We start from the raw sequence: 57,118 nt of genomic DNA on the forward strand, positions 1-57,118 counted from the left end.
TTCCGAGTGGATGACCTCCAGCTTGCCCTTGGGCTTTCTCAACACGAGCACCAGCGGCACGGCGGCGATGCTGATCCAGCTCATCATGTAGAAATCGTCGATATAGGCGATCATCGCCGCCTGCTTGTTAATCATCGCGTCTGCGAACGCGAAAACGCTGTCGCCGAGGCGACCGAACTGGTCGACCTGGCTGAGGTTGATCGCGGGTAGCTTGTCCTGCGTCACATGCTGCACAAGGTCGGCGTGACTGGTCTGGATATTGCGCGCGAGTAGCACCGTAACCATGGAAATGCCCGCAGATTGCCCGATCGAGCGCATCAAATTAAGCAAACTGGCCCCATCAGTCCGATAACGATTGTCGAGTGTCGCGAAGGCCAGCGCGTTCATCGGCATGAAGACCAGCCCCATGCCGAGCCCTTGCAGGAAGCCGGAGGTAATCACCGGCCAGAAATCCATTTCAAGGTTGAATCCAGCCATCCAGCGAAGCGAAAGCGCGAACAGGACGAAGCCGAACATGATTACCCACCGCGTATCGACGCGCCCCATGAGGCGGCCGGCTAGCCACATGGTGAACAGAACGCCGACGCCGCGCGGCGCCATCATCATCCCGGTGTCGATCACCGGATAGCCGAACAATTGCTGGAGCATCGGCGGCAGCAACGCCATCGGCGCCATCGTGGAAATGCCGATGACGATCATGAAGAACATGCCGGTCACCAGATTGCGGTTGCCGAACAGATGGCGATCGAACAACGGCTTCTTCGCGGTTGCGAGATGGACGATCCCCATCCACGCGAAGGCGGCGGCGATCATCCCCTCCACCACGATTTCCCAACTGGAGAACCAATCCTGATCCTGCCCGCGATCAAGCATCAACTGGAAGGAGGCCACCGCGATCCCGATGAACAGGAAGCCCGTCCAGTCGAATGACCGCTGCGCGCGCGGACGGGAGGGGAGCAGGAACCACAGGATGCCGAAGGTCAGAGCGCCGACCGGCAGGTTGACGTAGAACACCCAGCGCCAGTTATAATTCTCTGTCAGCCAGCCGCCGATCACCGGCCCCATGATCGGCCCGACCATCACGCCCATGCCCCAGATACTCATCGCCTTCGCCGCGTTTCCCGGCGGGTTGATATCGAGCATCGAGGTTTGCGACAGCGGGTTGATGAACGCGGCGAAAATGCCCTGGAAGACGCGGAAGACCACCATCTCCTCCAGGCTGACGGCGGTGCCGCAGGCCATCGACGCCAGGATGAACCCGCCGACCGCGATCAGGAACAGATTACGGCTGCCGAGATGATCGGAAAGCCAGCCCGTGGCTGGAAGCGCGATCGCGGTGGCGACGATATAGCTCGTCAACACCCAGGTCACGGTATCGGCGGTCGCGCCGAGGCTTGTCTGCATGTGCGGCAGTGCGACATTGGCGATGGTGGTGTCGAGGATCTGCATGATCATCGCCCCCATCACCCCGAGCGTGAGGATCCCGCGATGCCGGACCGGCAACAGCGGCTGACCGGCGCCAGCACTTCCTGGCGCGGCACCGGCCGGGGCGGCAGCGGCGGCGGCCATCAATGTTCCTTCGTGTCGATCGTCACATCGGTGGAAAGGCCCGCGATCATCGCGCGCGGCGGCGTGCCGTCGATCGCGATGCGCACCGGCACGCGCTGGGTGACCTTCACCCAGTTGCCGGTGGCATTCTGCGCCGGGAGCACCGAGAATTCACTGCCGGTGCCGGCGCCGATCGACTGGACGTGCCCCTTCACCTTCAGCCCCGGATAGGCATCGAACGACAGCTTCGCCGGCTGGCCGACGCGCATATGATTGAGATCGGTTTCCTTGAAATTCGCTTCCACCCACGCCTGCTGGCTGACGACGAGGCTGAGCGCGGGAACGCCGGATGGCGTGATATTGCCGACCTGAAGCCGCCCCGTCTGGCTGACGATGCCGTCCTTGGGCGCACGCACGACTGTACGCTGGAGGTCATAAGCGGCCTTTTCGCGCTTCGCGAGCGCGACCTGGATCGCCGCCGGTTGCCCGGAGCCACCGCCCGAGCCGAGCTGCTGGCGCGCGCGCGCCGCGGCGGCTTCCGCCGTTGCGAGCTTCGCTTTCGCGGCGGCGACACTTTGCGTTGCGGCATCGAAAGCCGCGCGGGTGGTGAAACCCTGCTTCATCAGCGCGGTCTGCCGGCCATAGGTCGCCTGCGCCAGCGTCAGTTCGGCGCGGGCGTTCTGGATATCGGCGGCGGCGCTACCGGTGTCGGTAGCCATGGTGGAGACCTGCACGCGCGCGGTCGCCAGATCGGCTTCCGTCTGCGCCAATGCGATGCGATAAGGCTCGGGATCAATGCGGAACAGCACATCGCCCGCCTTCACCCGCTGGTTCTCGCGCACGTTGACCGCGACGATACGACCGGACACATCCGGGCTGACCGAGATCATATCCTGCCGGACATAAGCGTTATCGGTGGAGATGTAGCGACCGGAGATGATGTAGAAATAACCCCCGATAGCCGCGATCAGCAGCGGCACGCCAAGCATCAGCACAAGGCGCGATACGCGCCGGCGTTTGGGTGGAGCGGTGATTTTCTCCGCCAGCGAAACTTCGCTGTCGGCGGCAAAAGCGCGTTTTGGATCGGCGTCAGCCATGGGCGGAGTCCTTCTCCGGCTGCGGCAGTTCCGCGAGATTTTCGCGGATGCGATTTAATACGTCGGTCAATTGAATGATCGAATCCTCGGGAATGCCGCGCAATGCCTGAGCGGAAAGCTCAGCGCCGGTATCGTGAAGTTCGGCGAGGATCGGGTGGGCTTTGTCCGTGAGGAACAATTGCCACGCCCGCCGATCGTTCGGATCGCGCCGACGCTCGACCAGCCCGGCCTCCTCGATCCGATCAATCAGGCGGCAGAGCGTGATCGGCTCCACTTCCAGGATATCGGCGAGGCTGCCTTGATTGATCCCCTCGCGCCGGCTGATGCTCAACAGCGCCTTCCATTGCGCGCGCGTGGCACCGAGCGAGCGGGCGCGCTCGTCGAACCGGCGGCGCAGCAACCGCGATGTATCGCTCAGCAGGAACCCGAATGTTTCGGTCATAACCGCGCATATAATAAGCGTGCTTATATAATGGAAGCGCCGTTCCTTGCGAAATTTGCAATCATGCCGCCAGTTCGCGAAACTCCATGACCGAAAGGTGCGCGATGACCGAGATGACGGGCGGATGCCAATGCGGGCGAGTGCGTTATGTGGCGGAGATCGACAGCGACGACGCCTATCTTTGCCACTGCCGCATGTGCCAGCGCGCGACCGGCGGGGTTTCAATCGCATTCAAGAACGTGCGCCGGGCGGCGGTGCGCTGGGAGCGCGAGCCGGATCGTTACGCTTCCTCGCCGATCGCGCGGCGCGGGTTTTGCGCGGTATGCGGCACGCCGCTGACGTTTGAATATGTCGCAGGGTCCGACAGGCTCGATCTAACGGTGGGGAGCTTCGACGATCCTTCCCGTTTCCGCCCCACCGCGCATTTCGGGATCGAGCATCGCCATGACGCGTGGCTCGACACGCGCGACTTGCCGGGCACCCGGTGCGACGAATATCAGGCGCTGATTGAGCGTTGGCGAGCAGCAGGTAGCGATGTCCCCGAATGAACCGCGTTATTTTGACAGCTTCGATGGCACGCGGCTGGCGTGGCACGAGATGGGTGAGGGGCGCGCCGCCGTCCTGATCCACGGCTATTTTTCTGACGCGCGGACCAACTGGATCCGTTACGGCCATGCCGCCGCGCTCGCCGAACAAGGCTTTCGCGTGATAATGCCCGATCTGCGCGCGCATGGAGACAGCGCCCGCCCGCACGATCCCGCCGCCTATCCGCCGGACGCGCTGACCAGCGATGGACATGCGCTGATCGCGCACCTTGGGCTGACCGATTATGATCTGGGCGGCTATTCGCTTGGCGCGCGGACGGCTGCGCGGATGCTCGCGACCGGCGCAACGCCGCGCCGCGTGATCTTCGCCGGGATGGGGCTGGATGGGCTGACTTCGGCGGATCGCCGCGCCGGCCATTTCCGGCACGTCCTCACCAATCTCGGCAAGCATCCGCGTGGCAGCGCGGAATGGATGGCGGAGGCGTTCCTGAAAACCACTGGCGGCGATCCGATCGCGCTGCTCAACGTGATCGACACGTTCGTCAGCACGCCGATCGCCGCGATCGAGGGCTTTTCGTGGCCCGCGCTATGCGTGAACGGGGTGGACGATGCGGATAACGGATCAGCCGCGGCGCTCGCGGATGCGCTGCCCGACGCCCGCTACGTCGAAATACCGGGCAACCATATGAGCGCGGTCACCAGGCCCGAACTGGGCAGGGCCATGGCGGACTTCCTCGTCGGCTGAGCGACCGATCAGCCCTGATCGGGGACGGAGTTTTCATCGGCGATGCCCGCATCGAATGACGCGGAGGCATCGCGGCCATCCGGGCTGTGTGCACCCTTCTTTTTCGGCTCGGCCCTGGGTGTCGAGCCGCGCAGCGAAAGGAGTGCGGCGGTCGCGGCGGCACCGACCACCGCCAGCCCCCCGGCAATCGCCGCCGATCCCCATTTGCCGCCGAGTTTCTCACTCGCCCCGGAAATCTTCCCGGCGGCGGCCGATAATCTCGATCGCGCGGAGGTGGCGGCCGTGGTGGCCGGGACAACCTTGGTATCGCGCTCTTTCTTCGCCGCGGTGCCGCGCGTGCGCGTCTTGGCGGCGGGCTTGGCGGTGTCCGCGCTTGCCGGTCGCTTGGCCTTCGCGCTTTTCGCCGCCTGCGGCTTGGGGGCGCTGGTCTTGCGTGGCGCGTGCCGGCGCGTGGTGGAGCGCGGCGGGGTGGATGGCTTGGGCGTCTCGGGCGTGTCGGCCATGCGATATTCTCCCTGAATTCGATACCGGCGGATCAACGCACATCCCCGCCGGTCGTTGCGTCAGCGGAAAGGTGGCTCGTTGAACGCACGAAGCTTGCGGCTGTGCAACCGCGCGCCCTCGCGCCGCAACTCCTCGCACGTTTCGATGCCGATCCGCATATGCTCGCTGATCGCGCGCTCATAGAAGCGGTTGGCCTGCCCCGGCAGCTTCAATTCGCCATGAAGCGGCTTGTCCGACACGCACAGCAGCGTGCCATAGGGGACGCGGAAACGATAACCCTGGGCGGCGATGGTCGCCGATTCCATATCAATTCCCACCGCGCGGCTCAGCGAGAAGCGGAGCGCGGAGCGGCTGTAACGCAATTCCCAGTTGCGGTCGTCGGTGGTGACGATCGTGCCGGTGCGCAGCCGGCGCTTGAGATCCTCGCCCGATTGGCCGGATACCGTTGCCGCGGCACGGGCGAGCGCCAGTTGCACTTCCGCGATCGCCGGCACCGGGATTTCCGGCGGCAACACGTCGTCCAGCACATGATCGTCGCGCAGATAGGCGTGGGCGAGCACATAATCGCCGATCCGCTGCGACGGGCGCAGGCCGCCGCAATGGCCGATCATCAGCCATGCGTCAGGGCGCAACACCGCGAGGTGATCGGTGATCGTCTTGGCGTTCGACGGGCCGACGCCGATGTTCACCAGCGTGATCCCGCTGCGATCCGGCGCGATCAGATGATAGGCCGGCATCTGGAGCCGCCGCCACGCGCTGTCGTCCAGCATCGCGGGATCGTCGCCGGGGCGGAACATCACCCCGCCGGGGCCGGACAGGGCGGTGAAGCGGGAATCGCCGTTGACCTGGGCCGCCGACCAGCGAACGAACTCGTCGATATAGCGGTGATAGTTGGTGAACAGCACGTAACGCTGCACATGTTCCGGCGGCGTCCCCGTATAATGCCGCAGCCGCGCAAGGCTGAAATCGGTGCGCAGGCCATCGAACAGCGCGAGCGGGCGAACGTCATCGGGCGCGGACCACAGCCCATCGGCGATTTCGTCGCCGATGTGCGACAGTTCCGTCGCCGGGAAGAAGCGCGCCAGTTCAGCCGCGGATACTTCGTCGAGCCCGAGCGCGTGGCCCGGATCGAGGACATAGGGGAAGGGGATTTCCGTCCGCCCGGCAACCGCCTGCACATCAACGTCATAATCTTCGAGCAGCAGCGTGATCTGTTCGGTCAGATAATCGGCGAAGATCGCGGGCTTGGTCACGCTGATGCGATAGTCGCCCGGTGTCACCAGTCGCCCGAACGAACGCAGCGGCGTCGGGCGGGCATCCTGCCCGCGATAGCGCAGGTGGATTTCGGGATAGGCGAATGAGCCGTCGCGGCGAGATTCCGGCGCGGGCGGCGTGCCATCGGTGAGATAACGGGTGAGTGCCTGTTGCAACCGGGCGACGGAGGCGGTGTACAGCCGATCCAGTTCGGCGACGATTTCTGAAGCGATCATCCCAAGGGGGTAAAGCGCGAACGTTACGCTGGCAAGCGGGAGTGATTCGGGCCGGCGCCGCGAAATGCGCTTCAGCGCATTTCCTGACAAACTCTCAAGCCGCCTGCACCCGCCCCGAACGCTCCAGTTTGCCCCAGCCGACCACCCAGCCGCCGATCGCCGAACTGATCGCGCGCAGCACCACCCAATACATGATCTGGCGATAGACCAGCCGCTGCGCGACCAGCAGGAACGCCGGATAACGCACCTTCCGCCCATCCAGGCGATAGGCGATCCAGCCGCACAGCACGTCGATCGCGGTGAAGCACAGCCAGTAAATGCCCATCTTCCCGACATCGCCGCTGGTCTGCGCCCAGCCATGTTGTGAGACGCGCATGATCGTGCCGAGGATCGAGACGATCAGCGCCAGATCAATCAACGGCGAAATCGCGGCGAAAGCGATCTGGAACAGCCACGCCTGGGGAAGGCCGACATGCGCCAGCCCCTTGGGCTTGCCGCTGGCGATCACGCCGCGATGCTTCCACAGGCATTGCAGCGTGCCGAACGCCCAGCGATAACGCTGCTTGGCGAGCGAGCGGAACGTCTCCGGCGCCTCGGTCCACGCCACAGCGCGCGGATCATAGGAGACGCGCCAGCCCGCGCGCTGGATCGCGATGGTGAGATCCTGATCCTCGGCCAGCGTGTTTTCCGGATAGCCGCCGACGGATTCCAGCGCCGCCCGCCGCCACGCACCGACCGCGCCGGGCACCACCGTCATCGCATCGAACCCCGCGAGCGCGCGGCGTTCGAGATTCTGCGCCGTGATATATTCGATCGCCTGCCAGCGCGTGACAAGGTTCACGCGATTGCCGACGCGCGCGTCGCCCGCCACCGCGCCGATCGCCGGATCGGCGAACCAGCGCGTCAGCCGACCGATCGTCTCCGGTTCGAATTGCGTATCGGCATCGAGCGCGATCACCACCTCACTGCTCGCCTGCGCCAGCGCGCGGTTGAGCGCGGCGGCCTTCCCGCCGTTCACCAGCGTCATCAGCGTCACGCGCGGATCATCGGCGAAGGATTCCGCGACCAGCGCGCTGGTGCGATCCTTCGACCCATCGTCGGCGACGATCACCTCGATCCCCGGATAATTGCTGGCGAGCACGCGCCGCACCGATGCGACGATCACCCGTTCCTCGTTATAGGCGGGGATGATGACCGATACGCTGGGATGGAAATCGGGCGGCACGGCGCGGCGGCGGCGCGTCTGAACCCATGCCAGCCCGGCCATCAGCACCGCGCGGGCGATGCCCAGCACGATCGCGACGTAGAACAGCCACGAAAGCGCCGCAGACAACAGCGCCAGCGCGATGAAGATGCCGACATCGGTTCGCACCGCGATCAGATCGCGTCCCGTGACTTCCGGCATGGCGACCGATTGCGGGACGCCGACCAGCCCGGATGCGGTGACGAAGCTGTAGCCGCGCGCGCGCAGCCCGGCGATGATCGAGGGCAACGCCTCCACCGTCTGCTGCCGATTGCCGCCGCCGTCGTGCAGCAGCACGACGTTCGCCGAGCGATCGGGGGTGGCATCATCCGCCTGTTGCAACACCTGCCGGACGATTTCCTGCGTGCCGGGCCGTTGCCAATCGTTCGGATCGACGTGCAGGCCGACGACCGTATAGCCATGCTGCTGTGCGATGAGCGCAGGCCCGATCTCGTCCGCCGTGGTCGGCTCGGCATCCCCGAAATAGGGCGCGCGGAACAATGTCATCGAGCGACCGGTGTATGCCTGCACCAGCCGCTGCGTGGTGTTCAGCTCCAGATCCACCGTCCGCTCGCCGCTTAGCGCGAGATTGGGGTGGGTGTAGGTGTGGTTGCCGATCTCCGACCCACCCGCGACGATGCGGCGCAGGATCTGTGGATGCTGCAACGCATTCTCGCCGATCACGAAGAACGTCGCGGGGACACGTTCGCGTTCGAGGATGTCGAGGATCTTGGGTGTCCAGTCCGCGTCCGGGCCATCGTCGAAGGTCAGCGCGATCTTTTTGGGCACGGCGCCGGCGCGCTGGACGACATAGGGCGTGGGAAGCGAAAGATAATCCTCGCGCCGGATCATCCCGTGCTGGTCATACCATACCTTGCGCTGCCCGTCGGTCGGCGAGGCGGTGATGCGCAGGATTTCGCCTGAGCCTTCGACATCGACATCAAGATTGGCCTGGAGCTTGTTCAGCACAGGCACCTTGTTGGGCAGGGTGGTGCGGAATGCGGCGAGGGCGTTCCAGAAGCCGGGGTCTTCGCTGCCGATCCGCCACATCGCGACATTAGCGATGCCGAGCCGCCGCAGCGCGACGAACTGGTTCCAGCTCGTCGCCGCATCGAGCATCCAGATCTGATGCTGGGTGCCATCCTGATTATAGGCGAATCCGGCATTGCCGCTCGCCCGATCGAAGGTGACGGAGGCGCCGCTGTTGCGCGCGGCAAGCCACGCCTCGCCGACCGACGTGGCGTCGGCGGAACCATTATTCCAGTCATAGCCATAGCTGCCGAGCGCGACGATCAGCTTGTCATGCCCCACCTGGCGCAGCGCATCCTCCACCACCTGGACGAACCATGGCTGGGAAGCGATCGGGCCGGCCTTGCCGCTCTGCCAATGTTCGTCATAGGCCATCAGGATGACGTTATCGACGACGCGGGCGAAGCTTCCGAGATGCCATTCCGGTTCGCCCGCCGGCACGGTGACCGCCAGCGTCGCGCTTTTCGGCAGCGCGTCGTTCAGTTGCCGGAGGAACGAGATATACGCCGGAAGCACCTCGGGCGGCAGGTTTTCATAATCCATCACCAGCCCGGCGGCATGTTGTTCCGCAACGAACGCCACCAGCCGCTGGATCACCGCTGTGCGCCGTGCCGGGCTGCGCAGCATCGTTGCCGCGCCCTTGCCGTCCCATTGCGTATTTACGATGTTCTGCACCATCGGCAGCAGCTTCGGCGGATGCTGCGCGGCGGCCATCACCTGCGCCAGGCGCGGCGCGCGGACCTGGATCACATTGCCCGCCGCATCGGTGGAAAGCAGCGCCGGCACGACCCAGTCGAGCGCGTTGATGTGACGCTGGAGCGAGGCGATGCTCCCGTCGTTACCGGAAACGTAGAAGCCGATCGTCACCGGCTTGCCCGCGGTCCCCTTCGTTGTCTTTGCCGTGCGGACAAGGCGCGGCAGCCAGCGTGACGAGGCCTTGGCGGGGGCGGCGTGCGGGTTGAACCGTTCCGCCTGGCGATGCGCGAATGGCAGGGGCAGATCCGGCCCCGAAGGAACGGCAACGAGCGTGGAGGCGAATGCGATGGCGATCAGCACGATCAGCACGATCAGCACGGCCACCGATCGCCGCGCGCGCGTTCCCCGCCGGCCGCTCGGATCGTAGAAGATCGGTGTGCTCACGTCGTATTTTTCCCGGACCGTGCCGCGCCCCTGCGGCAACGCGCCCCTATAGCACGCTCGTTTGCAGATGCAGTGTTTTGCTTATTACGCTTTTGTCACCTCCCGCTCCACCGCGCCGATCCGCCCGGCGGCGATCGCGAGCCAGCACAAGGTGGGAAGCGCGATCGCCTGCCACAGGATGAAGCCGGCGCCGGGGGACCAGCCGAACCACTCGCTCATGAACGTGCGCAGATGGCCTTTGATGAACGGCACCATCACCACCTCGCGCAACTGGAACGAAGCGGTGGGGCTGCCATAGATGTCGGTCGCCGCGAAGCAGGCGTTGATCGCGATCGACAGGACGATCACTTCCGCCGGCAGATACCGCCCCGCGCCGTGGCCGCGCTTCATCCACACCGGCGCGATGCCCAGCGCGAGAACCCCGACGATGGGGATCGAATGACGCGGCCCGGTCGAATAGCCGCCGTCCCAGTAGAAATAGCCGGCGTTGATGAGGAGCGTAATCACGGTGATGGCCAGCACGATCACGCCGATGTCGCGCGTGTTCCCGTCCCGGATCATCAGCCAGACGCCCCACAAGGCGAGTAGCAGCACCGGCGCGAACCAGAATAGGCCGCGCTGATGGCCGAACGTGATCCGCCACAACACCTCCGGATCGGGCAAGCTGATGCCGAACAGGCCCTGGCTCATCCCGTCGAACCCGATCACGCCTTCATAGCCGAGCTGGAAGGGGCTGCCGAACGCGAACATGTTATAGGCGAATAGCGGCAACAGCCCGATCAATCCCCCCGCGGTCGCCAGCCCGAGCACCGTCACGCGATCCGGCCTGCGCCATGCGCGCCACGCCGTCCACAGCGCGATCGCGCTGCCCGCGATCGCGGCGGGATATTCCACCACCACCGCCCAGCCGAGCGTGATCCCGAGCAGGAAGGCGGGCCATCGACGGGTTTTCTCTCCCGTAGTTGCCCGTATCGCCGCCCATAAGGCGATGACGTAGAGCGCGGCGAGCGGAGCGTGGCCGAGCAACGAGGTGGACCACGCCCATGCCGGCGTGCCGAGCCCGTAGGCGAGGGCCGTCGCCAGCGCCGCCGACGCGCTGCCGGTGAGAGTGAGCGCAAGATCGAACAGCAGCAGCGCGGCGATCGCCGTCAACAGTGCCGGCCCGGTCGCCACCGCAAGCCGCGTGCGCAGCCGGATGAAACGCGCGAAATCGCTGCTTCCCGTCAGAAGCTGGAACTCGTTGCTCTTTTTTGAAGACAGGGCCTGAAGCGCCGCGACCGCCGGAACGGCCATCAGCGTCATCCCCGGCGCCTTGTCGAGATAGACGTGCTGGCCGAACCGCGCCTTGTCGGTCGTCGCCGAATCATATTGGTCTATCGTCGCTTCGCCGCGTTCGACGATCGCCAGCGTGGCATAGAGGCGCACAGCATTGTTGGTGTTCATCTCCCACGATCCGAACCAACTGCAACTGGCCCAGATGAGCAGGAACAGAACGATCCTGATCGGGCGCATCCGCCCGTCGCGCGGCGTGGTCACACGGGCACGAAAGCGTTGGCGCCCCGATCCTTGCGGACATGTGCTGCCGGAAAGATGGTGCCATTCATCGCGATCCACACACCGGGTGGCGCCACCTGCGCGGCGGCAAAGGCCATGCCGAGGTTGAAGCTCGCGTCGCTGTCCGCAAATCGCGCCGGGGCGAGCGCGCCGACCAGCACGATCGTCTTTCCCGCGATCTGCGCCAGCGCCCTGGCGGTCTCGGTCATCGTATCGGTGCCATGGGTGATGACGATCTGTCGCTCGGGTGCTTCCGCCACCGCCGCGGCGATGGCGGCGCGGTCGGCGTCGTCGAGATCGAGGCTGTCCTTGCGCATCAGGCCCTGGACACGAAACGGCTTTCTGACCCGCGCGGTGGCGAGTAGGCGATCCACCACGCTGTCACCGATCTGATATTCGCTCAGCGCATCGAAATAGAGTTTGTCGATCGTGCCCCCGGTGGTGAGCACCAAGATATCCGCCATTACGCAACCTCTTGCTTCCAGCCGCCTCCTAGCGCCCTCCACGGGAGAGCGCGAGCAGGAAGCGGCCAGATGGGTTGCGTGCGACTATTTGCTGAGATCGGTCAGCAGCGAGCGATAGTAAATGACCCCGAGCGGGATGTTGTCGATCGGCGTCCGCTCATTAAGGCCATGCGCGAACTCATCCGATTCCTTGATGAACAACGGGCTGACGCCGTAGCTCGGGATGCCGACCGCGCGAAAGTGCATCGAATCGCTCGCGCCCGCCGACATGGATGGAAACACCGGCACGCCGGGCCGAACGATGCCGATCGCCTTCTTCACCGCGTTTACCAGATCGGGGCGCAGCGGCGACGCGTCCGTAGGGTTGGACCCTTCGGTGACATCGCTGAACTTCACGCCCGGATCGCCGGCGACCTTTTCAAGCTCAGCCATCACGGCGGCGGGCTTCACGCCGGGGAAGATGCGGCAGTTGATGTTCGCCGTGGCGCGCTGCGGCAGCGCGTTGAGCGCATGTCCGCCCGACACCATCGTCGGCACGCAGGTCGTGCCGATCTGGCCGACGAAGGCCGGGTTCGCCGCAAGTGTCTCGATCGCCTGCTCGTCCGCCGGATTGGCCGCGAACGCCTTCATCGCGGCGCCGATCTCGGGCGTCTGGAGCGGGGCAACACCCTCGAAATAGCCCTTGGTGATTGGCGACAGTTGCGGGGTGAAGCGATAGCCGCCGATCTTCACCAGCGCGGCAGACAGCTCCACGATCGCATTCACCTTGCGCGGCGCGGAGGAATGGCCGCCCGGATTGGTCACCTCCAGCCTGAAATCGGCATAGGTTTTTTCCGCCGCGCTGATCGTGAGATATTCGGCCTTGCCGCTTTCGCTGAGCTGGCCGCCGCCGCCATCGACGTTGAGCACCATTTCCGCGATGCCCTTCATCTTGCCGGCGAGGATCGCGGAGGTTTTCATCGTCGTCTCCTCGTCGCCCGAGAAGGCCAGCACGATATCCCGCTTCGGCTTGTAGCCCGCGCGCTTCATGTCGATCACCGTCGCGGTGACGAGCGCCAGATCCATCTTCATGTCGCTCGCGCCGCGCCCGAAGATATAGCCGTTTTCCACGACCGGCTTGAATGGATCGCGCTGCCAGTCGGCGGGCTTGGCCTCCACCACATCCATATGGCCGGAAATGACCAGCGCCTTCGCTTTCGGATCGGTGCCGCGCCAGCGCAGCATCAGATAGGCGGTGTCGTCGACCGGCTCGACGGTGATGTCCGTCGCCGGAAAACCCGCCTCGATAAACAATTGCTTGAGATAGGCGGCGAGTTGCGGGGTCTGGTTGCCGGGGCCTTGCACGCTGCGGAAGGCGATCGCGCGTTTGGTGATTTCCAGCGCGTTTTCAGCCGCGGAACCCGCCGGGGCAGGGGCCGCATGGGCCGCGCCGGAAAGGAGGAGGGAAAGGGTTGCCGCGAGTCCGATTCTGTTCATGCCCCACCTTTTTATGTTGGTTTGGCGGGCAGGCTAACGCGCGACCGGGAACGATGGAAGCCGTAAGCCTCCTAAAATCGTCAAAAATGAGAAGAGGTTGCCGGACACCCCCGAGGGGAGATGCCCGACAACCCCTAAACATGGTCAGCGGCCGGAGAGCTCCAGCCCGGGAGACCATGCGAGCCTCCATGCCGGTGGACCTTGCCGTTGTTTGGAGGAGGATACCCCCCGGCGCGGCCCGATGGCGTTAGAAGCGCGTCCCCCGAACGAACTGAACCGACCCCATTGCTGAACCATGAGACATCGGATCACCTCCTTTCGCTGGTTGAAGACGTATGTGGCTTGGGCCACGGTTGTTATGTCGGCCCTCTGGTTGGGATAAACAAGTCTTGTATTTCAGGCATCTTTCGACGATCTTTGATGGCTGTCGCCTGAACTTCGTAACGACTCGATCAGCCCCGGCAATCTTCGATAACGCGCCCGATTTCGGCATAGGTGGGGACGACCAGCACGGGCGCGCCTTCCTGCTGGATCGCCACGCGCCCACGGCTGAACGCCATCGCATCGAGCAACGGATCATTCACCGCCAGCGCCGCCGCGATATAGGGTTGCGCGCCGCCGGTCGGTTGCGTGGGTAACGAGCGGGTCGCGCTGCTGGTGCGCACCACCATCGGCGTGGTCGCCGCGCCGGCGCGCAACAGGTACATCCGCCGCTCCCCGCGATCGCAGCGCAGCACGACGCTGACATCCCCGCCATCGCCAAACATGGCACGGGTGCCCCGGTTGTCCGCCGCGTAGCGCCAGGTGCCCGGCGTAAGCGGCCAGTCATTCCAGTCGCTCGCCAGCGGAGGCGGGGCGGCGACCGGCGGTGGCGCAGGGGGCGCAGCGATCGGCGCGCGCGTCGGCGGTGGCGCGCTGACGCATGATGCGAGCGCGAGCGTGGCGGCAAGGGCGGCGGCGAAATGAGGCTGAAGACGCATGGCCCGAAATATGACCAAGCCCGCGGGGCTTCTCAACCGGAACCGGCGTGGGGGCGTATCGGTTGAACGCATATGGAACGAATTTCGCGGATGCAGTTATCGGCGGGGGCGGCGTTCATGATCCACAAGCACACCGGACGGGTTGGGAAAAGGCTCTTGCGCCGCGTCGTTCAGCCTGCCGAAATTCGATCCGGCGCATCATCTCCATATCGTCACCATCGACCGGCGGATGCTGGAAAGCGGCCCAGGCTGGGCCAACAACGCGCCGGTCTTCGATCGGCTTTATGCCGATCGGGTCGCCGGTTATCATGGCGCGGCGCACGAGGATTTCACGCTGGGCGAAGGAGTGTGATGAAATGACCGAACAGAAAAAGAAGGAGAATGTCGTCGAGGAAACGCTGCACGAAATTTTCGTCGATCCCGATTCGCCCGCCAACCACAAATCCAAGAAGCCGCCCCAGACGATCCAGGGCGGCCCGCAGGACGACAAGAGCTGACGAGCGCGAGCGCGCGCGATTCTAGCGTCCGCGCCCGCCGAACTTGCGTTGCACCTTGCCGAAGCGGGTCTTGCGCGTGCCCGGCTTGCCCTCGTTCGAGCGGCCCATGAGCGGCGCGCGATGCTGCTCCACCGGCAAGCCGAGTTCCTCCTGCTCAAGCGCGCGGATTTCGTCGCGCAGCCGCCCGGCTTCCTCGAATTCCAGATCGGCGGCGGCTTTACGCATCTTCTTTTCGAGTTCCTCGATATAGCTGCGCAGATTGTGGCCGACCATGTGTGGTCGCTCCTCGTCGATATCGACCGTCACCTGATCCTTCGAGGCGACATGCGCGATGATGTCGCCGATGCTCTTGCGCACCGTGGCCGGGGTGATGCCGTGCGCCGCGTTATATTCCTCCTGCTTCGCGCGGCGGCGCGCGGTTTCGTTCATCGCGCGTTCCATCGACCCGGTGATGCGATCGGCATAGAGGATCACCCGCCCGTCGACGTTGCGCGCGGCGCGCCCGATCGTCTGGATCAGGGAGGTTTCGGAGCGCAGGAACCCCTCCTTGTCGGCATCCATGATGCAGACAAGGCCGCATTCCGGGATATCCAGCCCCTCGCGCAGCAAATTGATGCCGACGAGCACGTCATAGACGCCAAGCCGCAGGTCACGGATCAGTTCGATCCGCTCCAGCGTCTCCACATCGGAATGCATGTAGCGGACCTTCACCCCGGCTTCGTGCATATATTCGGTGAGGTCTTCGGCCATCCGCTTGGTCAGCGTGGTGACGAGCGTGCGATAGCCAAGCTCGGCGGCCTTGCGGCATTCGACGATGCAATCCTGCACCTGCTCCTCGACCGGGCGGATTTCCACCGGCGGGTCGATCAGCCCGGTCGGGCGGATCACCTGCTCGGCGAACACGCCGCCGGTCTGTTCCATCTCCCAGGCGCCCGGCGTGGCGGAGACGCACACCGTTTGCGGGCGCATCGCATTCCATTCGTTGAAACGCAGCGGGCGGTTGTCGATCGCGGAAGGCAGGCGGAAGCCATATTCGGCGAGCGTGATCTTCCGGCGATGGTCCCCGCGCGACATGCCGTTGACCTGCCCGATCGTCTGATGGCTTTCATCGACGAACAGCAGCGCGTTTTCCGGGAGATATTCGAACAGGGTGGGGGGCGGCTCGCCGGGTAGGCGCCCGGTGAGGAAGCGCGAATAATTCTCGATGCCCGCGCAGCTTCCGGTGGCGGTGATCATCTCCAGATCGAAATTGGTGCGCTGCTCCAGCCGCTGCGCTTCGAGCAACTTGCCCTCGCCGATCAGTTCCTTGAGCCGCTCGGCCAGTTCATGCCGGATCGCCTCGGTCGCCTGTTTGAGCGTCGGGCCGGGGGTGACATAGTGCGAATTGGCATAAACGCGGACGTAATCGAGGCTCGCCACCTTCCTGCCGGTCAGCGGATCGAATTCCACGATCTCCTCGATCTCGTTGCCGAAAAACGAGACGCGCCAGGCGCTATCCTCATAATGCGACGGGAAAATCTCCAGATTGTCGCCCTTCACGCGGAAATTGCCGCGCGCGAAGGCGGCGTCGTTGCGCTTGTATTGCAGCGCGACGAGCTTGCGGACGATCTCGCGCTGATCGACCGTCTGGCCCTTCTTCAGGTCGAAGATCATCGCCGAATAGGTTTCGACCGAGCCGATGCCGTATAGGCAGGAAACCGACGCGACGATCAGCACGTCATCGCGCTCCAGCAGCGATCGCGTGGCGGAATGGCGCATCCGGTCGATCGCTTCGTTTACGCTCGATTCCTTCTCGATATAGGTGTCGGAACGCGCGACATAGGCTTCGGGCTGGTAATAATCGTAGTAACTGACGAAATATTCGACCGCGTTTTCCGGGAAGAAATTCTTGAACTCGCCATAGAGCTGGGCGGCGAGGATCTTGTTCGGCGCAAGGATCAGCGCAGGGCGCTGCAATTCCTCGATCACCTTCGCCATGGTGAAGGTCTTGCCTGATCCGGTGACGCCGAGCAGCACCTGATCGCGCTCGCCCGCCCGCGCCGCCGCGACCAGTTCCGCGATCGCGGTCGGTTGGTCGCCCGATGGGGCATAATCGCTCACCAGCCTGAACTGTTTGCCCGGCTCCGCTTTCTCCGGCCGCTGCGGACGATGCGGGATGAAGGCTTCGCCTGTCTCAGGCTCGGCAAGGCTGGTGCGGATCTCGATCGCCATGTTCTCTATATGGACCGGACCGCGGCGTAGCGAAAGAGCGTCCGTCGCGGCTCCGGCGCGCTCAGAACAGGCCGAGCGCGGCGACTTCCTCCACGGTCAGATCAATCCCGAACATCAGGCTCAGGCGCATTCGATAAACGCGCGGATCGGTGATTTCGCCGCTGGTGTCGCCATCGCCTGAATGCCGGCGATAATTGCGATCCGTCAGCGTCGCGAAGCCGCGCGGCAGCACGATCGAGGCGATATTGATTTGGGTGAAGCGGCTTTCCGGCGCGGTCGAGGTCCAGCGATTGCCGATCACGATATCGTTTTCGTACACGGAACGCAGATCGAAACTATATTGCTGCTGCCAACCGGCGCCCGCCCCGGTGCTGACCGTGGTTGCGGGCACGCCATCGCGCAGCAGCATCCAGCCGAATTCGTCGTCGCGCTCCAGCCGATGGCGCGTGCCGTCCGGCGCCTCCGTCTCCGCGCCATCGGCAAGCGGCATCACCGGGGCGAAGCTGCCGCCGAAGCCGGCATCGGCGATCCAGTCCTCCCCGTCGATCGTGACAAGCGACAGCGTATGGGTAAGCGGTTGCGGCTCGGCCATGCCCAGCCACACCCGCGCGAGCAGCCCACGCGCGGTGAACCCCAGCGCCTCAAGCGCATCGAGCAGCAGGCGATTCTGCTCGAAACAATAGCCGCCGCGCCGCCGGGTGACGAGCTTGTCGAACACCGATGCCGAATCGGTCGCGATGCCGCGCCCCAGCTTCACGTCGAGATTTTCGAACGGGATCGCGAGGCGGTGGGCGCGTTGGAGCATCGCGAGTCCATCGCGATCGGCGGCAGGCGCTTGGGGGAGATCGAGGCGGGCGAGATAGGCGGGGAGATCGAACATCGCGCGGATATAGCGCAGCTTCGCGGCAATCACACGATGGGCGTGTCTATCCTGCGCAGCGCGCGGCGGAACAGCGCGATCGCATGGGTGTGGAGCTGGTCGCCGATCGGCTTCGGGGTCAGGCCGGCGCAGGCGCGCGCATGGCTCCCCTCAAGGATCGCGCCGAGCTTGAAGCAGGCGAGCACGGCATACCAGCGCGCATCCGCCGCGCTGCGCCCGGTGGCGGAGAGATAGCGTTCGACGATCTCCGCGAGCGATGGAAAGCCGTCCCATGGGGTCACCGCGACGCGCTGATCGCCCTCCGCCGGATCGCGCCACGTAGCGGTCAGCCAGCCGAGATCGAGCAGCGGATCGCCGAGCGTTGCGAGTTCCCAATCGACGATCGCGGCGAGTTCGGGCGCGTCGGGACGAAACATCACGTTGGCGAGGTGAAAGTCGCCATGAATCAACCCGTTGCGCATCGTCGCCGGCCGGTTCGCCGCAAGCCAGTCACAGATCGCATCGACATCGGGGAGGGCGGCATAGCCCGTCCAGCCATCCAATTTCGCATAGCCATCGAGCTGCGCGCGCCAGCGCGGCACCTGTCGCTCGACCCAGCCGTCCGCCTTGCCGAAGCCGCCAAGCCCCACGCGATCGGGATCAATCCGCGAAAGCGCGACCGCCGCATCGACCATCGCCTCGCCCATCCGTCGCCGCATCGCGGGATCGCCTGCATGAAGCGCCGGGAGAGCGACCGTCGGGTTGAAGCCTTCGACCGGGTCCATGAGGTAGAATGCGGTGCCGAGAATGGCGGGATCGCCTTCGCCGGCGATAAAGCCGGGATGTGGGACATCGGAACCGGCGAGCGCGCCGAGCACCTTCATTTCGCGCCGCATCACTTCATCACTTTCGGGGCGCGGGCGCCGCGGTGGACGGCGCAGGACATAGCCGCGCCCCGCGCGATCGAAGCGCAGCAGGATGTTCTGCGTGCCGCCGCCAAGCGTATCCGCGCGCTCGATCGGCGCGCCGTTGCCCAGGCCCGCCCGATCCATCCAGCGGGCCAGCGCATCAAGGTCGATCAGTTCGCGCCATGCCTCGCGATCATGCGCCAGCGCCACGCGGCTCTCCCAGTTGTAAGTCGATTGAATTAGTAATTGCCGGCCCGGCGCGGGTCAATCATGCGGTGCCGCTTGCCGAACCGGGTGTCATCATCAATGGTGCCGCACGATGAACGCCACCCGATCCCTTTCCGCCGGCCGAGGCGGCGCCACACGCAACGAGCTGAAACGCGCGGCGCGGCGTCTGTTCGCCGAACGCGGCATCGCGGCGACAGGAATGCGCGAGATCGTCGAGGCGGCGGGGCAGCGCAACGCGGCGGCGGTTCATTATTATTTCGGCGGCAAGGACGATCTGCTGCGCGAATTGCTGATCGACGGGGCGGATCTGATTGATGTCGCGCGCCAGGCGCTGATCGACGAGGCGGAAGCGAATGGCGTGCCCGATCTGCGCGCGATCGTCCGCGCGATGGTGATATCGAACGTCGATATCGTGGGCGAGGGGGGCGAGAACGAAACCTATTTCCGCTTCATGATTAACGTGCAGAACGAGCGGCGGCAGCTTTTCACCGAAACGATGCCCGAGCATTCGGAAGGATATGCACGCTATATCGCCCATGTCCGGCGCCTGCTCGCCGATGTGCCGGAAGCGCTGATGCGACAGCGCATCCTTTATGCCGGGCTGGCGCTAGGCTCGTTGATGACCGCGCGCGAGGCCGCGCTCGATGCGAGCGACAGTGGATATCATCCCTATTGGAGCGGCCAGCCGGCGATCGAGGGAATGATCGACGCGGTGGAGGCGATCCTCACCGGCCCCGCCACGCGAGCCTGAGCAACGGCGCCAGACGCGCCGGCAGCCCCGGACGCAGCAACAGCCAGTCGCGGATCATCGGCCCCGGCGTCGCGCCGATCACGCTCTTGTAGCCACTGTCGCCCGCGCCCCAATCCACGTGCGTGGTGCCGCGAGCCAGCGCATCGACGAGGTTACGGTAGTAGAGCAATTTCCCCGGCGAATGCTTGGCATAAGCGGGATCATAACTGTTGGCGATCGCATAGCGCAGCCCGCCGACATCCAGATCGAACGAAAAGGCCGCCGGCTTGCCCGCTACCGTCAGCAGCGCACCGCGCATCATCTCCGCGAGCGTCGCGTCCTCCGCGAGTGAGCGCCAGAATGCGCCGTGCCCGATATCGGTGAACTTGGCGTCGCTGCCGTCGGTACGGTCGTTGATCCAGCTTGCCCGCTCGATGCTGGCGAGGGCGTCGAATGCCTCGGGCCAGTCGCCTCCCGAAAGAAAGCGCCAGTCCAGTTCGCCGTGCGCGCCGAGATGTTTTTCGTGAAAGCGGTTCTTGCGCAGCGTTGAATTGCGCGGCCATGTCCCTTCCGCGCGCGCCGCCGCCATATCCAGCAGGAAGCTTTGCGCGATGGTGCGCTCCACGATCGCCCAGCCGCGCGCGCGCGCCGCCTCCACCAGCGGCGCGGCGGCGGGATCGCCCTGATAGACCGGGCCGATCCGTAGCGCGTTGACCTGCCGGGCCAATGCCGCGAGCGCCGCTTCCAGCACCTCCAGGCCGGCATTTTCCGCGATGGGGAAGCTCCTGAACGGCCAATAGCTTCCGGGCACCATCGCCAGCCTCAGCCACGCCGGCCCCGTCGCGATCATCGGCAGCGCGAGCGCGGGCACCTCCTCCGCGCTCACCAGCAGCGTGCGCGCCGCGCCGCCATAAGCCTTCAGCGCGGCGGCATACCATTGGTGGCGCAGGAAACGGTGCGTCGCGGGCGCCGCTTCCGCCACGATATCGAGCGCGGAGGCGAGGCCGTCGACGGTCTCGGTGCGCAGGATACGGGGCAGGCGGACGAACTGGTCGAGCGGCATCGGCTTGGTCATCTCATCCATGGGCTTAGGGTGCCAGGGTTACCAGCCCGTTGCCGCTTGCCTCCATTTGTCGCAGCGGGCATCCTGATCGCGGTGCTGCAATATTCCCCCGCCGTCTCGACGATCGCGCAGACGATCCAGCTTTCGCTCAGCCCGGTGTTCATGCTCGCGGGCATCGGCGCGCTGCTCAACGTGCTGACCGGCAGGCTCGCGCGGGTGATTGATCGCGCGCGCGTGCTCGAAGGGCTGCACCCGCGCTCGCAGGGGCCGGAACATGATCGCCACGTATGGGAATTGCGGCTGCTCGGCCGGCGCATCCAGATCATCAACCGGGCGCTGTTCCTCGCGGTTTCGTCCGCGGTGATGACCTGTGCGGTGGTCGCGTTGCTGTTCATCGCCGAACTCGCCACGCTGCATATCGGACAATTCGTCGCGATCGCCTTCGTCATGTCGATGCTGCTCCTGATCGCGGCGCTGATCTATTTCCTCGTCGAGGTGCGGATGTCGCTGAGCGCGGTGGAGGTGCGCGAGGAATTGCTGCAATAACTGGCATCTGGCCGATTGCCGCCCTATCTGCGTTCGACTTTTTCGAGGAGCTGGCGCTTGCCGATTTTCCTTAAGCTTGCCGGCACGGCGATGCTGTTCCTGTTCGTCACGGCCTGCCTCGCGATCACGATCATGCCGCGCTTCCTCGATCGCGTTTATTATGAAGGGCCGCGCAGCGACCATTTCGATGGCGCGCGTTTCTTCAATCCCGGCGCCGACGATGATACGTTCCGTATGCCGACGCAGGGCAGCCGCACCGGCTTCTTCTGGCGGTATTTCACCGGCAGCGATGGCCGCCCGGCGTGGCCGGCCAGCGTGCCCGTGACGCATGGAAAGCCCGAGCCGCGAGTCGAGGGCGAGCGGATGGTGGCGACATGGATCGGCCATGCGACGATGCTAATCCAGACGCAGGGGCTGAACATCCTGACCGATCCGATCTGGTCCGAACGGACCGGGCCGTTCGGCAGGGGGCCGAAGCGCGTCACCGCGCCGGGGGTGCGGATCGAGGATTTGCCGAAGATCGACCTGATCCTCGTCAGCCACAATCACTATGACCATCTCGACAAGCCGACGCTCAGGCAATTGTGGGAGCGCGATCGGCCGATGATCGTCACCTCGCTCGGCAACGACAAGGTGATCGAATCGGTAGGGGCAAAGGCCCGCGCACTCGATTGGGGGCAGCGGCTGGCGATCCGGCCCGGCATCGAGGTGATCGTCGCGCGAAACCATCATTGGGGGAGCCGCTGGTTCACCGATCGCAACCGTGCCTTGTGGTCCGCCTTTGTCGTCAAGCTTCCGGCGGGGGGGAATATCTTCTTCGCCGGCGATACCGGGCTGGGGGACGGCAAATGGCCGGCCGAGGCGGCGGCGCTCGGCCCGGTGCGGCTCGCGATGATCCCGATCGGGGCGTTTCGCTTCGTCCCCGGCCAGATGGACACCGGGAGCCATATCGGCCCCGCCAACGCGATCCGCGTGTTCGATCGGCTTGGCGCCGCGCACGCCGTTCCGATCCACTGGGGCACGTTTCGCCTGAGCTACGAAGCGCGCGAGACGCCGCCGGCGATGCTCACCGCGCTGATGCGGTGCACCGGCGGCGATGCGAGCAGGTTCGCCCCCGCAACTGTCGGCTCGCCGACCGACATCCCGCCTTATTCAGCCCCCGCGACGCGCCCGGATGAATCGCTGATCGACCCCTGCCTGAAGCGCTCGGAAATCGCCGTGCTCAACTGAGGCGGCGATAGGTGAGACCGCGTTTGTCGGCCCGCCGATCAGTAGCCGATCAGTAAGGGCCGGTGCGCGATCCGGCCACCGGCGGCTGTTTCGCCGTCGGCGGCCAGAACCGGCCCTGCGCCTTCAGAACTCCTTGCGGAGGCCGAAGGTGATGGTCCGCGGGTCGTTAAGCCCGCCAACCTGACCCAGGCCAAGCGGACTGCCGAAGCTGAAGGTCCGATAGACCTCCTTGGTAAGATTGGCCCCGTTTATGAAGAGGCTGACGCGCGCAGGCTCATAGGTGAGTTGCAGGCGCGCGCTCATCAGATTGGAAGGAAGGCTCCAGTTGTCGCCGGGCGCGGAGGCCGGCTGGTGCAGCATCGATTCCGAGTGCACCCATTGGCCGAAGCCGGAGAAGGTAAAGTCGTCCGACAGCGGCACGCTGAAACGCGTCCCCAGGGTGGAGGTGAAGCGCGGCGCACGCTGCATCCGCTCACCGTTTGCCAGCTTGGCCTCCGGGTTCCAGGAGAAGTTGCCATAAGCGGTCAGCGCGGAACTGAGCTTGAACTGGCCCTCCGCTTCGACCCCGGTGCTTTTCGCGTTAAGCGAGCGGACCTGGAATGCGCGCGCAGCCGAATTGTAGAAGCTGTCCTGAAAATCCTTGATGTCCATGTGGTACACGGCCATCGACAGATAGGCGCGCCCATCGAGGAAGCGGCCCTTGAACCCCGCCTCATAGGTCGTCACGCGCTCCACCGGCACAACGAATGTCGTCGGCCACCGATCGGCGAGTGCCGCCTGATTGACGAAGCCCGAACCCTTGTTGCCTTGCCCGACCGATACATAAAGCGTCGAGGCGGCGGTGGGATTGTAGCTGAGCGTGCCGGAGAAATCGAAGGTGGTGTCGCGTACCTTGGCCTGATGGAAAGGCCCGTTGCCGAGCAATGCGACAAGCCCGGTCGGGTGACCGAGATCGTCGATCAGGAACTTCTGGTAATCGGCATCCTTCTTGTCGCTCGTCAGACGACCGCCAAGGTTCAGTTGCAGGTTGCTGGCCATATGCCATGTGGCCTGCCCGAACCCGGCGAAGGTGTTCTCATATTGATTGAAACGCTGTGACACGGTGCCGAACAGCCCGCCGAGGACCGGGAAATTATTGTAATAGCTCAGATAATTATAGTGCGTTATTGAATGCAGATAGAATCCGCCCAGGATGAACTCCACCGCTTTTCCGGTTGGCGAAGTCAGGCGGATTTCTTGCGTAACCTGCCGGAAATTCTCGTTGAAACGCGAAAAGAGGAGCGGCGCGGGGGTTGAATCCGAATCGAACCCGTTCGTGAAATCGTATCTGGAATAACCCGATGTCGCGGTGAGCGAATAATCGTTGCCCAGATCGAGCTTCACCTCGAGCGAATGATCCTGACTTTTCTGATAGTCGTTCGGATCACCCGCGGCACCGGCGCTCTCGTATTTCATGTAATTATGAAGGCCGCCGTCGGCCACGCCAAGCGCCTGAAGTGCCGCGACGTTCTGGTTGGCGATGAACTCGAAATTGTTGCCGATCATGTTGAGCCGGCTGAACTGGCTCTTGGCCCGCACAGATACGCCGGCAACGGGATTCCATTCCGCGATGCCCCGGATCACATAGCGATCGCCCGAAGGCTCGTCGCGGTTCTTGGTGACGTTATGGACGAAGCCTTCCTGATTGTCGTACATCCCCGCGATACGCACCTTGAAGGTGTCGCTGGGAACAACGTCGAGCGCCCCTTCGAGGCCATAACTGCCGTAATTCGCCTCGACCTGGCCCTGAACATAGCCGCCGGTCCGATCGCCGGGGCCGCGCGAAATAATGCTGACCGCGCCGACGCTCGTGTTCTTGCCGAACAGCACGCCCTGGCTACCCTTGACAACCTCGACGCGCGCGACATCGAAAAGCGCGTCGCGATACTGGCGCGCGCGGGGATGGTACACGCCATCGACGAACAGGCCGACCGACTGCTCGAACACCTGGCTGCCTGCCGAGGTGCCGATGCCACGGACGGTGACGCCGCTGAAGCCGCCGGGGGATTCGTCCATGCTGAGCCCTGGCACGCTAGCGGCGAGATTCTTGATTTCGATCGCGCCCATCGAGGCGATCTGATCGCCGCTGACCACGTTGATGGTCATCGGCGTCTTCTCAAGCTTGGTTTCGCGCTTCTGGGCGGTGACGACGATTTCGCCGAGCGCGTTGGAATCTTTGGTATCCGAGCCGGCTTGTGCCAGCGCTGGCGTCGCGCTGATCGCAACACCCGAGCACAGAATCGCGAATAGCTTCCTCAAGGCTTCCCTCCCCTAAATTGTTCCGCCAGATGCCGGCATTCCGCTGATCGGAATTTGCCGCCCCTGGGGGTTCCGCACGCCATTTTGTTTTAGCCGCAACGGGCGCGGTAAGGTGCCATTAGCCGTTCGACGGGGTAAGAGAAGCCAGACGGCCTTGCCGTCTTGAGAAGGTAGGTTTCTTTACAATCGGCGGCGCGATCCCGCTACTGCAAGCAACGTGCTTTTGCGATGATTTCAGCGCGCTCGAATGCGCTTGTGAACAGGATGGGTGCCGATAGTCGCACCCATCCCGTTCGGCCGTTACGCGAGCAGGTCGTTTTCGGTCAGCCAGGTCCGGATCGTCTGGGCAGCCTGCTGCGCCAGTTCGGGTTGGTCCTGATAATAATGGGTCGCGCCCTTGATATGGACGAGCTTCTTTCGATCGTGCGCAACCGCGTCGAACAGACGCTGAGAATGGCTGGGTGTGCAGGCGTCATCGGCGGTGTTGTTCATGACGAGGACGGGCTTCGAAACCGTGGCGAGGCTGCGCAGGCCATCGGCATTGGCGTCGCTATGGCTCCATTGCGACAGCCAGCTACGCAGGGTGGAAAAGCGGGCGAGGCCGACCGGGCTCATGTTCACGATGCGGGGATCGCCCATGTAGCACCAGTTCGCCTTGCGGTCGTTCGGGTCGATGGCGGGATCGAGCCAGCGCGGATCGGCCATCGTGCCGTGCGTGGCGAAGGCGAATTCCTCATTCTCCCGACCGGTCGCCCGCAGATGGGCGAGCTTTTCTTTCACCCAGGCGGTGATCCGGTGATTCCGCGCGAGTTGCGCCGCGCGGTAACGCTCGATGAACTCGGGCGTGTAGGGCGGTTTCACGAGATCGCCGTACAGATCGAGTTCGGGATCGCGGATATCCGGGTTCGCCTCGTCGAGGATCGACGCGTCGATCCACTCGGTAAGTGTGCCGTGCCGCGAAACGTGCGCCGCGATCTCGATCACGCCGTCTCCGGGGATCAGCCCCGCCTTGGTCAGATCGGGGCCGCCGCCGCCCGGACTGTCTGTAACCGTGGGGTTTTCGGCCTGGGCCTGATAGAAGGCCGAGAGCGATCCACCACCGCTCCAGCCAAGCATGATGACCTTTTTGTAGCCGAGCTTTTCGCGCGCGTAACGAACCGCCGCGCCCAGATCGAGCGCGACCTTTTCCATGATGAGCGCATAATCGACACCGCGATACCGGCTATCCATCGCCAGCACATGCAGGCCGGCTTCGGCGAGCCGCGGCATGACCGGAACGCCCTGCGTTCCACCGATCGGATGCATCGTCAGCAGCACCGTGTCGGACGGATTGCCGTCGGTGAAATGCATACCGCCGATCGCGACAACGCCAACGTCGCCGCCGTACGTGTCCTTGAAGATCGCTTCTTCCCGCCAGATGATCCGTACGGGCGTGCGTGTGATGCGGGCCATAATCAGATGTCCTTAGTTCAGATGCGCCGCCCGGAATGACGGTGCGGCGGAAAGTTGTCGATTTCGGAATGAACGGTATCGCGGTGCGGGGCGCTTGCGGCGAAGGCGCATGGGTCGATCGGCCTCCTGGCATGAAGCGCGGTCATCCTCTCGCATCAGGCGACTATCGAAATCGGGTGAGGGCATGTCCATTCTTGCCTCGACAATGCTGCGTTGCCGTTCCTGGCTCCCTGCGGAGGAAGTCCACCCACTTAGCCACCGTCACCGATTAATGTAAAGTAACTTGACTAAATTGGCGAGGCGAGGCTAGCCACCCGAAAGGCGCCGGCCTGTTGCGATCGCACCGTCCATGACGGCGCGAGGCGCGGGATGGGGGCGTATGTCAGGAGAGCGCTCATGCAGATCGAACCGCGATTCAATCTGATCGACCCATCTACATTCAGCCGCGGCCATCCCCATGAGGCCTATGACTGGTTACGCGAGCATTCGCCGGTCTGGCGCCATCCCGGCTCCGCGCGTCAGCCCGAGTTCTGGGCGCTCACCCGCTTTGAGGATATTCGCGCGGTCTCGCTCGACGGGGCGAATTTCACCTCAACGCGCGGGTTCCGCATCCCCACCGACATATTCGCCGGGCTGAACCCTGAAATCGGGCGCATCATCTCTCGGTTCATGCTCGCGATGGACAACCCCGAGCATCAGGAGTTTCGCGCCATCGTAAGTTCCGCCTTCATGCCGGCGGCGATCGCGCGGGCGGAGCCACGGATCAAGGCATCGGTGGACGCTCTTATCAGCGGCCTGCGCGGGCAAGACCTTGTCGATGTCGTCCCCGATGTCGCCGCGCTCGTCCCGATCAAGACGATCTGTGCGATCATGGGGGTGCCGGAGGAGGATGAATGGCGCGTCTTCCAGTTCACCAACGCGGTATTTGGTGCCGACGACCCCGATTTCACGCCGAACACCGACCTCGCCAACGAACGCTACCTGGAGATATTCGATTACGCCTGGCATCTGTTCGAGGCGCGCCGGCGGGAGCCGCGCGACGATTTGCTGACCCGTATTGCGCACGCGACCGTCGCCGGTCGATCGCTGACCCCGGACGAGCAGAAAAGTTTCTTCTCGAACCTGATCGCGGCCGGCAATGAGACGACGCGCAGTTCGCTTGCCGGCGCGATCTGGGCGCTCGCGCTTCACCCCGATCAGCGCCGCGTGTTGCTCGATCAGCCGGAGCTTCTACAATCGTCCTTGCCGGAATTGCTGCGCTGGTTCGGCCCGGTGATACAGATGTCGCGCACCGCCATACGCGATGTCGAGGTGGGGGGCGTGCGGATCGAGACCGGCGAGCGGGTGGCGATGCTCTATGCCGCGGGAAATCGCGATCCGGCGGTCTTTGCCGATCCCCACCGGCTCGATCTGCGCCGGGAAGGAGCCGCCGGCCACCTGACGTTCGGCTATGGCGTTCATCATTGCCTCGGCTCGCGGCTCGCGCTGCTGCAGCTGCGCTTGATTTTGTCGGCGTTCCTCGCGGAGTTTCCGGGCTATGAACTGGCAGGCGAGCCAACCTATTTGCGCTCGAACCTCGTCCGCGCCATGAAAACCCTGCCGATCCGCCTCGCGGCCTGAACGGGCGGCAGGCTGGGGTCAGCGCTTTCCAATCCGGATAGCCGCGCCGGTGCGCTCGACGGTCGGGATTTCGCCCCAGTCCGACGCGAGCGAGCGCTTCAGGCTGTCGAGCAGCCGTTGGCCGAGGCGTTTGCCAAGATCCTGTTCAACCAGATCGAGGATCCTGAGCGCGTCGCTGCGGATCGCCTCGGAATCAGCGCTGAACTCCACGATCTGCGCGCGCCGATCGTTCGGATCGGGGCGAAATTCGATCAGCCCCTTCACCTTCATCTCCTTCAGGAACTGGCTCATCGCCGCGCGTGACACGCCCATGTTCCGGGCGATGTCGGAGGCCTTGTGGACGCCGTTGGCGACATGGACGAGGATAAGGCATTGCGAGCGGGAAACGGCGGGCCAGCCCAGCCCCACCAGGTTGCGATTCAGCGCGTCATCCAGCCAGTAATAATGCCGCAGCATATCCATCAGCAGGAAACTCGGCTGAGGCGCCTTTTGGTCGGGCATTCTGATACGCTTCTCCGTGAAGGCCGGGCAGGCCGGATGCGACGCGCCGACCCTAGAGGATAGTCGCCTCTCGAAAAAGTGCCGCCGACTCGCGTTGCGACCGCGCGCCAATTCGACTGCAACAAAATATCTATCATTATGGATTTCAATACAAAAGTTTGCGTTGCGAGTGAGGGTTTGAGCGATTAATATGTTAATATACTTAACAATGGAGAGCATATGTCGGTGGCGAATGTCGCGGTGAAGTGGGCAGACCGCAGGATTCCGCAGGGCGGAGGCTATCTGGGCGATGGGGAATTGGCCGCGCTGACCCCGGCCGCGCTGTGCGAGCGGGTGCGGGCGCTTCAGCCGCTCATCGCCGAACACGCCGCCGAGGCGGAACGGTTGCGGCGTCCGCATGACGCGGTGTGGGCGGCGCTGCGCGAGTGCGGCTTCTTCTACCAGTTCGTGCCGAAGGAGTTCGGCGGGATGGAGAGCGATTTCGACACGTTCATTGATGTCGGCATGGCGATCGCGGAGGTTGACGCCTCAACCGCCTGGACGGCGACCTTCTGTGCCGAGCACAACTGGATTTTCACGCACTTCCCCGTCGAGACGCAGCGCGAACTATGGGCGGGCGAATTTCCCTATATCATCGCCCCGGTGGTTTCGGTGCCCCCCGGCAAGGCTGTGGAGGTGGAGGGCGGATACCGCGTTTCCGCCCACTGGAAATGGGGAACCGGGGTGATGCACGCCGATTGGGTGATGGGCAATGCGCTGCTGATGCGCGAGGGGCACCCACCTGAAATGATGATCGTTGCCATTCCGGCCGATCAGGTCGAAGTGCTCGATACGTGGAACGCCTGCGGCATGGCGGGAACCGGCAGCAACGATATCGTGGTGAAGGATGTGTTCGTGCCGCGCCGTTTCGCCGCGCTGGGCGTCGCGCGTGGCGGCTCGGCGCCCGCGCAACGACATCACGCAAATCCGATTTACGGCGTTCCGATGCTGCCGTTTCTCGCCATGTCGGCGGCGATCCCGGCGGCTGGCGCGGCGCGCGGCATGGTGAACCTCTTTCGCGAACGGATGGCCGCGTTCGCGCGTCCGGGCGCAGAGAGCGCGATGGCGGAGAAGGCGCCGCCGCAAATCCGGCTGGCGCGCGCGGATATGCTGGCACGCAGCGCGGAAATCCTCATCCGCGAGGCCGGGCGCCGGTTGCTGGATGTGCCCGCGCTGGCGGAGCCGCAGCGCACCAACGAGCGGCTCGCGTTGCGTGCCCAGATCGCGCAGGCGGTTATTCTTTGTCGCGACGCCGCGATGACGTTGGTGGAGGGCGCCGGCACCAGCATCCTGCTTCTTGATCAGCCCTTCCAGCGGGCGATGCGCGATATCCTCGTCGTATCCTCTCACATCGTGTTCGATATCGACATCGCGATGGAGCAGCATGGACGCGGGCTGCTCGGCCTGGCGCCCAACACGCCGCTTAACTGACGGCTGGAGGCTCCTTGGCGATTTTCGGGTGGCGGGCATCCGAAACGGGGAACCCTGCGTTCCCCAATCGGCAAGGAGGCATCTCTTTTCCTGCCGGTCCAGGCGGCTATCAGCCTGAACCCACAATCACGGGGGCAGGATGATGGCCGCGCCTGAACCGGCGTGAGGCGTGACCCGCCGCTCGCCTGAAGGAGAGGATGATGAATTTTGATCTCCCGCTGGAAATCGAAACCTATCTCGGCGAACTCGATGATTTCATCGAGCGGGAGATAAAGCCGCTTGAGCAAGCGGACGACAACATCCGCTTCTTCGATCATCGCCGTGAATGGGCGCGCACAGATTTCGAAAACGGCGGCCTTCCACGGCATGAATGGGAAGATTTGCTGCGCGAGGCGCAGCGCCGGGCGGACGCGGCCGGCCACTGGCGCTTTTCCGCGCCCGCTCGCTACGGCGGGAAGGACGGCTCCAATCTGGCGATGGCGGTCATCCGCGAGCATTTCGCGGCCAGGGGGCTGGGGCTGCACAACGATCTGCAGAATGAGCATTCGATCGTCGGCAACTTCCCGTTCGTCAACATGTTCGAGCATTTCGGGACCGCGGATCAGCAGCGCGAATTCATCCTGGGCGGATTCGAGCGCACCCGCTGCATCGCCTTTGGCCTCACCGAACCGGATCACGGCTCCGACGCGACCCATATGTCGACCCGCGCCGTGCCCGAAGTGCGTGATGGCGTTGCCGGCTGGCGCATCGACGGCGAGAAGATGTGGACCACCGGGATGCACGAGGCGACGCACTGCGCCACCTTCGCGCGAACCGGCGGCGATGATGGCGAGGCCGCCGGGATCACCTGTTTCCTGGTGCCGAACCCCGCCGACGGCATGGTGATCGAGGAATATCTGTGGACCTTCAACATGCCCACGGATCACCCGCGCGTGTCGTTCACGAATGTCTGGGTTCCCGACGCGGCGGTGCTGGGGAAGATCGGCGGCGGCCTGTCGATCGCACAAAGCTTCGTGCACCAGAACCGCATCCGCCAGGCGGCGTCATCGCTCGGCGCGGCGGCTTTCTGCATCGAGGAGTCTGTGCGTTATGCGCGCGCGCGGAAGCCCTTCGGTCAGGATCTGGCGCGTAATCAGGCGATCCAGTTTCCCGTGGTCGAACTGGCGACGCAATGCGCGATGCTGCGCCAGCTGATCCGCAAGACCGCGTGGGAAATGGACCGGATGGAGCACAAGGAGATCGAACTCAGGCTCTCTCACGAAATCTCGATGTGCAATTATTGGGCGAACCGGCTTGTCTGCGAGGCGGCGGATCGCGCGATGCAGATACATGGCGGCATCGGCTATTCGCGGCACAAGCCGTTCGAGCATATCTATCGCCACCACCGCCGCTATCGCATCACCGAGGGCGCGGAGGAAATCCAGATGCGCAAGGTGGCGGGCTATCTGTTCGGCTATATGGGGCCACGAAAGAGCGAGTTCGCGCGCGGATGACCATTCGACAAGGCGCAAGCCCCATGGTGACGGGCGAGAATAACGGCGCGCTCACGGGCCTCAAGGTCATCGAGATGGGGCAGTTGATCGCGGGGCCGTTCTGCGGCCAGTTGCTGGGCGATATGGGCGCCGACGTGGTCAAGATCGAGCCGCCGGGCGCGGGCGATCCGATGCGCAACTGGGGGAATGGCGAGCACAAGGTCTGGTGGGAGGTGATCGGGCGCAACAAGCGTTCCGTTACCGCCAATCTGCGGGTGCCCGAAGGCCAGGAACTCGCGCGTCGCCTGCTCGCGGACGCCGATATCATGATCGAAAATTTCAAGCCGGGCACGATGGAGAAATGGGGGCTGGCGCCGGATCGGCTCCATGCGCTCAACCCGCGTCTCATCATCGTGCGGATGTCCGGTTACGGCCAGACGGGGCCTTATTCCTCGCGTGCGGGCTTCGGCGGGATCGGCGAGGCGATGGGGGGCTGGCGTGCGATCGTCGGCGATCCGGATCGCCCGCCGAGCCGGATGGGCGTATCCATCGGCGATACGCTGGCTGCGACCTATGGCGCGATGGGCGCGCTCGCCGCGCTGCGCGCGCGCGATGCGACCGGGCGGGGGCAGGTGGTCGATTCCGCGCTTTACGAGGCGGTGCTTCAGGTGATGGAGAGCCTGATCCCCGAATATGACGTGATGGGAATCACGCGGCAGCGGTCCGGCTCGATCCTGCCCGGCATCGCGCCGTCGAACGTATATCGCTGCCGCGATGGCGAATATCTGATCGGTGGCAACGGAGACGCGATCTTCGCCCGGCTGTCACAGGCGATGGGGCGGCCCGAGCTTGCACAAGACGAGCGTTATGCAACGCATGTCGCACGCGGCAACCATCAGGCCGAGCTTGACGCGCTCATCAATGAATGGACGCAGACACTGACCATCGCTCAACTCGAAGCGCTGATGATCGAATATTCGGTTCCGGCCGGGCGGATCTATCGCGGCGCGGAAATGCTCGCCGATCCGCATTTCGCCGCGCGCGAAGCGATCGTGGCGGTCGATCATCCTATCCATGGAAAAGTGCGTATGCAGGCGCCGATGCCGAAACTCTCCGATACGCCGTCAGCAGTAAGGCGTCCCGCGCCGCGCGTGCCGGGAGAGCATAACATCGAGGTCTATCATGAACGCCTCGGACTGGATGAGGCCGCGCTGACGGACCTTGCGGCGAGGGGCGTGATCTGAACGGCATGTTTGGAATGGAGTGCAATCTATGCAGTTGACCCAGGGCATTCATCGTTCGGCCCGCATCAACCCGCTCGGCATCGCCACGATCGACGGCGAGCGGCAGCGGACCTGGCGCGAGGTGGCGAACGATGTCGCGCGCTTCGCCGCCCTGTTGCGCTCGCTCGGCGTGGAGCGGGATGACCGGGTGGCGGTGCTCGCGGCGAACGGCGATCATTATTTCGACGCCTATTTCGCGATATTCTGGGCCGGCGCGGTGATCGTTCCGCTCAATACCCGGTTGTCGGTCGCCGAGCTTTCATTCCAGCTTGAGGATGTTGGCGCGAAGGTGCTGCTGGTCGGGGACGGGTTCGAAGCGCAGGCCGAGGCGATCGGCGCGGCATTCCCGAACCTGGCGATCGAGCGTTTCGACGAGGCGGGCGGCGAATTGCGTCGCCGCATCGCGGATCTCGCGCCGATCGACGACGCCGAACGGGCGGACACCGATCTTGCCGGCGTGTTCTACACCGGCGGCACCACGGGGCTGCCCAAGGGCGTGATGCTGACCCACCGCAATCTGGTGTCGGTGGCATCCAATCTCGTCATGATTATCCATTTCGCACCGGATTGCATCAATCTGCATTGCGCGCCCATGTTTCATCTGGCGGACATCGGCACCTTCACGGTGACGATGGTGGGGGGCACCCACGTCTTCTCGCAGCGGCTTGATCCACCGACGATCATGGCGCTGACCGAGCGTCATCGCGTCACCCACATCTTCACGGTCCCTTCGGTGATCGACGCGCTGAGCCGCGCCGATCTTTCCGCGCACGATCTCTCGTCGCTGCGGATGCTCGGCTATGGCGGTTCGCCGATGCCCGCCGCGACAATCGCGCGCGCGCAGGATCGGATGCCGGGGATCGAATTCATTCAGGGCTTCGGGATGACCGAAATGCCATCCGTCACTTTTCTATCGCCGGCAAACCACCGCGCCGAATCCGGGCTGGGCAAGCTGCGCACGGCGGGCGTGCCGGCCTACGGGTTTGAGGTGATGGTTGTCGATCCGAGCGGACGAGAGCTGCCGCGCGGTGAGGTCGGCGAGATCGTCGGGCGGGGGCCGTGCGTGATGGCGGGATACTGGAACCGCCCGGATGAAACGCGAGCCGCGCTACGCGGCGGGTGGATGCACTCGCAGGATGCGGGCTTCATGGATGCGGACGGCTTCATCACGATCACCGATCGGATGAAGGACATGATCGTTTCCGGCGCGGAGAATATCTATTCGATCGAGGTGGAAAACGCGCTCGGCCTCCATCCGCACGTGCTCGAATGCGCCGTAATCGGTGTGCCCGATGCGCGCTGGGGGGAGCGGGTTCATGCGATCGTCGTTCCAGTGGCGGGGGCCGATCCTGTCGCGGAGGCGCTGCTTGCTCACCTGCATGAGCGCCTGGCCAGATACAAATGCCCCAAGAGCTGGGAAATGCGATCGCAGCCTTTGCCGCGCAGCCCGGCGGGGAAGGTGCTCAAGGCGGAATTGCGTAAACCCCATTGGGAGGGGCGACAGGCCGCCGTCTGAGGGCGCGAGGCCTATCCCGCCGCCCGCTCAGTGCCCGGCGTCAGACCGAAAAAATCGGCGGCCAGACGGTCAACAGCGTCGATTTCCTCGGGCAGGAAGGGATCAATCCCCGCGACATCCCTGACCTCTCGTGAGAATACGAACGTCGTCGTCACCAGCCCGATGAACCCGTAGTGCAGCCGTGCCGGATCGCCCGATCGCGCCGAACCCGCCTGTTGCGCGGCGCGGATGAGCCGGATCGAGGATTCGAACTGCGGCTTCACATAGGTTTCGATCAGCCAGCGTGAGCGCGGGCTATCGGATTGCGCTTCGAGAGACCAGATTCGGTGAAATTGCGGACAATGCGCGGTGAACTGAACAAACGAGCGAACCCCCAGGCGAAGCGCCGCGCCGGGCGGAAGGTGCTTCAAATCGCCGCTGCGCGTCCGATAATCCCGCAACTGGGCGAGCAGGAATTCCATGACCGCGCGCCACAGCCCATCCTTGGTCTTGAAATGATAGACCACAAGCTGATGCATGACGTTCGCGTTGCTGGCGATCTCGCGCAGGCTGACCCCTTCGAAGCCTTTCGTCGAAAACGCCTCCTGCGCCGCCATAAGGACGCGCGTGCGGTTGTCGTCGGTATTGCGTGAGTTCATCGGCGTGTCCTGCCACAACCACCGCGGAGGGGCCATAATCGCATTTGACTTACCGGGCGGAAAGCGCCTAACTTTCCGAATGGAAAGTGTGCCATGATTGCCGAGCGCATCGACGTTCACCACGCCGAAGCCAGGCCGCCTATTCCGAAGGAACCTCAGATGACCCAACCTGCCGGACTGCACCACGTCGCGATCTCCACCAGCAACATGAAGGCGCAGATCGAGTTTTTTTCCGATGTTCTGGGGATGGAACTGGTCGCCCTCTACTGGATGCACGGCGCAAAGGGATGCTGGCACGGCTTCATGCGAATGATCGACGACAGTTGCGTCGCTTTCGTGTTCGCGCCGGGCAACGAGAATCTTGCGCCGCAGATCGGGGTCACCCACGCCGGCCATGGTGCCGGGGCCTCCGCGCCGGGCACCATGCAGCATCTCGCGCTGAACGTGGCGACCATGGCGGACCTGCTCAACATGCGTGACCGGATTCGTTCGCGTGGGGTGAATGTGATCGGCCCGCTCGATCACGGGATTTGCCAATCCATGTATTTCGCCGGCCCGGAAAATCTGACGCTGGAGATCGCCACGTCGGACGGCGCATCGGCGCCGCTCGATCTCGACCGGACGTGGATCGACCCAGAGGTCGTCGCGCTTGCCGGCATCAGCGCGGAGGAACTCGCGCGCTATACCAGGCCGGAAAAATATGCCGGGGAAAACGGATCGCTTCCGCAGCCGCCTTACGATCCGGCCAAGCCGCATACGAGCGGCCCGGTGGATCGTTACAAGGCGACGCTTGCGATCCCCGACGATGTATTCAAGGCGCGCTTCAGCGAGACGACGCCGCCGCATCCCCACGCCTGATCGGGCCGGCCGGAGCCGAATTCGGCCACGCCGGATTCGGCTCTATTCCGTCAGGTGCTTGATAAGCAGGCGCGCCGCCGCTGATATCTGGCCCTTTGACCGGAAGCACAATTGCAGCGGTCGTTTCGCCCAACTGTCGGTCAGCGGGCGAACCACAAGGTTTTGCTGTTCGGCGAAGGGCAGCACCGCGGTCGCCGGCAATATCGACACGCCCAGGCCCGCCGCGACACAGGCACGGACGCTTTCGAAGCTCGTGGCGTGGACGCGCTCCAGCATCATGCGATTCAGCGCGATCGCATGAGAGCGATAGAGCGTCAGCAAGGCGCTGTCGTGCTGCATCCCGACAAATGGCTCATCCAGCATCTCCGCCAGCGATAGCTCTGCGCGCGCGGCAAGGGGCGAGCCCGGCGGCAGGATCGCGACCAGTTCGTCCCCGGCAAGGGGCAAGGATTCCAGGCTGCGCACATCCATGGTGCCCGAAATCAGGCCGACATCGCACAGGCCAGCCTGGATATCGTGGATGATCTCGATGCTCTTGCCTTCTTCGAGGATGATGTCGATCGAAGGGTTGGCGCGCAGAAAATCGGCCAGCTTCGCGGGAAGCCCCGCCATCATCGAAGATATGTGCGCCTGAATCCGGATCACGCCGGCCACGCCATCGCGCCGGTCGATCAGTTCACCGGCAACCTGTTCCAACTGGCCGATGATCCCCATCAGCCGATCGAGAAATTGCGTTCCGTCAGGGGTTGCGGAAACACCGCGATCGTGCCGGTTGAAAACCGCAAATCCGTAACGCTGCTCAAAGTCCGCGATCCTGCGGCTGACCGCGGAAATGGCGATGTTCTCACGCTCGGCGACGCGCGCCAGATTTCCTTCTTCGCGCGCTGCCAGCAGGATGCGCAAGGTCAGGAGATCAATCCCGTTCAGGAGATTGGTGGGCCTGCGCAAACCTGCATTCCGTGGCGAACTCATAAGGCGTCTTACCGATCCTGAAGGAACCGGGAACGAGATCCCTACCCCGCGACGCGGATAACCAGACTTTCCACTTGGCACAATGCGGTCTAGAGGCACGGAAAGGCGGGCCGGCAAACCTGAATTCGCGGAAAGCGAATGGATGTGCCGGGCGGCGGCTCCTACCCTTGGTCACCCATGGAGCGGGGAGGGCGGGTCATCCCCGCACGCGCCCTGTCGACGGGATGCCGTCCATCCGCCGCCCGATCCTCACCCCTGTTCCCAATGAGAGGGATTGCGCGATGGCCGAAGTGTTGACGATCGAAAGCCGTGGGCCGGTCGACTGGATCACGCTCAACCGGCCCGATCGGCTGAATGCGCTGGACGATCAACTCACCACCGAACTGCGCGAATATTTCGAACGCCAATATCGCAATTCCGATTGCAGGGTGATCGTTCTGCGCGGTGAAGGGCGCGGCTTCTGTGCCGGGCTCGACCTCGACAGCGAACAGTGCCGCAGCTTTGCCGAGGACGGCATTCCGGCGGCTCTCGATGTGCAGCGCAACATTCGGGATATCATGATCGCCATGCGGCGCTGCCCGCAGCCGATCGTGGCGATGATGCACGGCGCTTCGGTGGGGGGCGGCTTCGTCCTCGCTTTGGCGTCCGACATCCGCATCGCGGCGATCGGCACCCGCATGAACGCGGCGTTCATCAAGATCGGGCTGGGGGGCTGCGACGTTGGCGCGAGCTATCTTCTGCCGCGCCTGATCGGCGCGTCGGCGGCGGCCGAAATCCTGTTCACCGGGCTCGATCTGCCTGCCGATCGCGCCTTCGCGCTGGGGCTGATCTCGCGCCTCGTTCCGCCCGAACAGCTTGAGGAAAGCGCGCAGGAACTGGTCGAGGCGATGCTGGCCACCGCGCCGATGGGGCTGCGGCTGACCAAGCAATGCTTCAACGCAAACCTCGATGCGCCGAGCCTGGAGGCCGCGGTGGCGCTTGAGGATCGGAACCAGGTGCTGCTCGGCCAGACCCGCGATTTCCGGGAGGGCGTCGCCGCGTTCAAGGAGCGGCGCGCCTCGTCATTCGTCGGGCGATGATCGACCCGACACGCGGAGCGAAGGCTCGGTTCCACTTTCAACAATGGACAGCTCAGCGGCGCCCGAGGGAGACGCAGCGGCTCACAAGCGCATCAACGCAATGCACGGGTAACAGCATGAACGGTAATGAAAAAGAACTGGCGGGGCGCGTCATATTGATAACCGGCGCGTCGTCCGGCGTCGGCAAGCATCTTGCGCTGATGCTGGCGCAGCGCGGTGCGGCGGTGGCGTGCTGCGCCCGCCGGGTCGACAAGCTCCATGATCTTGTCACGCAGATCATGGCTCAAGGCGGGAGCGCGTGCGCGGTGCCGTGCGACGTTACCGATCATCAATCCATCGTCGGCGCCTTTGCGGTCGCCGAGGAGCGGCTCGGTCCGATCGACAGCGTGATCTGCAACGCGGGGATCAACCATGCGGGGCCGGCGATCAAGCTTTCGGCGGAGAGCCTCGACGCGATCCTGTCCGTCAACCTGCGGGGAGCTTTTCTGACCGCGCAGGAAGGCGCGCGCCGAATCATCGCAAACGATATCGCCGCAACCAGGCGACGCGTAATATTCGTCGCGTCGATCCTCGGCACCAAGCCGCTGGCCGGTGCGGCTGTTTATGGCGCGACGAAGGCGGGCGTCATCCTCATGGCCAAAACCCTGGCGCTGGAATGGGCCAGGCGCGGCATCACCGTGAACACGATCTGCCCAGGCTTCATGCCCACCGAGATCATCGACGATTGGTTCGAAACGCCCGGCGGCAAGGCCGATATGGCGCGCTGGCCGAACAAGGATTTCATGCCGGTCGAGAAGCTCGACCCGGCAATTCTGTTCCTGCTTTCCGAGGCGAGCGCGTCGATCACCGGAAATGCGATCATCGTGGATGAAGGCCAGTCGCTGGCTTGAACGACGCAATCCAACTGGGGAGGGGAAATGACCAAGGTTCTGGTGCTATATTATTCGAGTTACGGCCACATCCAACAGATGGCGCAGGCGGTGGCGAAGGGCGCGCGCGAGGCGGGGGCCGAAGTGGATATCAAACGCGCGCCCGAAACCGTTGCGGAGGAAGTGGCGCGGGCGAGCTTCTACAAGCTCGATCAGGCGGCCGAAATCGCGCGGATTGATGATCTGGTTGCCTATGACGCCATCATCATTGGGACGGGAACGCGATTTGGCCGGATATCCTCACAGATGGCCGCCTTCCTCGATCAAGCCGGACGGCTCTGGGCAACGGGCGCGTTGATCGGCAAGGTCGGCGCGGCATTCACGTCCGCCGGGAGTCAGCACGGCGGGCAGGAAACCACTTTGTTCTCGCTCATCACCAACATGCTGCACTTCGGCATGACGATCGTCGGGCTGGATTACGGTTTCGCCGGGCAGATGGGCGACGATACGATCCGGGGCGGCGCGCCTTATGGGGCGACGACGCTGGCCGGATCGACCGGCGCGCGCCAGCCCGACGAGAACGATCTCGCCGGGGCGGCTTATCTCGGCGCGCGGGTGGCGCGGACGGCGGCAAAGCTCCGCGCCTGAGCCGATCATGATGGGGGAGAAACTGTCGCAAGCGATCGGCCGGCAATAGTTTCTCCGATATTCAGGGCGCGCCCTTCGTCAGACGAGCGGATGATTGGGCTGGAGGCCAAGCCGGTGCCGCCCGACCAGTTCGCGCGTCGCGTCCCAATCCCAGAAGGCGTGGGAGCAGACCGTGTTCAGATCGCGCCAGAAGCGTTGCAGCGGCTGATCGAGGTGGAAGGATGAGGCGCCAGCACTCGCCATCACCGCGTTCACCGTATCGCGGCAATGGCGCGACAGGAAAGCCAGTTTCGCCTTGAGCGCCAGCCGGTCGTCAAGCGTGAATGGCCGGGTGCCGATGATCTTTGTGGTGGTGTCGATCACCTGGGCGGCAAGGCTGTGCGCGATGTCAGCGGCGATGCGAAATTCACCGAGCATGACGTGCGCATGTTGCTGATCCTTCACTACGGCCCCGGTATAGTTGCGCACGCGGCGTGCGACGATCGCTTCATATGCATCGACCGCGCCGAGCAGGCCGCCAGACAGCACGCCGACGACGGTGCAATAGGCCAGCGGCAGGACCGGCACTGAGTAAAGCGGGTTCTCATGCTGCGCGGAGCCCTCGGTGCGCCCGCCGCCGAACGCGATCCCGTTGATCGCGCGATATTCGGGGACGAACACCTTATCCACGACAATGTCGTTGCTGCCTGTCCCCGCCATGCCGGCGAAATGCCATACGTCGCCCACCGAAACGTCGCTGGCCGGGAGCATGAAGGAATATGGCCCTTCCTCCGTCCGCCCGCTCACGAAGGCCCAGTCGGCATTCATGATCCCCGATCCCCACGAAGCGCGGCCAGAGAGTTCCCAGCCGCCATCGACCCGGTGCGCGCTCATCGTCGGCGCATTGGCGCCTGGCATCAGGCAGAAGCCGCGCGGGCCGTACACTTCCTGCTGCAACCGGATATCCAGCTTTGCTGGATAGACGTTGTGATTGATGTAGAAGGAACTGATCCACCCTGTTGAAATGCAGGCGGAACTGATCTGTTCGACGACCGCGAACATGGTGGGAAGATCGGATTCCAGCCCGCCCCATCGGCGCGGCGCGAGCATCGCCATGATCTCCGCCTCGATCAGATCCTCGATCGTTTCATCGAGCGGGCGGCGGGCGGATTCGGTCGCCGGCGCGCGTTCCGCGATGATCGGTTTCAGCGCCCTGGCGCGTTCGATGAGTTGTTCGTTGGTCGCCGCCACCATTCTCTCCTGCGTTTATGGTGAGCGGGCTAAGCATTTAATAGTCACATGTCTAATTAATTTTTGCCTGTTCGGTCGCGGATGGTAAGGGGGGATATGCAGGAACCAGCACGCGCCACGAAAAGAAGCCGGGGACGGCCATCGTTGGATGCGGACAGGGCAGTCGACGAGGCCGAATGCCTGCGCGCTGCGCTGGATGCATTCGCCGAGCATGGCTTCGAGGGCACGTCGGTACGCGAAGTCGCGCGGACGCTGAACGTGAGCCACGGGCTGCTCAACGCGAAGTTCGGATCGAAGCGCGCCTTATGGGAGGCGGCGGTCGATTTCGGCATGGAAACGCTCCACGCGAGCATGTCGCGCCTTCCGTCTCCTGAACACGAAAATCCCGATATCGTGCAGCGCCTGCGTGATGCCTGCTGCAACTTCCTCGAAGGTTTAATGGAGGTGCCCGCGCTCGTTCGCCTCATGAACGTCGAGGGCACGGCCCGAAGCGACCGGCTGGAGCATATCGCGGCGAAATTCTTCCATCGCCGCATCTGGCCTCTGCAAACCCTGCTGCGCGAGGGGCAGGAAGCGGGGATATTCAGGGAGGTTCATGCGGCGGTGCCCTTCACCCTCCTCGCCCATGGCGCCGGCGCGCTGATCGCGCTGGGTCCATTGATGAATGCGGCGGATGTCTCGCTGAATGACACCCCGCGCAGCGCAATCGGCAATGCGAAAGAGGCGGCGGAAATCATCGTTCGCGGCCTGCTCCGATAACGTGGCGTTGCCGATCGCGGTGCGACCACCTGCAATAGGGAACTTCCGTCAACTCGACGATCCGGGGGCAAGTGCTTGCCCATGCCTCGCTGAATGCGTTGGGCGAACAACTCGACCGAAACGCCTCGCGGATGCCGCTTCGCTCGAACAGCAGACGAAATCCCCGGTGGCGCACTATACGCTTAAATACGTCTGTAGGTGAAATACCATACTTCATGCCCCTGCCGGCGCGCCTTGCGCTCGTAGCGCGTCTCCGGCCAGTCGGCGGGGCGGGTGAGGAAATCCTGCGGCGTTCGCGCGGTCCATTCGAAATCGTGGCGCTGCCCCATAATCATCATCGCCCAGCGGCAATATGTCGGATCATCGGTGCCGAGGCGGAATTCGCAGCCGGGCTTGAGCTTCGCCGCGATCAGATCGAGCGGGCCGTGGTTGACCATCCGGCGCTTGGCATGGCGCGCCTTGGGCCACGGATCGGGGTGGAGCAGATAAACCCGCGTCAGGCTCGCGTCGGGCAGCCGTTCCACCACCTCCAGCGCGTCGCCCATGTGGAGGCGCACATTGCTCAGCGACTTATCGCGGATATGGCCGAGCGCGCCGACCACGCCGTTCAGAAACGGCTCGCAGCCGATGAACCCGGTGTCCGGGGCGGCACTTGCCTGCCCGGCGAGATGCTCGCCCGCGCCAAAGCCGATTTCGACCTGCAGCGGGCGATCGTCGCCGAACAGCGTTTCAGCCGTGAGCGCCCCGGTTTCGGGCACCGAAACGTGCGGCAGCAGGTCTTCGACAAGCGCCGCTTGTCCCGCGCGGAGCGCATGGCCCTGGCGCCGGCCATAGAGGCGGCGAATGGTCGTGGGATCGTTCATGATCGGGCGCGACTAATCGCGTGTCGCCAGAAGGGCAATGCCGCGTTCATTTAGGCGCGCATACACCGCACGCTGGCGAAGGATTGAGGAGAAGACGATGCGTTGGGCTTGGGCGTTGGCGCTTCCGCTGGTGGTGGCCCCGGTCGCGGGCGATGCGCAACTGGATTCGGCGAAGTCGATCTCCTTCCTGAAGCGCGACGGCCATTGGGCCAACGTGCCGCTCATCTGCGATGCGACCAACCGTGATCGCGTGCTGGTGCTCGGCGCGCCGGGGCGTGAGCACCTGATGGACCTGTTCAGTTTCGCCAAGCCGGGGTTGAGCGCGCATCGCGTCGCGGTGCGGCTGGGGGCGGGCGATCCGGGGGCGGGGCAGATTCACTATCCGCTGTTCAACCTCGCCGGGCGCGAGGTTGGCAATGTCCACGCGATCAACCCCGGCATGGTGGAGGCCGGGGCGACCACCCCCGCCGTCGTCTCGATCACTTATGGGGGTGAGATAACCAATTGCCGGTTCGCGGCGCAGACGCGGGTGCTGGGTGTGACCGGGCGCCGCTCGATCCAGATCGTACGGACCGATCGCAACGGCTATCGTTATACCAGCTACAATTTCGATTCGGAATTGCCCGAGGTGGCCCAGCCATGGGGCGGGCAGGATAATCGCCCGTCGCTGGCGATCGACGGCGGGCGGCTGGTCGATCAGAGCAATGGCCGGCGCGTCTATGAATTCGCCAATCGCGGCTTCGTCTATCGCGTGATGGTGTCGGTGGAGCCGGGGCATCCCGGCGGCGGCATCGAGGTGACGCAAGGCACGCGCACCGTGCTGCGCGAAGCCTTCGGCGCCTATACCGCCGCGCTGCTCTGAAAATCGGTGGGCGCCGTGCCCCGCGAACGGGAAGGGCGCCCACGATCACGCATCACGCGGCGACGGCGGCCTTCAGCTTGTCGACCAGATCGGTGGCTTCCCAGGTGAAGTGCGTGCCGTCGCTGTCACGCCCGAAATGGCCGTAAGCGGCGGTCTTCGAATAGATCGGCGCGTTGAGCTTCAGGTGTTCGCGGATGCCCTTGGGCGTCAGGCGGACGAGCTTGGGCAGCACCTCCTCCAGCTTCGCTTCCGATACGGTGCCGGTGCCGTGCGTATCGACATAGACCGACAGCGGCTCGGCTATCCCGATCGCATAGGAAAGCTGGATCGTCACGCGCCGCGCAAGCCCCGCCGCGACGACGTTCTTCGCCAGATAGCGCGCGACATAGGCCGCCGAACGATCGACCTTGGTGGGATCCTTGCCGCTGAACGCACCGCCGCCGTGCGGCGCCGCGCCGCCATAGGTGTCGACGATGATCTTGCGCCCGGTGACGCCCGCGTCTCCGTCCGGGCCGCCGATCTCGAACAGGCCGGTGGGGTTGACGTAGATCTTGTCCTCCGCCGGCAACCAGCCCTTGGGCAGCACATCGGCGAACACGCCCTTTACGTAATCGCGCAGCCGTGCCTGGCCGGCGTCGTTCGACAGATCGGCGGAATGCTGCGTGGAAACGACCAGCGCGGTGGCGCGCACCGGCAGTTCGTTTTCATACTGGAGCGTCACCTGGCTCTTGGCATCCGGTTCAAGGAAAGGCGCCTTGCCGGAATGGCGGTCCTCCGCCATCCGTTCGAGGATCTTGTGGCTGTAATAAAGCGTGGCGGGCATCAGGCCCGGCGTCTCGTCGGTGGCATAGCCGAACATGATGCCCTGATCGCCGGCGCCCTCGTCCTTGTTGCCGCTTTCGTCCACACCCATGGCGATATGCGCCGATTGCGGGTGCAGGTTGTTCGAGAAATCGAAGGTTTTCCAGTGGAAGCCGGATTGTTCGTAGCCGATGCGCTTCACCGTCTCGCGCGCCGCCTGCTCGATCTCCGCCTCGATGCCGGGCGCCCAATTGCCCGCGGTGTCCATGATCCCGCGCCCGCGGATTTCACCGGCGAGCACCACCTTGTTCGTGGTGGTCAGCGTTTCGCAGGCGACGCGCGCCTCCGGGTCTTTCGACAGAAACAGATCGACGATCGAATCCGAAATCTGGTCGGCAACCTTGTCCGGATGCCCTTCGCTGACTGATTCACTGGTGAAGATGAACGACTTACGCATGATCGCTCCGAATGGTTTAACGATATAAAGATAGCTTTATATCGCCCTAGCGCCGCAGCCGCCGGAACGCAACCGCGCCGCTCGCCAGCAACAGCGCGATCGCCAGCGCCGCCCAGTTGCCGATCCGCGAAAACGGCGTCGGCGCGGCGGGGGGCGGGATCGGTACGTCGATCGCCCCCGCCTTTTCGTGCGGCACCGTGGCGACGAGCCGGCCATCGGCGGCGATCACCGCCGATATGCCGTTGGGGGTCGCGCGGATCACCGGCAGTCCTTCCTCGATCGCGCGCATCCGCGCCTGTGCCAGATGCTGCGGCGGCCCCCATTTGCCGAACCATGCGTCGTTCGAAGGATTGAACAACAGCCGCGGACGGTGCGCGCGGTCGATCACCTCGCCGGAGAAGATGATCTCATAACAAATCTGCACCCCGATCGCGCCAAAGCCGGGGAGGGTGAGGTCACGCGGTCCCGGCCCGTCGGCGAAATCCATGTCGCCCGGCACCAGCCGCGCGAGGCCGAGCGGCTTCAGCAGCCAGGGCATCGGCAGATATTCGCCATAAGGCACCAGATGCGCCTTGTCGTATCGCCCGGTGATCCGCGCGGACGGATCGATCGCGAAGACCGAATTGGTCGCGGTGACGACATTGCCGTTGCTGTCGAACTGGAGCGCGGTGCCCCCGGTCAGCAACATGTCGTTCGGCCCGAGCAGTGCTGCCATCCGGTGGCGGAGGTAATAGGGGCTTGGCTGGAAGCCATAGGCATAGGCCGGATAGCCATCCTCGATGAAATCGCGCACCACCCCTTCCGGCCACAGCACGAGGCGTGGCGCCGCGCCGGGGCCGCCCGAAAGCGCGGACAGCTTGCGCAGCATCAGTTCGCCGTCGCTGTCGCCGCGCTGATCCTGCGACACATTGGGCTGGACGACCACGACGCGCGGCGCATCGGCGGCGGCGATCGAACCGGCGCGCGGGAAATAGCTGAACGCCTGCGCAGCCAGCAGCAGCGCCAGCATCGCAGCCGCGCCGATCAGCGGCAGCGGGCGCCGCGGCAGCAGCAATAGTGCTCCGGCCAGCACGATCGTCAGCCCCGATAGCGCATAGGTGCCGACATAAGCGGCAAGCGCGGCCACGGGCTGCACCGGCACCCAGATCACCCCGATCGGATCCCAGGCATAGCCGGTGAACATCACGCTCCTCAGCCATTCGCTCAAAATCCATGCCGCCCCGAAACCAAGAACATAGGTGGCATCGGGCTTCTCCCGGCGGCGTAGCAGCCATGCGGCCCCGCCCGCGATTGCCGGATAGACGGCGAGATACTGCGCCAGCGCGATCGGGGCTGCATAGCCCAGCACCGGCGGCATCTTGTCCTGAAAATCAAAGGCGTGCTGGAACCAGTTATTGTTGATCGTGAAGTGGTCAACCCCGAAGGCCCAGCCCAGCCACAACGCCCGCTTCAGCGTCGGCGCGCGGTGAACCAGCCACATCCATCCGGCGAAAGAGCCAAACGTCAGCGGCCACCATTGCAGCGGCGCGAAGCCACATGCCGCCAGCGCGCCGAGGAACAAGGCAATGAGGGCAGGGCGCCGGGCGAGGGAGATCATCATTCGTCCTTCGTCGTGCCGGGCCTGCCCCGGCGACACATATGCGCAATTCCCGCGCGCCCGGTTCATGCGGGAGGCACCGCGCCGCTTCAAGCCCTGGGGTGGCGAATAATCGCGGCGGGTATATGGTCGGGCCATGACACTGCGACCATTCCATCTCGCCTTTCCCGTTCACGATCTCGCCGCCGCGCGGGCGTTCTACGGCGATATTCTCGGTTGCCGCGAAGGCCGGTCGAGCGATCGCTGGGTCGATTTCGATTTCGGCGGGCATCAGATCGTCGCGCATCTCGACGATGCGATGCGCCCGCCGGAGCTTGCCAATGCGGTGGATGGGCATGACGTGCCGGTGCCGCATTTCGGCATCGTGCTGACGATGGAGGCGTGGCGCGCGCTCGCCGCACGCGTGGAGAAGGCCGGCGTCGCCTTCGACATCGCGCCGCACGTCCGCTTCGCCGGCCAGCCGGGCGAACAGGCGACGATGTTTTTCCGCGACCCTTCCGGCAACGCGCTGGAGTTCAAGGCGTTTGCCGATGACGCGATGCTGTTCGCGACCGGAGACACGGAGGGCACAGCATGACCGCGCCGATCGAGGTGGATGTGCCGCACCGGCTGGGTACGGCGCCCGCGAAGCAGCGGATCGGCGACGGTTTCGGCAAGCTCGCCGATTTCGTGCCGGGCGGGGCGATCACCGATCATCGCTGGGATGGCGATACGCTGTATTTCACGGTGGAGGGGCTGGGCCAGCGCGTTTCCGCGCAAATGGACGTGAGCGATGCCAACGTCCATTGCACCTTCACCCTGCCGGCATTCCTGGCGATGTTCTCCGATCGCATCCGTGCCAAGCTTGAGCGGGAGGCGCCGAAGCTGCTCGAATAGCGGGCGCGCGGGTTTCTCGCCCGCCCGCCCGCCGGTCGTTCATTTCGCTTGCGGCGCGCTCACCCGCCATACGCGGTTGCCGACATCATCCGCCACCAGCAGCGCGCCGGTCTTGTCGGTGATTACGCCGACCGGGCGGCCCTGCGCCTGGTCGTCCTTGTTGAGAAAGCCCGTCAGCACGTCGATCGGCTTGGCGCCCTTCACCGGCCAGCCGGTATCGCCGAACGGCACGAACACCACCTTGTAGCCCGACAACGGCTTGCGGTTCCACGAGCCATGTTCGCCGATGAACGCGCCATTGGCAAATTTCGCGCCCAGCTTCGCATCATTCTCGAAGGTCAGCCCCAGCGCCGCGACATGCGGGCCGAGCGCGTAATCGGGGCGCTTCGAATATTGCTGGAGCGGGGCGTTGCCCGGCTCGACGCGGCGGTCGGGATAGCCGCCCCAATAATACCACGGCCAGCCGAAGTGATCGCCCATCTCCACCGCGGTGAGATAATCCGGCGCGAGGTCCGATCCGATCAGGTCGCGCTCGTTCACCACGGTCCATAGCTGGTGGGTATGCGGCTCCAGCGCCATGCCGTTGGGATTACGCAAGCCCGCGGCATAGATGCGATACGTTTTCTCCTTGGGCCATACCTGCAGGATGTTCGCGCGATAACGCTCTGCGGCCATGCCATTGTCGGCGATGTTCGATGACGAACCGACCGAGACATAGAGCGTCCTGCCGTCCTCCGCCGGGATCACGTTGCGCGCCCAGTGATTCCCGCCGCCTTGCAGCTTGATGACCAGTTCGGGCTTCGCCGTCACCTTGGTCATGCCCTCGGTATAGGGTACGCGGACGAGCGCATCGGTGTTGGCGATGTAAAGCTGGCCGTCGAACAGCACCATGCCGAAGGGCGAGTTCAGCCCGGTCATGAACACCGTCTTCACCTCCGGCACGCCATCGCCGTCCGCATCGCGCAGCAGGGTGATGCGATTGGCGGATGGCACGCCGGCGCCGGCGCGGCCCATCAGATAGCCCATCACCTTGTTGGTGATCCCACCAGTCTCGCGCGGTGGGGAATTGCTTTCCGCCACAAGGATATCGCCGTTGGGCAGGCGATAGAGCCAGCGCGGATGATCGAGCCCGGTGGCATAAGCGGCAACGCTCAGCCCCGGCGCGGCGACCGGCGTGGCGCCATTGGGCCAGCCCACCGCCTTCGCCACTTCCATCGTGGGAATCCACTGTTCGCGCGGCGGGGTGATATCGGGATGCCGGCCCTCGACGCTGGCGATATCCAGGCGTGCGGTGTCTGGCCAGGCGATCCAGGTGATGATCGCGATCGCGGCCAAGACGGAGAGGCCGAAAACGATGAGAATATGTTTGCGCATGGCGTAACGATAGGCGCGCTCACCGGCGGACGGAAGGGGCCTCCTGCGCGGGGCACCCGCCACCCGCCTTTTACGCGGCAAATGGCGGGCGCATCGCGAGTTAGTGTTCCGCGCCCTCCGGCGTCGCGCGTGGCGGGTGGAGGCGCACGCGGTTCACCCGACGCTCGTCCGCGTCGATCACCTCGATCCGCCAGCCGCTCGGGTGGGAAATGCAGGCGCCGGGCTCGGGCACATGGCCGGCCAGAACCGCGGTGAGGCCGCCAATCGTGTCAACGTCGCTCTCCGCCTGGCCCAGCCGGGGATCGACAGCCGCGCCGATATCCTCAAGCTCGACCCGCGCGTCAGCCTCCCACGCGCCGCCATCAAGCGGCACGAGCTGCGCCTGGGGCGCCTCGTCATGCTCGTCCTCGATCTCGCCGACGATTTCCTCGATCAGATCCTCGATCGTCACCAGGCCCTCGGTGCCCGAATATTCATCGAGCACGATCGCGAGATGCATCCGCGTCTGCCGCATGTCCGCGAGCAGATCGAGCGCGCCGCGCGATGTGGGGACGAACAGCGGCTGGCGGATCAATTCGGCGATAGCGGGCGGGCGCGGCCCCTCGGCGGCAAGGATCGCGAACACATCCTTGATATGGATCATGCCGATGATCGTATCGAGTTTTTCGCGATAGACCGGCAGGCGGGTCACCCCGGCTTCGGCGAACAGGCGAACGAGATCGTCGAACGGGGTCTGTTCCTCCACCGCGATCATGTCCGCGCGCGGCACGCCGACATCGCCCGCGTCGCGTTCGCCGAAATGGAGCAGATTGCGGACCATCTGCCGCTCCAGCAGCGTCAGATCGCCCTTGGCATCGGGGGCGGGATCGTCCTCGTGTCGGTCGATCGCTTCTTCGAGCTGGTCGCGCAGCGTATCTTCCTGCGGATCGCCGAAGATCAGGTTGCGCAAGCCGCGCCAGATGCCGCTTTCATGGGGGTCGCCGTTTCCGGCGCTACTTCGGTCTTCGGGCAAGTCAGTCCTCGTTGATGGAATAGGGGTCCGCGATGCCGAGATCGGCGAGCGCATCGCGCTCGATCGCCTCCATCGCGTCACCCTCGTCGTCGGTCAGGTGGTCATAACCTAGCAGATGCAATGTGCCATGCACGATCAAATGCGTGGCATGGGCATCGAAGGTAACGCCGCGCTCCACCGCTTCGCGCGCGCAGACGCCATGCGCCAGCACGATATCGCCGAGCAGCAATTCGCCGTCATCGGTATTCTGGCTCACTGTTTCGATCAGATCGGGTTGCACCATCGGAAAGGACAGCACGTTGGTGGGCTTGTCCTTGCCGCGATACTGGCGGTTGAGCGTGCGCACCTCCTCATCCGGGGCAAGCCGCACGCTCACCTCGACCAGCGCCGCGGTGGTGAGCAATTCGCCAAACGGCGTCCGCCGCACCGCCGCGCGCACCGCCATTTCGGCAAGCACCGTCCAATCCCGTTCGGGCCACGGCGCCGCGCGGCTGAGTTCGATCTCGATCATCGCTGCGCCATAGGCGCGGAATCCTCGCCCTCATAGGCCGCGACGATCCGGCCGACGATCGGATGGCGCACCACATCGGCGGCGGTGAAGCGGCAAAGCGAAATGCCCTCGATCCCTTCCAGCCGGGAAGTCGCATCCGCAAGCCCCGATGCCGTCACCCCACCGGGAAGATCGGTCTGCTTCGGATCGCCGCAGATCACCATCCGGCTGTTCTGGCCGAAACGGGTGAGGAACATCTTCATCTGCGCCGGCGTGGTGTTCTGCGCTTCGTCCAGGATCACGAAGGCATCGGAAAGCGTCCGCCCGCGCATGAACGCGATCGGCGCGATCTCGATCTCGCCCGAGGCGATGCGCCGCTCCACCTGCTCGGCGGGCAGGCAATCGTAGAGCGCATCGTAAAGCGGGCGAAGATAGGGATCGACCTTCTCCTTCATGTCGCCGGGCAGGAAGCCGAGCCGTTCGCCCGCCTCCACCGCCGGGCGCGACAGGATCAGCCGCTGCACCGATCCGGTGATGAGCTGCGCCACCGCCTGCGCCACCGCGATATAGGTCTTGCCGGTGCCCGCCGGCCCAAGTGCGAAGATCATGTCGTTGGTGGTCAGTTCGCGCATGTAATGGGCCTGCGCGGCGGTGCGCGGCACGATCGTTTTCTTGCGCGTGCGGATCATGATCGGCGGCGATTCGGTCCGCTCTGCCGAGATGATGCCGTCAAGCGTCGGTTCGGCGGCCATCGCGATCGCGGCATCGACCAGCCCGGTATCCACTTCCTCGCCACGCTGGATGCGGGCGTAAAGCTCGTTCAGCACATCGCGCGCGACGGCCACCTGCTCGGCGGTTCCTTCCAGTCCGATGCGATTGCCCCGTGCCGTGATATAGACCCCAAGCCGGTTTTCCAGCGCGACCAGATTCTGGTCATATTGGCCGAACAATCGGGCAAGCAACTGGGGCTTGTCGAACAGCACGTCCACCCGGCTGCGTTCGCCGGAATGGGCGGGAACGGGCTTGCGGCTCATGCGTCTCCTTCGATTCTCGCCGTGATGGCCTTGCGCCAAGGTGCGGCCCGCGCCGCCCCGTCGCAAGCGTTAATGACAAAGGATTTCATCACTGTGTCGCTATTGCATCACGCTGCGGCGACGGCGGGCGATGCGGGCGAAATTTCGCGCGCGATGATCGAATTGGGGCCGGCGTGGATCAATTCCACCTCCACCAGCGCACCGATCGGCGCGGATGTATCGAGCAGCACCGATTGCAGCCACGGCGATTTGCCGAGCATCTGCCCCGGCAGCTTCCCCGGCCGCTCGATCAGCACCGCGCAGCGCCGCCCGACCGATGCCTGATTGAAGGCAAGCTGATCGCGATTGAGCGCGGCTTGCAGGCGCTGGAGCCGCTCGTCCATCACTTCCGGCGCGATCTGGCCGTCCATCGTCGCGGCGGGCGTGCCGGGGCGGGGGCTGTATTTGAAGCTGAACGCGAACGCATGGCCCACCGCGTCGACCAGGCTCAGCGTTTCGGCGAACTCGGCTTCCGTCTCGCCGGGGAAGCCGACGATGAAATCGCCGGACAGCGCGATATCGGGTCGCGCGGCGCGGACGCGATCGAGGATGCGCAAATAGCTGTCCCGCGTGTGGCTGCGGTTCATCGCCTTCAGCACGCGATCGCTGCCCGATTGCACCGGCAGATGCAGGAACGGCATGAGCTTTTCGACATCGCGATGCGCGTCGATCAGCCCCTGCGCCATGTCATTGGGGTGGCTGGTGGTATAGCGGATGCGGGCAAGGCCCTCGATCCGGTCGAGCGCGCGGATCAGATCATGTAGCCCGCGCCCGTCATCATCGCGCCACGCGTTTACGTTCTGGCCGAGCAGGGTGATCTCGCGCGCGCCGGCATCGACCAGCGCCTTCGCCTCATCGACGATCTCGCCATGGCGCCGGCTGGTCTCCGCGCCGCGCGTATAGGGAACGACGCAATAGGTGCAGAATTTGTCGCAGCCTTCCTGCACGGTCAGAAACGCCGTCGGGCCAACCTTGCGGCGGGCGGGCAGCGCGCCGAATTTGGAGAGGACCGGCATATCGGTATCGAGCGCGGCCTCGCCCTTCGCGGCATCGGCGACCAGCCGGGGTAGGTTGTGATAGGCTTGCGGGCCGACCACCACGTCCACCTTGGCGCGGCGCACGATTTCCTCGCCCTCGGCCTGCGCGACGCAACCCGCGATCGCGATCATCTTCGCCGGATCGGTTTTGCGCAGGCGCCCGATATCGGAATAGACCTTCTCGGTCGCCTTCTCGCGGATGTGGCAGGTGTTGAGCACCACCAGATCGGCGCTCGCCGCATCGTCGGTCGCGGTCAGCCCGTCGGCGGCCATCAGTTCGGCCATCCGCTCGCCGTCATAGACGTTCATCTGGCAGCCGAACGACTTGACGTGGAAAGTCTTGGGCGGGGTCTTCGTCATGGCGGCGCCTATACTGAAGCGCGTACCGGATCGCCACCCGCTGCCGCTATCCGTGCGCGCGCCTCCGCCGCGATCGCCTTGCGACCGGGAAAATCGTGCGGATCGAACGGATCGCAAAAATGCAGCGTGGCGGTGAAATGGCCGGCGCGGCGCAGCACGCGCTTGGCGTGATCCGCCCCAGGCTCGTCGCCGACCCACGCCAGTTCGTGCGTCGCCGCGCCGTAATCCACCCGTACCGGCTGGACGAGTACGCCCGGCGGCGGCGGATCGAGCACGGCCAGCAGCGCGGCCTTGAACGGCAGCAATTCGCTGCCGTCGCCGGTCGTCCCCTCGGGGAAGATGGTGATAGACCATGTTTCGGCCAGCGCATCGCGAAGCTGGTTGATCTGCGCGGCGATGCCCATCCGGTCGTCACGGCGGACGAACAGCGTGCGGTTGAGCGTGCAGAGCCAGCCGACCACCGGCACGTCGCGCAATTCGGCCTTGGCGACGAAGGCGCTGCCGTTCGCCCCGGCGAGGATCGGGATGTCCATCCAGCTCAGATGATTGGCGAGGAACACCACGTCACGGCGTAGTGGCGTGCCGATCACGCGTCGCCGCGCGCCGATGATCCGCCCCATCGCGCCCAGGAACAGCCGCGGCCAGGGGGAGGGCAGGCGGAGCAGCCGCCACAACAGGTGAAGCGGCACCGCCATGGCGAGCGCCGCGATCAGCGCGCAAAGTCTCGGATAAAGGCGAACCGCCTCAATCCTTGCGATTGAGGCTGACGCCGTACAATTCCATCCGGTGATCGACCAGCCGGAAGCCGAGCTTCTCCGCGATCTGCTTCTGGAGCTGCTCCAGCTCGGGATCGACGAATTCGATCACCTTGCCCGTCTCCACGTCGATCAGATGATCGTGATGCGCCTCGGGCGATGGTTCGTAACGCGCGCGTCCGTCGCCGAAATCATGGCGATCGAGAATGCCCGCCTCCTCGAACAATCGCACGGTACGATACACCGTCGCAATCGAGATGCCGGGATCAATCGCGGAGGCGCGGGCATAAACCTTTTCGACGTCGGGATGGTCCTCCGCCTCGGACAGCACGCGCGCGATGACGCGGCGCTGCTCGGTGATGCGTAGGCCCTTTTCATGGCACAGGGCTTCAAGATCAATCTTACGGGACATGGCGGCATTGTACTGCGCAAAGCTTGTTGCGAGAAGCGATACCGACTCGCAACAAGACGAAGCGAGCGGTTACAGGCCGATCCGGGCCAGAAGCACGTCGAGCAGCCGCGCATCGGACGGGGCGGGCGCGGTCGGGCCGAAGCCGCCGCATTCGAGGCACGCGGCCTGCACGCCGCCGCCCATCGCCAGCCGCTTCACATCGCCGATCGCGCGAGACATCAGCGCGCGCTGTTCCCACGCGATCCGCGCCAGCGCATCCGCCGGCGCGGCGCTGTCGTCGTCATTGTCGCGATTGATCCGCCGCGCGAGTTCAGCGCCCCAGCCGGGCTTCTTTTCGAGATAGGTGACTTGCGCCGTGGCCGGATCGAGCTTCGCGCGCTTCGCGGCCTCCGCCACGGCATCATTGAGCGTGCCGAACCGATCAACCAGCCCAAGCTGCCGCGCGGTGCCGCCGATCCACACCCGGCCCTGCGCGATCTCGTCCACCTTCGCCACCGGCATCTTGCGCGATTGCGAGACGCGGGCGAGGAATTCGGCATATCCGTGCTCGATCGCGGACTGGAACACCGCGTCGGTCGCCGGATTGGTGCCCGCGAATATATCGGGCTGGCCCGATAGTGGCGTGGTCCTCACCCCGTCGGTCGTCACGCCGATCTTGGCGAGCGTGTTCTCGAATGTCGGGACGATGCCGAAGATGCCGATCGACCCGGTGATCGTCGAAGGCTCGGCGAAGATCACGTCGCCCGGCGTCGATACCCAGAAGCCGCCCGACGCCGCGACGCCGCCCATCGAAACGACCACGGGCAGGCCCTGCCGCTTGGCTTCCAGCAGCGCGAGGCGGATGTGTTCGGATGCGTTGACCGATCCGCCCGGCGAATCGACGCGCAGGACAAGCGCCTTCAGCGTCTTCTTGGCCAGCCCGTCGTAGATGAACTTCGCGATCGTATCGCCGCCGGCGGTGCCCGGCCCGGCCTTGCCGTCCACGATATCGCCCGCCACGGTCACCACGCCGATCGCGCCGCTCTTGGGCAGCGGATGCGCATCGTTCCAGGCGTCATAATCAATCGACTTGAACCAGCCCGCCGGCTTGGTCTCGTCGCCGCCCGCGATCTGGGCGACACGGCGCCCGAACGACACCCGGTCGCCCAGCTTGTCGACGATGCCGGAGGCAAGATTGGCTTTCGCGATATCGCCCTGCGCGGCGAGCACCACCTTGTCGGGGCTGGTCAGCCAGTCGGCGATATGCGCTTTGGGGCGGGTACGGGCGATCGCCTCCTTCCACTGATCGAACAGGCCGTTTTGGAGGACGGTGGCCGCTTCCCTCGCCTCGGGGCTTTGGTCCGTGCGGGTAAATGGCTCGACGAAGGATTTGTACTTCCCGACGCGATAGACATGGGCGTTGACGCCCAGCTTGTCGATCAGCCCCTTGTAATAGAGCTGGCTGCCGCCCGGCCCCGCGAAGACAGTGCCGCCCATCGGGTCCATCCACACTTCGCTCGCCGCGGCGGCGAGGCGGTAGCCGCCATCGGTATAGCTGGTCGCGAAGGCGAGCACCGGCTTGCCCGCGTTGCGCGCGCGCAGCAGCGCATCCGCCACCTCGCCGAGCGTTGCCGGATAGGCGCCGCCGAACCGATCGAGATCGAGCACGATCGCCTTGACCCGGCTGTCATCCCTCGCCGCGTCGATCGCGCGAACCACATCGCGCAGGCGATATTGCCGCACGGTTTTCTGCCCGCTCAGCATCGCGAATGCCGGGATTTCCGCCGGCTGCTCGACGATCGGCCCCTTCAGATCGAGGACGAGCGCACCATCCTTCACCGCCGCCGGGGTCGGGCGGCTGTTGAGCACGGCAAACAGCACGCCGAAGAACAGCAGCATCGCGACGAGCACGAGCGCGTCCTTGATGCCCACCAGCAATTTCCAAGCACCGCGCACCAGGTTCATCGCGATCGTGCCTCCCTGAATTCGGATCAGGCTGTAGCGCGAAGTGTATGGCTCGGGCAATACGCTTGCTGGGGGCGCGAAGCCTCGGTTTGGGACGAGGGCGCCGATGCGTGTCAGCGATCGCCCGATTGTCGCGGATCGAACGCGGGAACCACCCGCGCCGCATCGCGCGGATCAATGCCCGTGCGCGCGCCCGCCGGCAGCGTCTCATCGCCGTGCATCGCCCGCGCCGCGCGCTGGATCGCCTCGATCAGCCGGGGATAGATTCCGCAGCGGCAGATATTGGTGATCGCCGCGGCGATCGCCTCGTCGCTGGGCGCGCGATCGCGCTTGATGAGGATCGCCGCCGCCATCACCACGCCGGGGATGCAATAGCCGCATTGCGGCACGTTGGCGTCGATCAGCGCGAGCTGGATCGGATGGGTGCGCTCACGCGACAGCCCCTCGATCGTGGTGACGAAGGCGCCTTCGGCCTCGTCGATCGTCATGCGGCAGGATTTCACCGCCTTGCCATCGACATCGACGATGCACGCGCCGCAACTGCCGGTGCCGCATCCGTATTTCGTGCCGGTGAGATTCGATGCGTCGCGCAGCGCCCACAACAGCGGCGTCTGCGGGTCCATGCGATATTCGATCGCTTCGTTGTTGACCGTGAGGCGAGCCATGCTTCCCGATTAGGCGAAACGCGCGCGCCGCGCCAAGCGCGGATCGCGCATGATAATTCGCCGGGCCGACGGATTTACCGGCACTGCTGCTTGCAAATATCGCGGCGATGGTCTTTCTGCCCTCGTCCGAACGGGGCGGGGCCGATCGGCCACAGGGGGGGAGTTCACATGCACGCCGATACCAGCTCAAGCGCCGCCAGCGGCGACGCCGCCCATGGCTATGATGCGCCCGATCTGCGCGCGTTCGTATTCGCGCTGTTCTTCATTTTCGGCGGGATCACCAGCCTCAACGACGTGATTATCCCGAAGCTGAAGGAACTGTTCACGCTCAATTATGCGGAGGCCCTTTTGGTGCAATCCGCCTTTTTCGCGGCTTATGCGATCATGTCGATCCCGGCGGCGGCGATCGTCCGGCGCGCCGGCTATATGCGCACCGCCTCGATCGGCCTCGTCACGATGATGGCGGGTTGCCTGTTGTTCGTTCCGGCTTCCTCCTCGGCGAAGTTCGGGCTGTTCCTGTTCGCGCTGTTCGTCCTCGCCAGCGGCATCACGATCGTGCAGGTGGTCGCCAATCCGCTGATCTCGCTGCTCGGCGCGCCGCGCACCGCGCATAGCCGGCTGACCTTCGCCCAGGCATTCAATTCGCTCGGCACCACGATCTTTCCGTTCGTCGGCTCGATCGTGATCCTCGGCAGTCTCGCCAAGGTGGACGTGAATACGCTCTCGGGCGCCGCGCTCGATGCCTATCGCGCGCAGGAAACCCATGTCGTGGTGGTCACCTATCTGTGCCTCGCCGCCGCGCTGGCGGTGGTCGCGGCGGTCGTCTGGTCGCGCCGCAACCGGCTGAACGAGGAACAGTCGCACGGCAATATCCTGAAGGCGTTCGATCTGCTCGCCCGCCCGCGTTTCGGCATGGGGGCGCTGTGCATCTTCCTTTATGTCGGGGCGGAGGTAGCGATCGGTTCGCTGATCGTCAGCTATCTGATGGAACCGAGCGTGCTTGGCCTTGCCGATCAGGCGGCGGGCAAGCACGTGCCATTCTATTGGGGCGGCGCGCTGATCGGCCGGTTCATCGGCGCCTATGTCCTCTCGCGCGTGTCGCCCGGCAAGGTGCTGGCCTGCGTGGCGACGGGCTCGATCGCGCTCATCCTGATCTCGGCCAACACAATGGGCATGGTTTCCGGCTGGTCGCTGTTGGCGATCGGGCTGATGAATTCGATCATGTTCCCGACGATCTTCAGCCTGGCGAGCGAGGGGCTGGGCAAGCGCGCGGCGGAAGGCTCCGGCGTGATCGCCACCGCGATCGTCGGCGGCGCGGTGATCCCGCCGCTCACCGGCTATCTGGC

Annotated in this window: 53 protein-coding genes (2 of these 53 cut by a window edge); 21 read left to right on the plus strand and 32 right to left on the minus strand. The window is 64.7% G+C overall.

Annotation, left to right across the window (positions count from 1 at the left end; genetic code table 11):
* The 3 genes in view from Q0316_RS14635 to Q0316_RS14645 are tightly spaced (each overlapping or abutting the next) and all read right to left on the minus strand, a layout consistent with a single transcriptional unit that may run on beyond the window.
* Nucleotides 1–1,569, minus strand: partial view of a DHA2 family efflux MFS transporter permease subunit gene (locus tag Q0316_RS14635; protein WP_298673784.1) — the 5' portion only. 3 nt of this gene lie to the left of the window's left edge; 1,569 of the gene's 1,572 nt are visible here — the first part of the coding sequence; the start codon lies at nt 1,567–1,569; its stop codon lies beyond the left edge, outside the window.
* Nucleotides 1,569–2,645 (minus strand): HlyD family secretion protein, encoded by a 1,077-nt coding sequence (locus Q0316_RS14640; RefSeq protein WP_298673786.1) that lies wholly within the window; start codon nt 2,643–2,645, stop codon nt 1,569–1,571. The genes Q0316_RS14635 and Q0316_RS14640 overlap by 1 nt, the downstream gene beginning before the upstream one ends.
* Entirely contained in the window at nt 2,638–3,087 is a 450-nt protein-coding gene (locus Q0316_RS14645; protein WP_298673788.1) for a MarR family winged helix-turn-helix transcriptional regulator, read from the minus strand. Before Q0316_RS14645 ends, Q0316_RS14640 begins: the two co-directional genes overlap by 8 nt.
* Before the next feature lie 104 nt (nt 3,088–3,191).
* On the opposite strand from Q0316_RS14645, the gene Q0316_RS14650 reads away from it, so the two are divergent.
* Together Q0316_RS14650 and Q0316_RS14655 are read left to right on the plus strand one after the other, a co-directional pair.
* Nucleotides 3,192–3,635, plus strand: a complete 444-nt coding sequence (locus Q0316_RS14650; RefSeq protein WP_298673970.1) for a GFA family protein — start codon at nt 3,192–3,194, stop codon at nt 3,633–3,635.
* Nucleotides 3,622–4,377, plus strand: coding sequence for an alpha/beta fold hydrolase (locus Q0316_RS14655; RefSeq protein WP_298673790.1), 756 nt, complete (start codon nt 3,622–3,624; stop codon nt 4,375–4,377). Before Q0316_RS14650 ends, Q0316_RS14655 begins: the two co-directional genes overlap by 14 nt.
* An 8-nt stretch (nt 4,378–4,385) precedes the next feature.
* On the opposite strand, the gene Q0316_RS14660 is transcribed toward Q0316_RS14655, so the two are convergent.
* The 7 genes from Q0316_RS14660 to Q0316_RS14690 all read right to left on the minus strand — a co-directional run bounded on the left by Q0316_RS14660 (nt 4,386) and on the right by Q0316_RS14690 (nt 14,257).
* Nucleotides 4,386–4,880, minus strand: a complete 495-nt coding sequence (locus Q0316_RS14660) for a hypothetical protein (RefSeq protein WP_298673793.1) — start codon at nt 4,878–4,880, stop codon at nt 4,386–4,388.
* 60 nt (nt 4,881–4,940) lie between these two features.
* Nucleotides 4,941–6,371 carry an AMP nucleosidase gene (locus tag Q0316_RS14665; RefSeq protein WP_298673794.1) on the minus strand — a complete coding sequence of 477 codons (1,431 nt, stop codon included), beginning with the start codon at nt 6,369–6,371 and terminating at the stop codon, nt 4,941–4,943.
* 94 nt (nt 6,372–6,465) lie between these two features.
* Complete coding sequence (locus Q0316_RS14670; protein ID WP_298673796.1) at nt 6,466–9,783, minus strand: glycosyltransferase; 3,318 nt, start codon at nt 9,781–9,783, stop codon at nt 6,466–6,468.
* An 84-nt stretch (nt 9,784–9,867) separates the two neighbouring features.
* Nucleotides 9,868–11,319, minus strand: coding sequence for a glycosyltransferase family 39 protein (locus Q0316_RS14675; protein WP_298673799.1), 1,452 nt, complete (start codon nt 11,317–11,319; stop codon nt 9,868–9,870).
* A complete protein-coding gene (locus Q0316_RS14680) occupies nt 11,316–11,801 on the minus strand; it encodes an asparaginase domain-containing protein (protein ID WP_298673802.1) in 486 nt (161 codons plus the stop codon). Before Q0316_RS14680 ends, Q0316_RS14675 begins: the two co-directional genes overlap by 4 nt.
* An 84-nt stretch (nt 11,802–11,885) precedes the next feature.
* The gene (locus tag Q0316_RS14685; protein ID WP_298673804.1) at nt 11,886–13,277 is read right to left on the minus strand and encodes a M20/M25/M40 family metallo-hydrolase; all 1,392 of its coding nucleotides are present in this window, start codon (nt 13,275–13,277) and stop codon (nt 11,886–11,888) included.
* 452 nt (nt 13,278–13,729) lie between these two features.
* Nucleotides 13,730–14,257, minus strand: coding sequence for a hypothetical protein (locus tag Q0316_RS14690; RefSeq protein WP_298673807.1), 528 nt, complete (start codon nt 14,255–14,257; stop codon nt 13,730–13,732).
* Nucleotides 14,258–14,399: 142 nt separating this feature from the next.
* Here Q0316_RS14690 and Q0316_RS14695 point away from each other — a divergent pair, with 142 nt between their 5' ends.
* The gene (locus tag Q0316_RS14695) at nt 14,400–14,609 is read left to right on the plus strand and encodes a hypothetical protein (protein ID WP_298673811.1); all 210 of its coding nucleotides are present in this window, start codon (nt 14,400–14,402) and stop codon (nt 14,607–14,609) included.
* Nucleotides 14,610–14,613: 4 nt separating this feature from the next.
* Complete coding sequence (locus Q0316_RS14700) at nt 14,614–14,754, plus strand: hypothetical protein (protein ID WP_298673814.1); 141 nt, start codon at nt 14,614–14,616, stop codon at nt 14,752–14,754.
* Between the two features lie 21 nt (nt 14,755–14,775).
* On the opposite strand, the gene uvrB is transcribed toward Q0316_RS14700, so the two are convergent.
* The 3 genes from uvrB to Q0316_RS14715 all read right to left on the minus strand — a co-directional run bounded on the left by uvrB (nt 14,776) and on the right by Q0316_RS14715 (nt 18,942).
* A complete protein-coding gene (uvrB, locus tag Q0316_RS14705; protein ID WP_298673820.1) occupies nt 14,776–16,965 on the minus strand; it encodes an excinuclease ABC subunit UvrB in 2,190 nt (729 codons plus the stop codon).
* 61 nt (nt 16,966–17,026) lie between these two features.
* The gene (locus Q0316_RS14710) at nt 17,027–17,845 is read right to left on the minus strand and encodes an arylamine N-acetyltransferase (protein ID WP_298673973.1); all 819 of its coding nucleotides are present in this window, start codon (nt 17,843–17,845) and stop codon (nt 17,027–17,029) included.
* 29 nt (nt 17,846–17,874) lie between these two features.
* The gene (locus tag Q0316_RS14715; protein WP_298673824.1) at nt 17,875–18,942 is read right to left on the minus strand and encodes a phosphotransferase family protein; all 1,068 of its coding nucleotides are present in this window, start codon (nt 18,940–18,942) and stop codon (nt 17,875–17,877) included.
* Nucleotides 18,943–19,051: 109 nt separating this feature from the next.
* Between Q0316_RS14715 and Q0316_RS14720 the strand changes: the two genes are divergently transcribed.
* Complete coding sequence (locus Q0316_RS14720; protein ID WP_298673827.1) at nt 19,052–19,711, plus strand: TetR/AcrR family transcriptional regulator; 660 nt, start codon at nt 19,052–19,054, stop codon at nt 19,709–19,711.
* Here Q0316_RS14720 and Q0316_RS14725 read toward each other — a convergent pair.
* On the minus strand, nt 19,686–20,765 hold the full coding sequence (locus Q0316_RS14725; RefSeq protein WP_298673830.1) for a GNAT family N-acetyltransferase: 1,080 nt from the start codon (nt 20,763–20,765) through the stop codon (nt 19,686–19,688). The genes Q0316_RS14720 and Q0316_RS14725 overlap by 26 nt on opposite strands.
* Nucleotides 20,766–20,849: 84 nt before the next feature.
* Here Q0316_RS14725 and Q0316_RS14730 point away from each other — a divergent pair, with 84 nt between their 5' ends.
* Both Q0316_RS14730 and Q0316_RS14735 read left to right on the plus strand, forming a co-directional pair.
* Nucleotides 20,850–21,299 carry a DUF2721 domain-containing protein gene (locus Q0316_RS14730; RefSeq protein WP_298673976.1) on the plus strand — a complete coding sequence of 150 codons (450 nt, stop codon included), beginning with the start codon at nt 20,850–20,852 and terminating at the stop codon, nt 21,297–21,299.
* A 57-nt stretch (nt 21,300–21,356) separates the two neighbouring features.
* Nucleotides 21,357–22,529, plus strand: a complete 1,173-nt coding sequence (locus tag Q0316_RS14735) for an MBL fold metallo-hydrolase (RefSeq protein WP_298673832.1) — start codon at nt 21,357–21,359, stop codon at nt 22,527–22,529.
* 123 nt (nt 22,530–22,652) lie between these two features.
* On the opposite strand, the gene Q0316_RS14740 is transcribed toward Q0316_RS14735, so the two are convergent.
* Both Q0316_RS14740 and Q0316_RS14745 read right to left on the minus strand, forming a co-directional pair.
* A complete protein-coding gene (locus Q0316_RS14740) occupies nt 22,653–24,827 on the minus strand; it encodes a TonB-dependent receptor (protein WP_298673834.1) in 2,175 nt (724 codons plus the stop codon).
* Nucleotides 24,828–25,127: 300 nt separating this feature from the next.
* Nucleotides 25,128–26,279, minus strand: a complete 1,152-nt coding sequence (locus Q0316_RS14745) for an alpha/beta hydrolase (RefSeq protein WP_298673837.1) — start codon at nt 26,277–26,279, stop codon at nt 25,128–25,130.
* A 396-nt stretch (nt 26,280–26,675) separates the two neighbouring features.
* Between Q0316_RS14745 and Q0316_RS14750 the strand changes: the two genes are divergently transcribed.
* The gene (locus Q0316_RS14750) at nt 26,676–27,899 is read left to right on the plus strand and encodes a cytochrome P450 (RefSeq protein WP_298673839.1); all 1,224 of its coding nucleotides are present in this window, start codon (nt 26,676–26,678) and stop codon (nt 27,897–27,899) included.
* 18 nt (nt 27,900–27,917) lie between these two features.
* Here Q0316_RS14750 and Q0316_RS14755 read toward each other — a convergent pair whose 3' ends face one another.
* The gene (locus tag Q0316_RS14755) at nt 27,918–28,400 is read right to left on the minus strand and encodes a helix-turn-helix domain-containing protein (RefSeq protein WP_298673842.1); all 483 of its coding nucleotides are present in this window, start codon (nt 28,398–28,400) and stop codon (nt 27,918–27,920) included.
* 219 nt (nt 28,401–28,619) lie between these two features.
* Here Q0316_RS14755 and Q0316_RS14760 point away from each other — a divergent pair, with 219 nt between their 5' ends.
* The 4 genes from Q0316_RS14760 to Q0316_RS14775 all read left to right on the plus strand — a co-directional run bounded on the left by Q0316_RS14760 (nt 28,620) and on the right by Q0316_RS14775 (nt 34,141).
* Nucleotides 28,620–29,870, plus strand: coding sequence for an acyl-CoA dehydrogenase family protein (locus tag Q0316_RS14760; RefSeq protein ID WP_298673844.1), 1,251 nt, complete (start codon nt 28,620–28,622; stop codon nt 29,868–29,870).
* Nucleotides 29,871–30,070: 200 nt separating this feature from the next.
* Nucleotides 30,071–31,363: an acyl-CoA dehydrogenase family protein gene (locus Q0316_RS14765; RefSeq protein WP_298673846.1), complete on the plus strand. Its 1,293-nt coding sequence runs from the start codon at nt 30,071–30,073 to the stop codon at nt 31,361–31,363.
* The gene (locus Q0316_RS14770; RefSeq protein ID WP_298673848.1) at nt 31,360–32,586 is read left to right on the plus strand and encodes a CoA transferase; all 1,227 of its coding nucleotides are present in this window, start codon (nt 31,360–31,362) and stop codon (nt 32,584–32,586) included. The genes Q0316_RS14765 and Q0316_RS14770 overlap by 4 nt, the downstream gene beginning before the upstream one ends.
* Nucleotides 32,587–32,614: 28 nt before the next feature.
* A complete protein-coding gene (locus Q0316_RS14775) occupies nt 32,615–34,141 on the plus strand; it encodes a long-chain fatty acid--CoA ligase (protein ID WP_298673851.1) in 1,527 nt (508 codons plus the stop codon).
* 11 nt (nt 34,142–34,152) lie between these two features.
* Here the strand turns inward: Q0316_RS14775 and Q0316_RS14780 are convergent, their stop codons facing one another.
* Entirely contained in the window at nt 34,153–34,965 is an 813-nt protein-coding gene (locus Q0316_RS14780; RefSeq protein ID WP_298673854.1) for a TetR/AcrR family transcriptional regulator, read from the minus strand.
* Between Q0316_RS14780 and Q0316_RS14785 the strand changes: the two genes are divergently transcribed.
* The gene (locus Q0316_RS14785) at nt 34,939–35,637 is read left to right on the plus strand and encodes a VOC family protein (RefSeq protein ID WP_298673855.1); all 699 of its coding nucleotides are present in this window, start codon (nt 34,939–34,941) and stop codon (nt 35,635–35,637) included. The two genes, Q0316_RS14780 and Q0316_RS14785, sit on opposite strands and share 27 nt — an antisense overlap.
* Before the next feature lie 42 nt (nt 35,638–35,679).
* On the opposite strand, the gene Q0316_RS14790 is transcribed toward Q0316_RS14785, so the two are convergent.
* Nucleotides 35,680–36,585 (minus strand): LysR family transcriptional regulator, encoded by a 906-nt coding sequence (locus Q0316_RS14790; protein WP_298673858.1) that lies wholly within the window; start codon nt 36,583–36,585, stop codon nt 35,680–35,682.
* 305 nt (nt 36,586–36,890) lie between these two features.
* Here Q0316_RS14790 and Q0316_RS14795 point away from each other — a divergent pair, with 305 nt between their 5' ends.
* From Q0316_RS14795 to wrbA, 3 genes are all read left to right on the plus strand, one after another.
* Nucleotides 36,891–37,688, plus strand: coding sequence for an enoyl-CoA hydratase-related protein (locus Q0316_RS14795; RefSeq protein WP_298673860.1), 798 nt, complete (start codon nt 36,891–36,893; stop codon nt 37,686–37,688).
* Nucleotides 37,689–37,804: 116 nt separating this feature from the next.
* On the plus strand, nt 37,805–38,578 hold the full coding sequence (locus Q0316_RS14800; RefSeq protein ID WP_298673862.1) for an SDR family NAD(P)-dependent oxidoreductase: 774 nt from the start codon (nt 37,805–37,807) through the stop codon (nt 38,576–38,578).
* Nucleotides 38,579–38,605: 27 nt separating this feature from the next.
* A complete protein-coding gene (gene wrbA / locus Q0316_RS14805) occupies nt 38,606–39,205 on the plus strand; it encodes an NAD(P)H:quinone oxidoreductase (protein WP_298673864.1) in 600 nt (199 codons plus the stop codon).
* Nucleotides 39,206–39,283: 78 nt separating this feature from the next.
* On the opposite strand, the gene Q0316_RS14810 is transcribed toward wrbA, so the two are convergent.
* Complete coding sequence (locus Q0316_RS14810) at nt 39,284–40,435, minus strand: acyl-CoA dehydrogenase family protein (protein WP_298673866.1); 1,152 nt, start codon at nt 40,433–40,435, stop codon at nt 39,284–39,286.
* Nucleotides 40,436–40,579: 144 nt separating this feature from the next.
* Between Q0316_RS14810 and Q0316_RS14815 the strand changes: the two genes are divergently transcribed.
* Nucleotides 40,580–41,194, plus strand: a complete 615-nt coding sequence (locus tag Q0316_RS14815) for a TetR/AcrR family transcriptional regulator (RefSeq protein WP_298673868.1) — start codon at nt 40,580–40,582, stop codon at nt 41,192–41,194.
* Nucleotides 41,195–41,376: 182 nt separating this feature from the next.
* Here Q0316_RS14815 and trmB read toward each other — a convergent pair whose 3' ends face one another.
* The gene (gene trmB / locus Q0316_RS14820) at nt 41,377–42,057 is read right to left on the minus strand and encodes a tRNA (guanosine(46)-N7)-methyltransferase TrmB (RefSeq protein WP_298673869.1); all 681 of its coding nucleotides are present in this window, start codon (nt 42,055–42,057) and stop codon (nt 41,377–41,379) included.
* A gap of 97 nt (nt 42,058–42,154) precedes the next feature.
* Here trmB and Q0316_RS14825 point away from each other — a divergent pair, with 97 nt between their 5' ends.
* Nucleotides 42,155–42,919 carry a hypothetical protein gene (locus tag Q0316_RS14825; protein ID WP_298673871.1) on the plus strand — a complete coding sequence of 255 codons (765 nt, stop codon included), beginning with the start codon at nt 42,155–42,157 and terminating at the stop codon, nt 42,917–42,919.
* Between the two features lie 52 nt (nt 42,920–42,971).
* Here the strand turns inward: Q0316_RS14825 and metK are convergent, their stop codons facing one another.
* Together metK and lnt are read right to left on the minus strand one after the other, a co-directional pair.
* A complete protein-coding gene (metK, locus tag Q0316_RS14830; protein WP_298673875.1) occupies nt 42,972–44,177 on the minus strand; it encodes a methionine adenosyltransferase in 1,206 nt (401 codons plus the stop codon).
* 46 nt (nt 44,178–44,223) lie between these two features.
* Nucleotides 44,224–45,777 (minus strand): apolipoprotein N-acyltransferase, encoded by a 1,554-nt coding sequence (lnt, locus tag Q0316_RS14835; protein WP_298673879.1) that lies wholly within the window; start codon nt 45,775–45,777, stop codon nt 44,224–44,226.
* 133 nt (nt 45,778–45,910) lie between these two features.
* On the opposite strand from lnt, the gene Q0316_RS14840 reads away from it, so the two are divergent.
* Both Q0316_RS14840 and Q0316_RS14845 read left to right on the plus strand, forming a co-directional pair.
* Nucleotides 45,911–46,351: a VOC family protein gene (locus Q0316_RS14840; protein WP_298673881.1), complete on the plus strand. Its 441-nt coding sequence runs from the start codon at nt 45,911–45,913 to the stop codon at nt 46,349–46,351.
* Nucleotides 46,348–46,650 carry a polyhydroxyalkanoic acid system family protein gene (locus Q0316_RS14845; protein ID WP_298673884.1) on the plus strand — a complete coding sequence of 101 codons (303 nt, stop codon included), beginning with the start codon at nt 46,348–46,350 and terminating at the stop codon, nt 46,648–46,650. Before Q0316_RS14840 ends, Q0316_RS14845 begins: the two co-directional genes overlap by 4 nt.
* Before the next feature lie 39 nt (nt 46,651–46,689).
* On the opposite strand, the gene Q0316_RS14850 is transcribed toward Q0316_RS14845, so the two are convergent.
* The 9 genes from Q0316_RS14850 to Q0316_RS14890 form a co-directional block, all read right to left on the minus strand.
* Complete coding sequence (locus Q0316_RS14850; RefSeq protein WP_298673886.1) at nt 46,690–48,024, minus strand: sorbosone dehydrogenase family protein; 1,335 nt, start codon at nt 48,022–48,024, stop codon at nt 46,690–46,692.
* A 100-nt stretch (nt 48,025–48,124) separates the two neighbouring features.
* Entirely contained in the window at nt 48,125–49,036 is a 912-nt protein-coding gene (locus Q0316_RS14855) for a hemolysin family protein (RefSeq protein WP_298673888.1), read from the minus strand.
* A 1-nt stretch (nt 49,037) separates the two neighbouring features.
* The gene (gene ybeY / locus Q0316_RS14860; RefSeq protein ID WP_298673890.1) at nt 49,038–49,547 is read right to left on the minus strand and encodes an rRNA maturation RNase YbeY; all 510 of its coding nucleotides are present in this window, start codon (nt 49,545–49,547) and stop codon (nt 49,038–49,040) included.
* Complete coding sequence (locus Q0316_RS14865; RefSeq protein ID WP_298673893.1) at nt 49,544–50,560, minus strand: PhoH family protein; 1,017 nt, start codon at nt 50,558–50,560, stop codon at nt 49,544–49,546. Before Q0316_RS14865 ends, ybeY begins: the two co-directional genes overlap by 4 nt.
* A gap of 107 nt (nt 50,561–50,667) precedes the next feature.
* A complete protein-coding gene (gene miaB / locus Q0316_RS14870; RefSeq protein WP_298673979.1) occupies nt 50,668–52,008 on the minus strand; it encodes a tRNA (N6-isopentenyl adenosine(37)-C2)-methylthiotransferase MiaB in 1,341 nt (446 codons plus the stop codon).
* Nucleotides 52,005–52,691, minus strand: coding sequence for a 1-acyl-sn-glycerol-3-phosphate acyltransferase (locus Q0316_RS14875; protein ID WP_298673896.1), 687 nt, complete (start codon nt 52,689–52,691; stop codon nt 52,005–52,007). Before Q0316_RS14875 ends, miaB begins: the two co-directional genes overlap by 4 nt.
* Nucleotides 52,692–52,740: 49 nt before the next feature.
* The gene (locus Q0316_RS14880) at nt 52,741–53,163 is read right to left on the minus strand and encodes a Fur family transcriptional regulator (protein WP_298673898.1); all 423 of its coding nucleotides are present in this window, start codon (nt 53,161–53,163) and stop codon (nt 52,741–52,743) included.
* Nucleotides 53,164–53,232: 69 nt separating this feature from the next.
* Complete coding sequence (sppA, locus tag Q0316_RS14885; RefSeq protein ID WP_298673902.1) at nt 53,233–55,107, minus strand: signal peptide peptidase SppA; 1,875 nt, start codon at nt 55,105–55,107, stop codon at nt 53,233–53,235.
* Between the two features lie 113 nt (nt 55,108–55,220).
* Complete coding sequence (locus Q0316_RS14890) at nt 55,221–55,772, minus strand: (2Fe-2S)-binding protein (protein WP_298673905.1); 552 nt, start codon at nt 55,770–55,772, stop codon at nt 55,221–55,223.
* Between the two features lie 168 nt (nt 55,773–55,940).
* Here Q0316_RS14890 and Q0316_RS14895 point away from each other — a divergent pair, with 168 nt between their 5' ends.
* Nucleotides 55,941–57,118, plus strand: the 5' portion of a protein-coding gene (locus Q0316_RS14895; RefSeq protein ID WP_298673907.1) for a sugar MFS transporter. The gene runs 115 nt beyond the window's last position; 1,178 of the gene's 1,293 nt are visible here — the first part of the coding sequence; the start codon lies at nt 55,941–55,943; its stop codon lies off the right edge, out of view.

This window comes from uncultured Sphingomonas sp. (genome assembly GCF_937871615.1).
Taxonomy (GTDB): domain Bacteria; phylum Pseudomonadota; class Alphaproteobacteria; order Sphingomonadales; family Sphingomonadaceae; genus Sphingomonas.

Bases quoted from the DNA above. Each gene is read 5' to 3' on its own strand.
- Q0316_RS14640 (WP_298673786.1), bottom strand. From the start codon at position 2,645: ATGGCTGACGCCGATCCAAAACGCGCTTTTGCCGCCGACAGCGAAGTT.
- Q0316_RS14645 (WP_298673788.1), bottom strand. From the start codon at position 3,087: ATGACCGAAACATTCGGGTTCCTGCTGAGCGATACATCGCGGTTGCTG.
- Q0316_RS14650 (WP_298673970.1), top strand. From the start codon at position 3,192: ATGACCGAGATGACGGGCGGATGCCAATGCGGGCGAGTGCGTTATGTG.
- Q0316_RS14655 (WP_298673790.1), top strand. From the start codon at position 3,622: ATGTCCCCGAATGAACCGCGTTATTTTGACAGCTTCGATGGCACGCGG.
- Q0316_RS14660 (WP_298673793.1), bottom strand. From the start codon at position 4,880: ATGGCCGACACGCCCGAGACGCCCAAGCCATCCACCCCGCCGCGCTCC.
- Q0316_RS14665 (WP_298673794.1), bottom strand. From the start codon at position 6,371: ATGATCGCTTCAGAAATCGTCGCCGAACTGGATCGGCTGTACACCGCC.
- Q0316_RS14680 (WP_298673802.1), bottom strand. From the start codon at position 11,801: ATGGCGGATATCTTGGTGCTCACCACCGGGGGCACGATCGACAAACTC.
- Q0316_RS14685 (WP_298673804.1), bottom strand. From the start codon at position 13,277: ATGAACAGAATCGGACTCGCGGCAACCCTTTCCCTCCTCCTTTCCGGC.
- Q0316_RS14690 (WP_298673807.1), bottom strand. From the start codon at position 14,257: ATGCGTCTTCAGCCTCATTTCGCCGCCGCCCTTGCCGCCACGCTCGCG.
- Q0316_RS14700 (WP_298673814.1), top strand. From the start codon at position 14,614: ATGACCGAACAGAAAAAGAAGGAGAATGTCGTCGAGGAAACGCTGCAC.
- uvrB (WP_298673820.1), bottom strand. From the start codon at position 16,965: ATGGCGATCGAGATCCGCACCAGCCTTGCCGAGCCTGAGACAGGCGAA.
- Q0316_RS14710 (WP_298673973.1), bottom strand. From the start codon at position 17,845: ATGTTCGATCTCCCCGCCTATCTCGCCCGCCTCGATCTCCCCCAAGCG.
- Q0316_RS14720 (WP_298673827.1), top strand. From the start codon at position 19,052: ATGAACGCCACCCGATCCCTTTCCGCCGGCCGAGGCGGCGCCACACGC.
- Q0316_RS14725 (WP_298673830.1), bottom strand. From the start codon at position 20,765: ATGACCAAGCCGATGCCGCTCGACCAGTTCGTCCGCCTGCCCCGTATC.
- Q0316_RS14745 (WP_298673837.1), bottom strand. From the start codon at position 26,279: ATGGCCCGCATCACACGCACGCCCGTACGGATCATCTGGCGGGAAGAA.
- Q0316_RS14750 (WP_298673839.1), top strand. From the start codon at position 26,676: ATGCAGATCGAACCGCGATTCAATCTGATCGACCCATCTACATTCAGC.
- Q0316_RS14755 (WP_298673842.1), bottom strand. From the start codon at position 28,400: ATGCCCGACCAAAAGGCGCCTCAGCCGAGTTTCCTGCTGATGGATATG.
- Q0316_RS14760 (WP_298673844.1), top strand. From the start codon at position 28,620: ATGTCGGTGGCGAATGTCGCGGTGAAGTGGGCAGACCGCAGGATTCCG.
- Q0316_RS14765 (WP_298673846.1), top strand. From the start codon at position 30,071: ATGAATTTTGATCTCCCGCTGGAAATCGAAACCTATCTCGGCGAACTC.
- Q0316_RS14770 (WP_298673848.1), top strand. From the start codon at position 31,360: ATGACCATTCGACAAGGCGCAAGCCCCATGGTGACGGGCGAGAATAAC.
- Q0316_RS14775 (WP_298673851.1), top strand. From the start codon at position 32,615: ATGCAGTTGACCCAGGGCATTCATCGTTCGGCCCGCATCAACCCGCTC.
- Q0316_RS14785 (WP_298673855.1), top strand. From the start codon at position 34,939: ATGACCCAACCTGCCGGACTGCACCACGTCGCGATCTCCACCAGCAAC.
- Q0316_RS14795 (WP_298673860.1), top strand. From the start codon at position 36,891: ATGGCCGAAGTGTTGACGATCGAAAGCCGTGGGCCGGTCGACTGGATC.
- Q0316_RS14800 (WP_298673862.1), top strand. From the start codon at position 37,805: ATGAACGGTAATGAAAAAGAACTGGCGGGGCGCGTCATATTGATAACC.
- wrbA (WP_298673864.1), top strand. From the start codon at position 38,606: ATGACCAAGGTTCTGGTGCTATATTATTCGAGTTACGGCCACATCCAA.
- trmB (WP_298673869.1), bottom strand. From the start codon at position 42,057: ATGAACGATCCCACGACCATTCGCCGCCTCTATGGCCGGCGCCAGGGC.
- Q0316_RS14825 (WP_298673871.1), top strand. From the start codon at position 42,155: ATGCGTTGGGCTTGGGCGTTGGCGCTTCCGCTGGTGGTGGCCCCGGTC.
- metK (WP_298673875.1), bottom strand. From the start codon at position 44,177: ATGCGTAAGTCGTTCATCTTCACCAGTGAATCAGTCAGCGAAGGGCAT.
- lnt (WP_298673879.1), bottom strand. From the start codon at position 45,777: ATGATGATCTCCCTCGCCCGGCGCCCTGCCCTCATTGCCTTGTTCCTC.
- Q0316_RS14840 (WP_298673881.1), top strand. From the start codon at position 45,911: ATGACACTGCGACCATTCCATCTCGCCTTTCCCGTTCACGATCTCGCC.
- Q0316_RS14845 (WP_298673884.1), top strand. From the start codon at position 46,348: ATGACCGCGCCGATCGAGGTGGATGTGCCGCACCGGCTGGGTACGGCG.
- Q0316_RS14850 (WP_298673886.1), bottom strand. From the start codon at position 48,024: ATGCGCAAACATATTCTCATCGTTTTCGGCCTCTCCGTCTTGGCCGCG.
- ybeY (WP_298673890.1), bottom strand. From the start codon at position 49,547: ATGATCGAGATCGAACTCAGCCGCGCGGCGCCGTGGCCCGAACGGGAT.
- Q0316_RS14865 (WP_298673893.1), bottom strand. From the start codon at position 50,560: ATGAGCCGCAAGCCCGTTCCCGCCCATTCCGGCGAACGCAGCCGGGTG.
- Q0316_RS14875 (WP_298673896.1), bottom strand. From the start codon at position 52,691: ATGGCGGTGCCGCTTCACCTGTTGTGGCGGCTGCTCCGCCTGCCCTCC.
- Q0316_RS14880 (WP_298673898.1), bottom strand. From the start codon at position 53,163: ATGTCCCGTAAGATTGATCTTGAAGCCCTGTGCCATGAAAAGGGCCTA.
- sppA (WP_298673902.1), bottom strand. From the start codon at position 55,107: ATGAACCTGGTGCGCGGTGCTTGGAAATTGCTGGTGGGCATCAAGGAC.
- Q0316_RS14890 (WP_298673905.1), bottom strand. From the start codon at position 55,772: ATGGCTCGCCTCACGGTCAACAACGAAGCGATCGAATATCGCATGGAC.